Source organism: Stenotrophomonas sp. YJH_SMC_105-26, from assembly GCF_059368915.1.
Window position 1 is genome coordinate 57,347 of record NZ_JCAFSD010000006.1, and the last position, 56,821, is coordinate 114,167.

General features: G+C 68.7%; 53 protein-coding genes and 1 pseudogene (2 of these 54 cut by a window edge). 42 read left to right on the top strand and 12 right to left on the bottom strand.

The annotated features are described in order from the left end of the window. Positions 1–289: the 3' portion of a DNA polymerase III subunit epsilon gene (dnaQ, locus tag AC5P7F_RS14590; RefSeq protein WP_014648871.1), read on the top strand. Its footprint begins 221 nt before the window's first position; only the last 289 of its 510 coding nucleotides appear in the window; its start codon lies off the left edge, out of view; the stop codon is at positions 287–289. Positions 290–302: 13 nt separating this feature from the next. Here the strand turns inward: dnaQ and AC5P7F_RS14595 are convergent, their stop codons facing one another. After that, on the bottom strand, positions 303–1,517 hold the full coding sequence (locus tag AC5P7F_RS14595; RefSeq protein ID WP_164076984.1) for a nucleotide disphospho-sugar-binding domain-containing protein: 1,215 nt from the start codon (positions 1,515–1,517) through the stop codon (positions 303–305). A 279-nt stretch (positions 1,518–1,796) separates the two neighbouring features. On the opposite strand from AC5P7F_RS14595, the gene rpmB reads away from it, so the two are divergent. From rpmB to AC5P7F_RS14640, 9 genes are all read left to right on the top strand, one after another. Continuing rightward, positions 1,797–2,033, top strand: a complete 237-nt coding sequence (gene rpmB / locus AC5P7F_RS14600) for a 50S ribosomal protein L28 (protein WP_005411638.1) — start codon at positions 1,797–1,799, stop codon at positions 2,031–2,033. A 10-nt stretch (positions 2,034–2,043) separates the two neighbouring features. Continuing rightward, positions 2,044–2,211: a 50S ribosomal protein L33 gene (gene rpmG, locus AC5P7F_RS14605; RefSeq protein WP_169411268.1), complete on the top strand. Its 168-nt coding sequence runs from the start codon at positions 2,044–2,046 to the stop codon at positions 2,209–2,211. A 511-nt stretch (positions 2,212–2,722) separates the two neighbouring features. After that, on the top strand, positions 2,723–2,971 hold the full coding sequence (locus tag AC5P7F_RS14610) for a hypothetical protein (protein WP_049442085.1): 249 nt from the start codon (positions 2,723–2,725) through the stop codon (positions 2,969–2,971). A gap of 125 nt (positions 2,972–3,096) precedes the next feature. Then, the gene (gene cls, locus AC5P7F_RS14615; RefSeq protein ID WP_495204173.1) at positions 3,097–4,515 is read left to right on the top strand and encodes a cardiolipin synthase; all 1,419 of its coding nucleotides are present in this window, start codon (positions 3,097–3,099) and stop codon (positions 4,513–4,515) included. 45 nt (positions 4,516–4,560) lie between these two features. Continuing rightward, positions 4,561–5,982, top strand: a complete 1,422-nt coding sequence (locus AC5P7F_RS14620) for an FAD/NAD(P)-binding protein (protein ID WP_164076985.1) — start codon at positions 4,561–4,563, stop codon at positions 5,980–5,982. Positions 5,983–5,991: 9 nt separating this feature from the next. Beyond that, positions 5,992–8,184: a DNA helicase II gene (uvrD, locus tag AC5P7F_RS14625; RefSeq protein WP_014648867.1), complete on the top strand. Its 2,193-nt coding sequence runs from the start codon at positions 5,992–5,994 to the stop codon at positions 8,182–8,184. Positions 8,185–8,306: 122 nt separating this feature from the next. Then, a complete protein-coding gene (locus AC5P7F_RS14630) occupies positions 8,307–8,633 on the top strand; it encodes a low molecular weight protein tyrosine phosphatase family protein (protein ID WP_032960648.1) in 327 nt (108 codons plus the stop codon). Positions 8,634–8,739: 106 nt separating this feature from the next. Continuing rightward, a complete protein-coding gene (locus AC5P7F_RS14635) occupies positions 8,740–9,294 on the top strand; it encodes a hypothetical protein (RefSeq protein WP_049442082.1) in 555 nt (184 codons plus the stop codon). A 301-nt stretch (positions 9,295–9,595) separates the two neighbouring features. Further along, positions 9,596–10,042 (top strand): universal stress protein, encoded by a 447-nt coding sequence (locus tag AC5P7F_RS14640; RefSeq protein WP_481462495.1) that lies wholly within the window; start codon positions 9,596–9,598, stop codon positions 10,040–10,042. Positions 10,043–10,212: 170 nt separating this feature from the next. On the opposite strand, the gene AC5P7F_RS14645 is transcribed toward AC5P7F_RS14640, so the two are convergent. Continuing rightward, complete coding sequence (locus tag AC5P7F_RS14645) at positions 10,213–10,497, bottom strand: DUF2782 domain-containing protein (protein WP_014038952.1); 285 nt, start codon at positions 10,495–10,497, stop codon at positions 10,213–10,215. Positions 10,498–10,594: 97 nt separating this feature from the next. On the opposite strand from AC5P7F_RS14645, the gene polA reads away from it, so the two are divergent. Next, positions 10,595–13,369, top strand: coding sequence for a DNA polymerase I (gene polA, locus AC5P7F_RS14650; RefSeq protein ID WP_164076986.1), 2,775 nt, complete (start codon positions 10,595–10,597; stop codon positions 13,367–13,369). 369 nt (positions 13,370–13,738) lie between these two features. Beyond that, entirely contained in the window at positions 13,739–14,218 is a 480-nt protein-coding gene (locus tag AC5P7F_RS14655; protein ID WP_046433229.1) for a DUF421 domain-containing protein, read from the top strand. A gap of 44 nt (positions 14,219–14,262) precedes the next feature. Here AC5P7F_RS14655 and AC5P7F_RS14660 read toward each other — a convergent pair whose 3' ends face one another. From AC5P7F_RS14660 to AC5P7F_RS14690, 7 genes and pseudogenes are all read right to left on the bottom strand, one after another. Continuing rightward, on the bottom strand, positions 14,263–15,729 hold the full coding sequence (locus AC5P7F_RS14660; RefSeq protein ID WP_239510471.1) for a hypothetical protein: 1,467 nt from the start codon (positions 15,727–15,729) through the stop codon (positions 14,263–14,265). Between the two features lie 140 nt (positions 15,730–15,869). Beyond that, a complete protein-coding gene (gene hemF / locus AC5P7F_RS14665) occupies positions 15,870–16,766 on the bottom strand; it encodes an oxygen-dependent coproporphyrinogen oxidase (RefSeq protein ID WP_014648860.1) in 897 nt (298 codons plus the stop codon). A 53-nt stretch (positions 16,767–16,819) separates the two neighbouring features. Then, positions 16,820–18,433, bottom strand: a complete 1,614-nt coding sequence (locus AC5P7F_RS14670; protein ID WP_164076987.1) for a hypothetical protein — start codon at positions 18,431–18,433, stop codon at positions 16,820–16,822. 37 nt (positions 18,434–18,470) lie between these two features. Next, positions 18,471–19,583: pseudogene (locus tag AC5P7F_RS14675) on the bottom strand (hypothetical protein). A gap of 34 nt (positions 19,584–19,617) precedes the next feature. Next, a complete protein-coding gene (locus AC5P7F_RS14680) occupies positions 19,618–20,178 on the bottom strand; it encodes a hypothetical protein (protein WP_126411517.1) in 561 nt (186 codons plus the stop codon). Positions 20,179–20,208: 30 nt separating this feature from the next. Continuing rightward, on the bottom strand, positions 20,209–20,628 hold the full coding sequence (locus AC5P7F_RS14685; protein ID WP_032960632.1) for an NUDIX hydrolase: 420 nt from the start codon (positions 20,626–20,628) through the stop codon (positions 20,209–20,211). Next, positions 20,625–22,994 carry a prolyl oligopeptidase family serine peptidase gene (locus AC5P7F_RS14690; protein WP_164076988.1) on the bottom strand — a complete coding sequence of 790 codons (2,370 nt, stop codon included), beginning with the start codon at positions 22,992–22,994 and terminating at the stop codon, positions 20,625–20,627. Before AC5P7F_RS14690 ends, AC5P7F_RS14685 begins: the two co-directional genes overlap by 4 nt. 161 nt (positions 22,995–23,155) lie before the next feature. On the opposite strand from AC5P7F_RS14690, the gene AC5P7F_RS14695 reads away from it, so the two are divergent. The 27 genes from AC5P7F_RS14695 to AC5P7F_RS14825 all read left to right on the top strand — a co-directional run bounded on the left by AC5P7F_RS14695 (position 23,156) and on the right by AC5P7F_RS14825 (position 48,394). Then, positions 23,156–23,608: a hypothetical protein gene (locus AC5P7F_RS14695; protein WP_164076989.1), complete on the top strand. Its 453-nt coding sequence runs from the start codon at positions 23,156–23,158 to the stop codon at positions 23,606–23,608. A gap of 70 nt (positions 23,609–23,678) precedes the next feature. Next, positions 23,679–24,008 carry a hypothetical protein gene (locus AC5P7F_RS14700; RefSeq protein ID WP_005414880.1) on the top strand — a complete coding sequence of 110 codons (330 nt, stop codon included), beginning with the start codon at positions 23,679–23,681 and terminating at the stop codon, positions 24,006–24,008. A 37-nt stretch (positions 24,009–24,045) separates the two neighbouring features. Beyond that, positions 24,046–24,699 (top strand): RNA polymerase sigma factor, encoded by a 654-nt coding sequence (locus AC5P7F_RS14705; RefSeq protein ID WP_014648853.1) that lies wholly within the window; start codon positions 24,046–24,048, stop codon positions 24,697–24,699. Further along, on the top strand, positions 24,696–24,911 hold the full coding sequence (locus tag AC5P7F_RS14710; protein ID WP_014648852.1) for a hypothetical protein: 216 nt from the start codon (positions 24,696–24,698) through the stop codon (positions 24,909–24,911). Before AC5P7F_RS14705 ends, AC5P7F_RS14710 begins: the two co-directional genes overlap by 4 nt. A 213-nt stretch (positions 24,912–25,124) precedes the next feature. Beyond that, positions 25,125–26,522: a cytochrome ubiquinol oxidase subunit I gene (locus AC5P7F_RS14715; RefSeq protein WP_053494556.1), complete on the top strand. Its 1,398-nt coding sequence runs from the start codon at positions 25,125–25,127 to the stop codon at positions 26,520–26,522. Position 26,523: 1 nt separating this feature from the next. Beyond that, positions 26,524–27,537: a cytochrome d ubiquinol oxidase subunit II gene (cydB, locus tag AC5P7F_RS14720; RefSeq protein ID WP_032960627.1), complete on the top strand. Its 1,014-nt coding sequence runs from the start codon at positions 26,524–26,526 to the stop codon at positions 27,535–27,537. A gap of 217 nt (positions 27,538–27,754) precedes the next feature. Beyond that, positions 27,755–28,498 carry a beta-ketoacyl synthase chain length factor gene (locus tag AC5P7F_RS14725; RefSeq protein WP_014648849.1) on the top strand — a complete coding sequence of 248 codons (744 nt, stop codon included), beginning with the start codon at positions 27,755–27,757 and terminating at the stop codon, positions 28,496–28,498. Then, positions 28,491–29,288, top strand: coding sequence for a lysophospholipid acyltransferase family protein (locus AC5P7F_RS14730; protein ID WP_014038937.1), 798 nt, complete (start codon positions 28,491–28,493; stop codon positions 29,286–29,288). The genes AC5P7F_RS14725 and AC5P7F_RS14730 overlap by 8 nt, the downstream gene beginning before the upstream one ends. Further along, positions 29,275–29,532: a phosphopantetheine-binding protein gene (locus AC5P7F_RS14735; protein WP_005411610.1), complete on the top strand. Its 258-nt coding sequence runs from the start codon at positions 29,275–29,277 to the stop codon at positions 29,530–29,532. The genes AC5P7F_RS14730 and AC5P7F_RS14735 overlap by 14 nt, the downstream gene beginning before the upstream one ends. A 17-nt stretch (positions 29,533–29,549) precedes the next feature. Next, positions 29,550–29,807, top strand: a complete 258-nt coding sequence (locus AC5P7F_RS14740) for an acyl carrier protein (RefSeq protein WP_005411609.1) — start codon at positions 29,550–29,552, stop codon at positions 29,805–29,807. A 22-nt stretch (positions 29,808–29,829) separates the two neighbouring features. Next, a complete protein-coding gene (locus AC5P7F_RS14745) occupies positions 29,830–30,381 on the top strand; it encodes a COG4648 family protein (RefSeq protein WP_164076990.1) in 552 nt (183 codons plus the stop codon). Further along, entirely contained in the window at positions 30,374–32,059 is a 1,686-nt protein-coding gene (locus tag AC5P7F_RS14750; RefSeq protein WP_111205367.1) for an ApeI family dehydratase, read from the top strand. The genes AC5P7F_RS14745 and AC5P7F_RS14750 overlap by 8 nt, the downstream gene beginning before the upstream one ends. Continuing rightward, entirely contained in the window at positions 32,049–32,819 is a 771-nt protein-coding gene (locus AC5P7F_RS14755; protein ID WP_495204172.1) for a glycosyltransferase family 2 protein, read from the top strand. Before AC5P7F_RS14750 ends, AC5P7F_RS14755 begins: the two co-directional genes overlap by 11 nt. A gap of 1 nt (position 32,820) precedes the next feature. Continuing rightward, a complete protein-coding gene (locus tag AC5P7F_RS14760; RefSeq protein WP_014648845.1) occupies positions 32,821–33,762 on the top strand; it encodes a lysophospholipid acyltransferase family protein in 942 nt (313 codons plus the stop codon). Continuing rightward, positions 33,752–35,302, top strand: a complete 1,551-nt coding sequence (locus AC5P7F_RS14765; protein WP_032960620.1) for an HAL/PAL/TAL family ammonia-lyase — start codon at positions 33,752–33,754, stop codon at positions 35,300–35,302. Before AC5P7F_RS14760 ends, AC5P7F_RS14765 begins: the two co-directional genes overlap by 11 nt. Continuing rightward, the gene (locus AC5P7F_RS14770) at positions 35,289–35,720 is read left to right on the top strand and encodes an acyl-CoA thioesterase (RefSeq protein WP_032960618.1); all 432 of its coding nucleotides are present in this window, start codon (positions 35,289–35,291) and stop codon (positions 35,718–35,720) included. The genes AC5P7F_RS14765 and AC5P7F_RS14770 overlap by 14 nt, the downstream gene beginning before the upstream one ends. Beyond that, positions 35,717–36,346, top strand: a complete 630-nt coding sequence (locus AC5P7F_RS14775; protein WP_041863962.1) for a LolA family protein — start codon at positions 35,717–35,719, stop codon at positions 36,344–36,346. The genes AC5P7F_RS14770 and AC5P7F_RS14775 overlap by 4 nt, the downstream gene beginning before the upstream one ends. After that, positions 36,339–38,693 carry an MMPL family transporter gene (locus tag AC5P7F_RS14780; RefSeq protein ID WP_032960614.1) on the top strand — a complete coding sequence of 785 codons (2,355 nt, stop codon included), beginning with the start codon at positions 36,339–36,341 and terminating at the stop codon, positions 38,691–38,693. Before AC5P7F_RS14775 ends, AC5P7F_RS14780 begins: the two co-directional genes overlap by 8 nt. 52 nt (positions 38,694–38,745) lie before the next feature. Further along, on the top strand, positions 38,746–39,996 hold the full coding sequence (locus AC5P7F_RS14785; RefSeq protein WP_014648840.1) for an NAD(P)/FAD-dependent oxidoreductase: 1,251 nt from the start codon (positions 38,746–38,748) through the stop codon (positions 39,994–39,996). Continuing rightward, a complete protein-coding gene (locus AC5P7F_RS14790; RefSeq protein WP_069117653.1) occupies positions 39,984–40,541 on the top strand; it encodes a DUF3261 domain-containing protein in 558 nt (185 codons plus the stop codon). The genes AC5P7F_RS14785 and AC5P7F_RS14790 overlap by 13 nt, the downstream gene beginning before the upstream one ends. Further along, positions 40,538–41,722, top strand: coding sequence for a beta-ketoacyl-[acyl-carrier-protein] synthase family protein (locus AC5P7F_RS14795; RefSeq protein WP_014648838.1), 1,185 nt, complete (start codon positions 40,538–40,540; stop codon positions 41,720–41,722). The genes AC5P7F_RS14790 and AC5P7F_RS14795 overlap by 4 nt, the downstream gene beginning before the upstream one ends. After that, positions 41,719–42,174 carry a hotdog family protein gene (locus AC5P7F_RS14800; RefSeq protein ID WP_032960608.1) on the top strand — a complete coding sequence of 152 codons (456 nt, stop codon included), beginning with the start codon at positions 41,719–41,721 and terminating at the stop codon, positions 42,172–42,174. Before AC5P7F_RS14795 ends, AC5P7F_RS14800 begins: the two co-directional genes overlap by 4 nt. Then, entirely contained in the window at positions 42,171–42,902 is a 732-nt protein-coding gene (locus tag AC5P7F_RS14805) for a 3-ketoacyl-ACP reductase FabG2 (protein WP_032960607.1), read from the top strand. The genes AC5P7F_RS14800 and AC5P7F_RS14805 overlap by 4 nt, the downstream gene beginning before the upstream one ends. Beyond that, on the top strand, positions 42,902–44,140 hold the full coding sequence (locus AC5P7F_RS14810) for a beta-ketoacyl-ACP synthase (protein ID WP_014648835.1): 1,239 nt from the start codon (positions 42,902–42,904) through the stop codon (positions 44,138–44,140). Before AC5P7F_RS14805 ends, AC5P7F_RS14810 begins: the two co-directional genes overlap by 1 nt. A 61-nt stretch (positions 44,141–44,201) precedes the next feature. Then, a complete protein-coding gene (locus AC5P7F_RS14815; protein ID WP_032960605.1) occupies positions 44,202–44,642 on the top strand; it encodes a hypothetical protein in 441 nt (146 codons plus the stop codon). Between the two features lie 160 nt (positions 44,643–44,802). Further along, positions 44,803–45,063, top strand: coding sequence for a YcgL domain-containing protein (locus AC5P7F_RS14820; RefSeq protein ID WP_032960603.1), 261 nt, complete (start codon positions 44,803–44,805; stop codon positions 45,061–45,063). Then, positions 45,056–48,394 carry an ankyrin repeat domain-containing protein gene (locus AC5P7F_RS14825; protein ID WP_032960601.1) on the top strand — a complete coding sequence of 1,113 codons (3,339 nt, stop codon included), beginning with the start codon at positions 45,056–45,058 and terminating at the stop codon, positions 48,392–48,394. Before AC5P7F_RS14820 ends, AC5P7F_RS14825 begins: the two co-directional genes overlap by 8 nt. Positions 48,395–48,562: 168 nt before the next feature. On the opposite strand, the gene AC5P7F_RS14830 is transcribed toward AC5P7F_RS14825, so the two are convergent. After that, positions 48,563–50,341: a monovalent cation:proton antiporter-2 (CPA2) family protein gene (locus tag AC5P7F_RS14830; RefSeq protein WP_014648831.1), complete on the bottom strand. Its 1,779-nt coding sequence runs from the start codon at positions 50,339–50,341 to the stop codon at positions 48,563–48,565. A 346-nt stretch (positions 50,342–50,687) separates the two neighbouring features. Here AC5P7F_RS14830 and mgtE point away from each other — a divergent pair, with 346 nt between their 5' ends. Both mgtE and AC5P7F_RS14840 read left to right on the top strand, forming a co-directional pair. Beyond that, positions 50,688–52,058: a magnesium transporter gene (gene mgtE, locus AC5P7F_RS14835; protein ID WP_014648829.1), complete on the top strand. Its 1,371-nt coding sequence runs from the start codon at positions 50,688–50,690 to the stop codon at positions 52,056–52,058. A gap of 150 nt (positions 52,059–52,208) precedes the next feature. After that, positions 52,209–54,935 carry a GNAT family N-acetyltransferase gene (locus tag AC5P7F_RS14840; protein ID WP_164076991.1) on the top strand — a complete coding sequence of 909 codons (2,727 nt, stop codon included), beginning with the start codon at positions 52,209–52,211 and terminating at the stop codon, positions 54,933–54,935. An 82-nt stretch (positions 54,936–55,017) separates the two neighbouring features. Here AC5P7F_RS14840 and AC5P7F_RS14845 read toward each other — a convergent pair whose 3' ends face one another. Beyond that, positions 55,018–55,398 (bottom strand): heavy metal-binding domain-containing protein, encoded by a 381-nt coding sequence (locus AC5P7F_RS14845; RefSeq protein ID WP_164076992.1) that lies wholly within the window; start codon positions 55,396–55,398, stop codon positions 55,018–55,020. 138 nt (positions 55,399–55,536) lie between these two features. Here AC5P7F_RS14845 and AC5P7F_RS14850 point away from each other — a divergent pair, with 138 nt between their 5' ends. Next, on the top strand, positions 55,537–56,244 hold the full coding sequence (locus tag AC5P7F_RS14850) for an alpha/beta fold hydrolase (protein WP_032960593.1): 708 nt from the start codon (positions 55,537–55,539) through the stop codon (positions 56,242–56,244). A gap of 162 nt (positions 56,245–56,406) precedes the next feature. Here AC5P7F_RS14850 and dkgB read toward each other — a convergent pair whose 3' ends face one another. Continuing rightward, positions 56,407–56,821: the 3' portion of a 2,5-didehydrogluconate reductase DkgB gene (gene dkgB / locus AC5P7F_RS14855; protein WP_014648825.1), read on the bottom strand. Its footprint extends 395 nt past the window's final position; 415 of the gene's 810 nt are visible here — the last part of the coding sequence; the start codon falls outside the window, past its right edge; its stop codon occupies positions 56,407–56,409.

Below are 56,821 nucleotides of genomic sequence, written 5' to 3' on the forward strand. Positions count from 1 at the left end.
GGCTGCTGAACTGCTGGACTTCCTGCGCGGCAGCGAGATGGTCGCGCACAACGCCACCTTCGATGTGGGCTTCCTGGACAACGAGCTGCGTCTGTCCGGTATTCCTGGCACGCTGGCCCAGCATTGCCGCATCACCTGTAGCCTGAAGCTGGCGCGCGGGCGCTGGCCCGGCCAGGGCAACAAGCTGGACGATGTGCTGCAGCGCCTGCGCATTCCCAGCCAGCGCGGCCTGCACGGCGCGCTCAAGGATGCCCATCTGCTGGCGCAGGTGATCCCGCACCTGCGCTGAGGCCTGGCCGCTGTTACACCGGCCGTAACCAGCGCTCGATCATCGCCACGCCACAGGCCACCCCGTCCTCATGGCCCATCGCCACGCCCAGGGCCGCCGCGCGTGCGCGTGTTGCGTCGGTTTCAACGAAGGTGATGGCTGCCGCCAGCGTTGCTGCATCCAGTCGCTTCGGTGACAACGGTGGCGGTGCCACGCCCAACCGATACAGGCGATCGGCCCAGAAGAACTGATCCGCGGCGAACGGCATCACCAGCGAGGGAATGCCGGCGCGGCAGGCCGAATGCGTGGTGCCGCTGCCACCATGGTGGATGGCGAGTGCGCAATGCGGGAACAGTGCTTCGTGTGGCGTCGGGCCGAGCACGAACACCTCTGCTGGCAGCGCACCCGTCGGCAATCCGGCCCACCCTGGAAACAGCAGCACCCGGCGCGGTGCCAGCGCCTGCAGCAGGGCCGGCAGCACGCGCTCGCGATCAAACCCGGTCATGCTGCCAAAGCCCAGGTACACCGGCGGGGGCCCGGCATCGAGGAAGGCCTGCAGATCGACCGGGGGCGTCCAGGGCGCATCAGGAAGCCGCCACTGGCCACAGACGATGTGGTCGGCCGGCCAGTCCGCCGGTGGCGGCAGCAGCTGCGGCGAGATGCCATAGAGCATCGGCAGGCCGGACCACAACGCGCGGCGCGGCGATTGCCCCAGTTGCTGGCGTGCCGCGTTGATCGGCCGGCGGAACTGGCGCCAGATCAGGCCGTTGACCCACCCGTAACTGGCCCGGTTCAACCAGCCCGGCGAGCGTCCGGGCGGCAGGAACGGAGAGCGGAAGGCCCGCGTCGGGGTCAGCGGAATCATGCCGGTGCCGATGACCGGCAGACCCCGACGTTCGCCCACGCTCATGCCGACAAGGGCCGCCAGTCCGCCGGTCAGAATCGCATCGCAGCCTTCGGCGGCGGCATCGGCCTGGCGCATCCAGCCGCTGACATGCTGCAGCGCCATCCGTGCCAGACCGGTACTGGCGGCGGCAACACCGTTGCCCCGCGAGACAAGGGCGACCACTTCGTCATGGATGTCACCCTCAAGGGCCGCGTGGGGCACATCCAGGGCCTGCGCGCTGCCCAGGGTGCCGCCATCGGCCAGCAGTGTCACCGCGTGGCCTGCGCTGATCAGCCCATGGCAGAGCATGGCGAGCGGACGCGTATCGCCTTCGGTTCCGTAGGTCAGGGCCAGCAGCCGCATGGAAAGCTCCGCAGTGTCCGGGCCAGTATGCCGGTTGGCGAAGTCCCCCCGCCCCGCCGGTCCAGTCCCCGCCTGTGGGTAACTTGCGCAAGTGCTTGAACCCGTGCATAATGCGCGGCTCGCTGTGTCCGGTTTTCTACCGGGCGGCGCTCCCGGGAGCACGTCCCCGGCCGCCCAACGCCAGCGTAACCCTTTGATTCTCTTGACGTGTGGTGGGCAACCATCGAGGCCGCCGTCGCCCGGGCTACGGGCTGACAACTACTACTATCGAGGTGCGCAATGTCCCGCGTATGCCAGGTTTCCGGCAAGCGAGTGCAGACGGGTAACAACGTCTCGCACGCCAACAACAAGACCCGTCGTCGTTTCCTGCCGAATCTGCACGAGCGCCGTTTCTGGGTGGCCAGCGAGAACCGCTGGGTCAAGCTTCGTGTTTCCGCGCATGCACTGCGCACCATCGACAAGAACGGCATCGATTCCGTTCTGGCTGAGCTGCGTGCGCGCGGCGAAAAGGTCTGAGGAGTAAAGCATCATGGCAGGCAAGCGCGATAAGGTCCGTATGATTTCCTCGGCCGGTACCGGCCACTTCTACACGACCGACAAGAACAAGAAGAACACCCCGGGGAAGATGGAATTCCTGAAGTACGATCCGGTCGTGCGCAAGCACGTCCTGTACAAGGAAGGCAAGATCAAGTAATCCGCAAGGATTGCTGGTCCCCGCGAAGAAACCCGCCCTTGTGGCGGGTTTTTTCATGCCCTGCGTTTACCTGGTGGATACCGACCGTTCCGATGCTGCTGTGGTGGTGGTGGGTGCCGACCGTTGGTCGGCACTGGGCAGTTCCTGCGCACGCTGTCGCCAATGGCGCCATGCCTGGAGCGAAGGGCCGAATGCGATAAGTGATTGTTCCTACCGGTTCCGGCGCCTCGCACGGTTCAAATCGATTGGAACGACGGGCGTGGCCGTGCCCATGATGGTGAGCCGCTGCGGTTGCAGCGGTCGGGCTTGCAATCCCGAGGAATCGAGTAACGGTAAATTCGCCAGCCGCTGTCTCTGCGTGTGCAGCGGCTGGCGACCCGCTCTGCCTTATGGCGGGCGGTGCGTGGGGGCCGCGTGCCCGCCGGTTTGGTTTCCGTTGCTTGTTCCCCGGTATTGCAACCACGCATCGTCCGCCACCTTCACGGTGGCCAGATCCGTTGAAGGAGGTTGCATGAACACCCCATCACACCGGCAGGACCTGGAACTGGGCTGGCTGCGCCTGCAGCGCATGCTGCAAGGCATCGAGGGCATGGCGCTGCTGCTGTGCGACCACCATCTGGCACTGGCCAACGGCGCGCCGTCGCCGCTGCCGGAGGCGCAGCTGGAGCGGGCCGCACAGGCGATCGCCTGCATGGCGCTCAACGGCCGCCGCCATGCCGACACGGTGCGGCAGCTGTGCGAGGTGCCGGTGCGGCATTGATCCATCCTGTAGAGCCGAGCCCACGCTCGGCTGCTGTGCGGTCGGACCGGAAGGCCGTCGAGCGCGGCTCGACTCCACAAGGGCCGGTGGGCAGAATGGCCCATCACCTCCCGACGGGCGACACGATGCTGTTCGAGTGGTTGCTGGGTTCGTACCTGCTGCTGATCGACTGGCTGATCCGGCTGGTTGCACTGTGCTGGATCCCCACCCGCACCACGCCGGGGGCGGCGCGTAGCTGGCTGCTGCTGGTCGGCTTCGTGCCGCTGCTGGGCCTGCCGCTGTACCTGCTGTTCGGCCACCCATGGCTGTCGCGCGAGCGCATCCGCCGCCAGGCCGAGGCCTCGCAGGTCATCCGCGAGGAACAGGCGCTGCAGCATCGCCTGCGCTGGACACCGCAGCCGGACACCGCCAGCGCCGAGATCGTGCCGCTGGTGCAGCGCCAGGGCGACTTCATGCCGGTGCACGGCAACGCCGTCGATCTGCTGACCGACTACGACGAATCACTGCACACGCTGATCGCCGACATCGACCAGGCCGAAGACCGCGTGCACCTGCTGTACTACCTGATGTTCGACGACGCGGTGGGCGAGGCGATCGTCGAGGCCCTGCAGCGTGCGGCTGCACGTGGCGTGCAGTGCCGCGTGCTGCTCGACGCGGTGGGCGCCAAGCGCGGCCTGCGTGCCTATCGCAAGCGCCTGCAGGCGCGCGACATCGAAGTGCGCGCGATGCTGCCCGGTGGCCTGCGCTGGCGCCGCAGCGGGCGCATGGACCTGCGCAACCATCGCAAGATCGCGGTGATCGACAACGAAGTGGCCTATGTCGGTTCGCAGAACCTGGCCGGCCCGCAGTTCGTGCCTGGCCACCCGAACCGCGAGCTGGTGGCGCGCGTGCGCGGCCCGGCGGTGGCGCATCTGGAAGCGGTGTTCGCCAGCGACTGGTACATGGAAACCGGCCAGCGCCTGGACGTGATCGCCGATGTGCCCGAGTGCAGCGACGACATCGCCACCCAGCTGCTGCCCAGCGGCCCGGCTTATCCGTACAGCAACGCACGCGATGCGGTGGCGGCGCTGATCCACCTGGCGCGGCGCCGGCTGGTGATGGTCACCCCGTATTTCGTGCCCGACGAAGCCACGCTCAGCGCCTTGCGCATTGCGGCCTTGTCCGGCGTGCAGGTGCAGCTGATCCTCTCGGCCAGCAACAACCAGCGGCTGACGTCGTGGGCGCAGGAGGCCTACTACGACGAGCTGCTGCGCTGTGGCGTGCGCATCGCGCTGTACGAGCCGCAGTTCCTGCACGCCAAGCACATGAGCGTGGACGAGAACATCGCCGTGCTCGGCTCGATCAACATGGATATCCGCTCGTTCGCGCTGAATGCCGAAATCGGCCTGGTCTGCTACGACCGTGCGCTGGTGCAGCAGCTGTGCGCGATCGAGGATGGCTACCTGCGCGAGTCGCGGCAGCTGGACCTGCAGCAGTGGCGCAGCCGTCCCACGTGGCGGCGCAGCCGCGAAGGCATCGCACGGCTGGCCGATGCGTTGATGTGAAACGGCGGCAACCGCCCGCTTCGGCAATCCGGCCCGTCATCGCCGATGGCCTACAATCGGCGCATGACTGATTCACCGCGTAATGGCGAACTGGACCTGGCAATCATCGGTGGTGGTGCGGCCGGGGTGCTGGTGGCGATCCAGGTGTTGCGCCAGGCCCAGGCGCCGCTGGCGCTGGCCATCTTCGAACCGGCTTCGCAGCTGGCGCAGGGCATCGCCTATGCCACGCCGTGGCCGGAGCACCTGCTGAACGTGCCGGCGGCGAAGATGAGTGCGTTTGCCGACCAGCCCGGCGACTTCCTCGACTACCTGATGGCCGCCAATGCCTACCCGGGCGAGGCGCGCGAGGTGCTGGGCGAGCGCTACGTGTGCCGCCACCACTTTGCGGCCTACCTGCAGCAGCGCCTGCAGGAGGCTGCCGCAGCCAGCCCGGCGCAGCTGCAGGTGATCGCGCAGCCGGTGCTGGGCCTGCAGCCGGATGACCATGGTTACCGGCTGCTGCTGGGCGATGGCCAGACGCTGCACGCCGCACAGGCGGTGCTGGCCACCGGCAACAGCATGCGGCCGCTGCCGGTGGCCGGTGCCGATGCGCTGCCTGCCGATGACGTGATCGAGGCCTGGGACTACGACGGCGTACGCACCCTGGCCGGTGAGCAGGCCGTGGCCATCGTCGGCTCCGGCCTGAGCATGGCCGACACCGTGCTGGCGCTGGTTGCTGCCGGCCACACCGGCCCGCTGCACGTGATCTCGCGCCATGGCCTGCTGCCGCTGCCGCATGCGCATGGCGGCCTGCCCGCGTTCGACCCGGCTGCGCTGCTGCCGATGAGCCTGCGCCAGCGCCTGCGCGCGTTGCGCGGGTTCGCGCGCCAGGCGCAGGCCGATGGTCTGCCGTGGCAGGGGGTGATGGACCGCATCCGTCCGCACGGGCAGGCACTGTGGTGCAGCCTCGACGCGGCCGACCAGCGCCGCTTCCTGCGCCATGTGGTGCGCTACTGGGACGTGCATCGCCACCGCATCGCCGAAGAGGTCGACGCACAGCTGCAGGCGCTGATCGAAAGCGGCCAACTGCGTATTCACCGGTCCCGCCTGCAACGCATCGGCCGCGAAGGCGATGCCCTGCGGCTGTCGGGTCGCGACGCCTCCGGCAAGGATCAGCACTGGACGATCGGCGGCGTGATCAACGCCACCGGCGTGGAAACCCGCGCCAGCGCGCTGCGCAATCCCTTGCTGCAACAGCTGCAGAGCGATGGCCTGGCCCGCCCCGGCCCGCACGGGCTGGGCCTGGACAGCACAGTGCCGGGCGACCGCCTGCGTGCCGCCGGTGGCCAGCCGCAGGCGCGGCTGGGCGTACTCGGCAGCCTGCGCATCGGCAGCCTGTGGGAAAGCCTGGCGGTGCCTGAACTGCGTCAGCAGGCGCAGGCACTGGCCACCCAGGTGGTCGCAGGAGCCGCGACGGCGATGCCGTAAAATGGGGGCATGGATGTCTCCCACCTGCTTGATGGCCTGAACCCGGCCCAGCGCGAAGCCGTCTCCGCTCCCCCCGGCCACCACCTGGTGCTGGCCGGTGCCGGTTCCGGCAAGACCCGCGTACTCACCCACCGCATCGCCTGGCTGCATGAAGTCGACGGCGTGCCGACCCACGGCATTTTCGCGGTGACTTTCACCAACAAGGCGGCCGGCGAAATGCGCCACCGCATCGACGCCCAGCTGCCCCATGGCAGCCGTGGCATGTGGATCGGTACCTTCCACGGCCTGGCCAACCGCCTGCTGCGCCTGCACTGGCAGGACGCGAAGCTGCCCGAAGGTTTCCAGGTGATGGATTCGGACGACCAGCTGCGGCTGGTCAAGCGCGTGGTGCAGGCGCTGGAGCTGGACGACGGCAAGTACCCGCCCAAGCAGATCGCGTGGTGGATCAACGCGCAGAAGGACGAGGGCCGCCGCCCGCAGCACATCCAGCCCGAACCGCACGACGCGTGGCTGGAAACCATGCGCCAGGCCTACATCGAGTACCAGGCGCGCTGCGACCGCGCCGGCCTGGTCGACTTCGCCGAGCTGCTGCTGCGCGCGCACGAACTGCTGCGCGACAACCCGGCGCTGCTGTCGCACTACCGCGCCCGCTTCCGCGAGATCCTGGTGGACGAGTTCCAGGACACCAACGCCATCCAGTACGCCTTCGTGCGCGTGCTGGCCGGTGATTCCGGCCACGTGTTCGTGGTCGGCGACGATGACCAGGCCATCTACGGCTGGCGCGGCGCCAAGGTCGAGAACGTGCAGGGCTTCCTGCGCGATTTCCCGGGCGCGCAGACCATCCGCCTGGAGCAGAACTACCGCTCCACCGCCAACATCCTCGGCGCTGCCAACGCGGTGATCGCGCACAACCCGGATCGCATCGGCAAGCAGCTGTGGACCGACAGCGGTGACGGCGAGCCGATCGACCTGTACGCCGCGTACAACGAGATGGACGAGGCGCGCTACATCGTCGAGCGCGCCCGCCAGTGGGTGCGCGACGGTGGCAGCTACACCGAAGTGGCCGTGCTCTACCGCAGCAACGCGCAGTCGCGCGCGCTGGAAGAGGCGCTGCTGAGCGAGCAGGTGCCATACCGCGTGTATGGCGGCATGCGCTTCTTCGAGCGTGCCGAAATCAAGGACGCGCTGGCCTACCTGCGCCTGCTGTCCAACCGCAACGATGACGCCGCGTTCGAGCGCGCGGTCAACACGCCCACCCGGGGCATCGGCGACCGCACGCTGGATGAAGTGCGCCGCGAGGCACGCGCGCAGGGTATCTCGCTGTGGGAAGCAACGATGCTGGTCACCCAGGGCAACGCGCTGGCCGCACGCGCGCGCAATGCGCTGGCCGGCTTCCTGGGGCTGGTCAACGAGCTGCAGGCGCAGACCGTGCACATGACCCTGGCCGAGCGCGTGGACCACGTGCTGGCCCGCTCGCAGCTGCGCGAGCACTGGAGCAAGGAAAGCCGCAATGCGCTGGACTCGGAGTCGCGCACCGACAACCTCGACGAACTGGTCTCGGTGGCCTCGCGCTTCGTGCGCCGGGCCGACGACATCGAGGAAGTGGGCGAGGACATGGACGAGCTGGTCGCGTTCCTGGCCTATGCCGCGCTGGAGGCCGGTGAGGGCCAGGCGCAGGCAGGCGAAGAGGGCGTGCAGCTGATGACCCTGCACTCGGCCAAGGGCCTGGAATTCCCGCTGGTGTTCCTGGCCGGCCTGGAAGAAGGCCTGTTCCCCAGCGCACGCTCGCTGGAGGAAAGCGGGCGGCTGGAAGAAGAGCGCCGCCTGGCCTATGTCGGCATCACCCGCGCGCGCCAGAAGCTGGTGCTGAGCTATGCCGAATCGCGCCGCATCCACGGCCAGGACAACTACAGCCTGCCGTCACGCTTCCTGCGCGAGATTCCGCGCGAACTGCTGCACGAAGTGCGCCCGAAGGTGCAGGTCTCGCGGCCGGCCTCCATGGGCGCCAGCCGGGTGATGGGCCATGCCTCGATCGAGGCGCCGCCGGTCAAGCTCGGCGCGCTGGTTACCCATCCCAAGTTCGGCGAAGGCATGGTGACCGACTACGAAGGCAGCGGCGCGCACGCCCGCGTGCAGGTCGAGTTTGCTGATGCCGGCAGCAAGTGGCTGGTGATGGCCTACGCCAACCTGACGGTGATCTGATCGCCGTCGAGGGGGCGGATCCCTCCCGCAGGGAGGGCTCTGACCCCATCGCGGAATGCACGTGGTTGGGGCCGGAGCCTTTTCCGTTGGAAAAGGGCTCTGCCCCCCATTAGGCTGCGCTCATGACCCGCAATGTGCTCTTCCTCTGCAGCCAGAACCGCCTGCGCAGCCCGACGGCCGAGCAGGTATTCGCCGATTGGCCGGGCATCGAGACCGCCTCGGCCGGGCTGCTGGCCGACGCCGAGGAAGTGCTCAGCCCCGAGCTGCTGCAGTGGGCCGATATCGTGTTCGTGATGGAGCGCGCCCACCGCAACCGGCTGTCCAGCCGCTACAAGGCCTGGTTGAACGGCAAGCGGGTGATCTGCCTGGATATTCCGGATGACTACGAGTACATGGACCCGGTGCTGGTGGAACTGCTGAAGCGCAAGGTCACGCCGTTCCTGCGTTGACAGGCTGTTGTAGAGCCGAGCCCATGCTCGGCTGCTTTTCCGGCCAGAAGCAGCCGAGCATGGGCTCGGCTCTACAATAGGTGGCACTTCTTCCAGGAACGCCCCCATGACCGAACCCACGCTGCACGTCACCGTGAAGTTGAACGCCCGGCTGCAGCCGGAGCACCGCCACGAACTGTTCGAGGATCCGCTCGACGCGCTGCTGCAGGCGGCCCAGGTGGGCGAGCTGACCGGCGGCGGCACCGCGATGTCCGACCTGGGTGAGGTCGAATACGGCGATATCGAAGTGGCACTGGTCGATGCCGCGGGCGTGCCGAAGCTGATCGACCTGCTGGAGCAGCTGGGTGCACCGAAGGGTTCGCAGATACAGGGCGCAGGCGAGGCCGATCGCAGCTTCGGCGTGACCGAAGGCCTGGGCATCTACCTGGATGGCCTGAACCTGCCGGACGAGGTCTACGAACAGTGCGATTCCAACCACGTGTTCGAGCAGCTGTCCGGGAACATCGACGGCCTGGGCGAGATCTGCAGCTGGTGGCAGGGCCCGACCGAGACCGCGCTGTACATGTACGGCCAATCGTTCGAGGCGATGCGCGATGCGATTGACGAGTTCGTGGCCAGCTACCCGCTGTGCCAGAACGCGCGCATCGTGCAGATCGCCTGAGCGACGTTGTTGTAGAGCCGAAGGTAGCGGCAGGAGCCGCTGCCAACGTCGCTTGCGACGGCCCGAAGGGTGCCGGTCAGGACGACCGGCATAGCCCATGTTCGGCTGCTCTTCCCGCCAGAAGCAGCCGAGCACGGGCTCGGCTCTACAGAAGAGGGCGGGCCGAGCCTGTCCCCCGGACCACGTGACGGTGCGCACACGCCGCTGCGCGGCGCCGGATTGATCCTGCTCAAGGCGCCGCCTCCACATCCGGTGTGCAATGGTGTCGTTCCCATCTGGCAGACCGCCACGGAGCCCCACCATGTACAAGCGCATCCTGATTGCCACTGACGGGTCCGAACTGGCCGACAAGGGCCTGGCCAAGGGCTTGGAGCTGGCCAAGGACCTTAACGCCGAGGTCGATATCGTCACTGTTTCCGAGCCGTGGGCCGTCGGCATGTACGACGCCATGGGCTGGAGCGTGGGCTACATGAACAGCCCCGAATACAAGGCCGACCGCGAGGAAGGCGCGCAGAAGGTGCTGCAGCCGGCGCTGGCCAAGGCCGCCGAGCAGGACATCACCGCCAACCCGGTGCACGTGCTGGACCGCTATGCGGCCGACGGCATCATCGAGACCGCCGGCGAGCGCAACAGCGACCTGATCGTGATGACCTCGCACGGCCGCCGTGGCGTGACCCGTGTACTGCTGGGCAGCCAGACCGCCGAAGTGCTGGCACGCAGCACGCTGCCGGTGCTGGTCATCCGCTGATCCATACCCGCTGATTCAAGCGTTCCCGGGGAGGGGACCCGACGCCGGCCGCAGGATGCGCGCCGGCGTTGTTTTTTTGTGGGGGGATCGGGGCCGTGCCGGTGGCTTCGAGGGGGTCAGAGCCCTTTCCTGTGGAAAGGGATCCGCCCCCGGTCACAACCCCGGTCACCTCACCAGCTGTACAGCTTCCAGTAGACCGGCGACACGCCGTCCTTGTCGTTGTCCATGCGGCCGTCGCCGTTCTTGTCGTACATGTAGAACGGGGCACCGCGCGACGGGGTCACCTTGACCATGCGCAGCTGGCCGGACACGCGGTATTCCTCGATGGTGTCACCGTTGTCCATGGTGCGCTTGGATACATCCGCGCCCTTGACGTCCACCGGGGGAGCGCCCGCGCCACCCATGCTGGCGCAGCCAGCGAGCAGGAGCAGGGAAGCCAGCATCAGGGTCTTCATCGGCGGGGCCTTTGCCTGGAAAGAGCCCTGATTATGCCCCATCGCGGTGTACGGGCCGTGTCGCCGCGGTGCAGGCACGGGCGCGTAGAATCGGCACATGAGCAGATTAGTCCTGATCGACGGGTCCAGTTACCTGTACCGCGCGTTCCACGCGCTGCCGCCCCTGTCCAATGCACAGGGTGAACCCACCGGCGCGCTGTTCGGCGTGGTCAACATGCTGCGTTCGACGCTGAAGGAGCGCCCGGCCTACGTGGCGTTCGTGGTCGACGCGCCGGGCAAGACCTTCCGCGACGATCTGTACGAGCAGTACAAGGCCAACCGCCCGCCGATGCCCGATGAGCTGCGCAGCCAGGTCGAGCCGATGTGCCGCATCGTCGAAGCGCTGGGCATCAGCATCCTGCGCGTCCCCGGCGTGGAAGCCGACGATGTGATCGGCACGCTGGCCCTTCAGGGCCTCGCGCAGGACCTGAAGGTGACCATTTCCACCGGCGACAAGGACTTCGCCCAGCTGGTGCGCCCGGGCATCGAACTGGTCAACACCATGACCGGCAGCCGCATGGATTCGGATGCGGCGGTGATGGAGAAGTTCGGCGTGCGCGCCGACCAGATCATCGACCTGCTGGCGCTGATGGGCGACGCGGTCGACAACGTGCCGGGCGTGGAGAAGTGCGGGCCGAAGACCGCCGCCAAGTGGCTGGCCGAGTACCAGCACCTGGACGGCGTGATGGCGGCCGCGCCGGCCATGAAGGGCAAGATCGGCGAGAACCTGCGTGCCGCACTGGAGCGGCTGCCGCTGAACCGCGAGCTGGTGACCATCCGTACCGACGTGCAGCTGGACGCCAGCCCGACCACGCTGGCCCTGCGCGAGCAGGATGTGCCGGAGCTGACCGAGCTGTATACGCGCTATGGCTTCACCCAGGCGCTGAAGGAGCTGGGCGCGCCGGTGCCGGCACCGGTGGCCGCCAGCGAGGCGACCCCGAGCCTGCGCGGCACCGCCGCTGGCTTCGCCCGTGGCAGCGTCGAGGCGCCCGCCGCTGGCACGCTGGATCCGGCACTGTCCGCGCCGGGTGAGTACGAGACCGTGCTGACCGCCGAGCAGCTGCAGGCCTGGGTCGAACGCCTGCAGCAGGCCGAACTGATCAGCTTCGATACCGAGACCGATGCGCTGGACGCGATGCGCGCGCGCCTGGTGGGCATCAGCCTGGCCGTCGAGCCGGGCAGGGCGGCGTACATTCCGGTCGGCCACGATTACCCGGGTGCGCCGGCCCAGCTGCCCATGCAGCAGGTGCTGGACGCACTGCGCCCGGCGCTGCAGGACCCGGCGAAGAAGAAGCTGGGCCAGCATGGCAAGTACGACCTGCATGTGCTGCGCCGCCACGGCGTGGCGGTGCAGGGCTACCACGACGACACCATGCTCGAGAGCTTCGTGCTCAATTCCACCGCCACCCGCCACGACATGGATTCGCTGGCGCTGCGTTACCTGGGCTACAGCACCATCAAGTTCGAGGACGTGGCCGGCAAGGGCGCCAAGCAGATCCCGTTCTCGCAGGTGGGCATCGACGAAGCCAGCCGCTACGCCGCCGAGGACGCCGACATCACCCTGCGCCTGCACCACGCATTGCAGCCGCAGCTGCTGGCCGAGCCGGCGCTGGACAGCGTGTACCGCAACATCGAGATGCCGCTGGTGCCGGTGCTGGCCAGCATTGAAGCCAATGGCGTGCGGATCGACACCGACGAACTCCGCCGGCAGAGCCAGGACCTGTCCTCGCGCATGCTGGCCGCGCAGCAGAAGGCCACCGAGCTGGCCGGGCGCAGCTTCAACCTGGATTCGCCCAAGCAGCTGCAGGCGGTGCTGTTCGACGAGCTGAAGCTGCCGGCGGTGGTGAAGACCCCGAAGGGCCAGCCCAGCACCAATGAAGAGGCGCTGGAGGCGATTGCCGACCAGCATGAGCTGCCGCGGGTGATCCTGGACTACCGTGGGTTGGCCAAGCTGCGCAGCACCTACACCGACAAGCTGCCGGAGATGGTCAACCCGGACACCGGCCGGGTGCATACCAGCTACCACCAGTCCGGTGCCGCCACCGGCCGCCTGTCCTCGTCGGACCCGAACCTGCAGAACATCCCGATCCGCACCGAGGACGGCCGCCGCATCCGCCGCGCGTTCATCGCCCCGGAAGGCTTCCAGCTGCTGGCGGCCGACTATTCGCAGATCGAACTGCGGATCATGGCCCACCTGTCCGAGGACCCGGGCCTGGTGCGTGCCTTCGAGCAGGGCGCCGACGTACACCGTGCCACCGCCGCCGAGGTGTTCGGGCGCACGCTGGAGGAGGTGACCCCGAACGAGCGCCGCGCCGCCAAGGCCATCAACTTCGGCCTGATGTACGGCATGAGCGCCTTCGGCCTGGCCCGCAACCTGGGCATCGACCGTGGCCAGGCGCAGGACTACGTGGCGCTGTACTTCAGCCGCTACCCGGGCGTGCGCGACTTCATGGAGCGGATGCGCCAGCAGGCCCGTGACCAGGGCTACGTGGAAACCCTGTTCGGCCGTCGCCTGTACCTGAACGACATCCACGCCCGCAACCAGGGCCTGCGTGCCGGTGCTGAACGCGCGGCGATCAACGCGCCGATGCAGGGCACTGCCGCCGACATCATCAAGCGCGCGATGGTGGATGTGGACCAGTGGCTGCGTGACAGCGGGGCGCCGGCACGGATGATCCTGCAGGTGCACGATGAACTGGTGTTCGAAACCGAAAGCAGTTTCGTCGAGGACCTGCGTTTGCAGGTGGTGGAGCACATGTCGCAAGCGGCCAAACTGCGGGTGCCACTGGTGGTCGACACGGGCGTCGGCAACAACTGGGACGAAGCGCACTGACGGTGTTTCAGGCCGAAAACGACGTGAATTTGTTCATGAGTCGGGTGTTTCTGACTCGACCATGAATGTTGCCCCTATTGAAATTCATTAAATGGGGCCCCTTCACGAACCGTTAGTGTTCGAAGTGCTTCTATAACTCCCGACAGGCGCAACGCCTGTTGTGGATCTCTCCCATCCCCTGGAGCAGATCTCGGAACGGGGACTCCTCCCCAAGTGCCCGTTCCCCGGCCCCGTTGACCTCCCCCTGGTCAGCGGGGCTTTTTATTTGCGCCAACGGAACACACACTGGGGGTCAGATCCCTTTGCCCGCCGGGCAAAGGGATCTGACCCCAGATGCTAGGCTGGGCCACCGTTCCGCAGGGGAAGACCATGCCCGACCTGTTCGCCCTGGCCATGCCGTGGTGGGAATTCATCCTGCGCGCGGTGGTGGTCTATGTCGTGGTGCTGGGCATGGTCCGGCTGGGCGGCAAGCGGGCTCTGGGGCAGATCACGCCTTTCGACGTGCTGCTGATCGTGCTGCTGGGCAACGCGGTGCAGAACGCGCTGCTGGGCACCGACACCTCGCTGGGCGGTGGCCTGCTGCTGGCGGCCACCCTGATCGTGCTGAACTACGGGGTGGGCTGGTTGACCACCCGGAATCGGCGCATGGAGCGGATGATCGAAGGAGAGCCCACCGTGATCGCGCGTGATGGCCGGCTGTTGGAGGGCGTTCTCCGCCGCGAACTGATCAGCCGGGCCGATTTCGATGCCGCGCTGCGCCAACAGGGCGGCCTGCAGATCGAGGACGTGCAGATCGCCCTGCTGGAGACGACCGGGCACATCACGATCATCGCGCGGAAGAGCACCTGACCTCGTAGCGCCGGGCCCATGCCCGGCTCAACAGGTGCCTGGCCTCAGGGAGCGGCTTCAGCCTTCAGCGCCGGCCAGTTGCGCGTCGCGTCCACATCGCAGGCGACGTGGGTGCCCTTGCCGTCCTTCGCGCAGATCGCCGCCATGGCCTGCGGAATCTTCGGATCCGCGGTATGCGCATACACCGCGGCCATTGCCAGGCAACCTTCGCGCACACCCGCGCTGCACAGCGTCTGGAAGTAGGACCGCGATGCGGCCCATTGTTCGTTTTTGAACAGTGCCTCGCCGGCAACCTTGCAGCCCAGCAGCTTGCCATCGGTGCAGCAGGCCTTGGCGCCGTCCTTGCGGTCCAGGGTCGGGCAGTCCAGCGGCAGGGGGATCTCCGCGAAGGCCACCGGCGGTGCGCAGCTGGCATTGCCTGAGCCCGGCTTGCGCTCGTAGTAGGCGAAGCGGTTGCCGCCGTCGACGCTGGCCAGGTTTCCGTTCTTCAGCGGCTGCAGTACGAAGTCGCTGCCGACGTCGCGATGGATGAGGATGCGCCCGTCCTGCAGGCTCGCGCGCAGGCGCTGGTCGCGGCCCCCGGCTTCCACCAGGCCACCATCGAGGAAGCGCAGCTGCGAGAGCACGCCGTACTCCGCTTCATAGCTCCCACAGGGCAGCGCGGAAGCCGGCACCGGGGCCAGTGCAGCGGCCGGTACCGAGGCCAGTCGGGCAAGCGCCTCGGCGCGGCCGCAGGCCACGCCCTCCGCGCGCTGGGCGCACGACAGCTGCAGCGCGTCATGGGCCTGCAACAGGCGCCCACCACTCCACAGCGCCTCGGCAACGTCGGCGCAGAACGCCTCGCCGTGCTGCTGCCGGCACAGTGCGGCCAGTTCATCGAGCTGCGCGGACGGCAAGACAGGGTCGTTCGAATGCTGCAGGCCGAGCACGGCCTTGCCCATCATCTCGGCGCCGACCACCTCGGCGATCGCCCTGCAGCCCTCGGCATTGAACGACGCCGAATCCTCCTTGCAGATCTCCGGCATCGGCGGCTCGGAACGTGCAGGCGCCGGCGCTGCGTCCTTGGCCTGCCGCTGGTAGGTCTCCAGCAGCTGCATGCAGGCCGCGCCCACGCCTTCGGCGCACCAGGCATGCAGCTTCAGCGGTTCGGCTTCCGGCAACGCCTCCAGGCACTCGGAGGTGTTCATTACGCAGCCGCCCTCGATGGGCTCCGGCATCGTCTTGCAGACGGCGGTGTGCTCGCGGGTGAATTCGCGATAGGGGGTGCTGATCGTGCGATCGTTGTCCGAGAAGTACCAGTTTTCCAGGCGGCCGGTGGACAGGTTGCCGGTGCCGAGCACGTCCTCCTGGCGGGCGATGCGCAGCTGCTCGGTGGCTTGGTAGGGGCCGGACAGGAAACCATGGCCTTCACTTTCGATGGTCAGCGTGGTGTTGCCGTCGACGTCCTTGTAGGTGCCGCAGGCCATCGATTGCGCGGCGGCCGGCAGGCTGGCCGAGGCCAATGCAAGCAACAGCAGGGAGCGCCAGCCCGCGGCGCGGGGGCGGAAGGGAGCATGGGGTCATCCTTGAAGGAGGCAGTGCAGGGCCTGTCCGGCGCGGGGCGCACCACAGGCGTAAGAAGGCGCCACGGATCAGGCGTGGCGCCGGACGATCAGAGCCAGTCGCGTGGCACCAGGTAGTCGGCCAGGCGCGCCTCGGCGCTGCCCGCTTCCGGGGTGAAGCCGTACTCCCAGCGCACCCGCGGCGGCAGGCTCATCAGGATGCTTTCGCTGCGGCCACCGCTCTGCAGCCCGAACAGGGTGCCGCGGTCGTAGACCAGGTTGAACTCCACGTAGCGGCCGCGGCGGTACAGCTGGAACTCGCGTTCGCGCTCGCCATATGCGGCGTCCTTGCGCTGCTGCACGATCGGCAGGTAGGCGTCGAGGAAGCCATCACCGACCGCACGCAGATAAGCGAAATCGCGCTCGAAATCGCCGTGCAGGTCATCGAAGAACAGGCCGCCGACGCCGCGCGTTTCATTGCGATGGCGCAGGAAGAAGTATTCATCGCACCAGCGCTTGTGCGCGGCATAGCGCTCGTCGCCGAACGGTGTGCACAGGTCGCGGGCGACCTGGTGCCAATGCTGCACGTCCTCGTCGAACGGGTAGAACGGAGTCAGGTCGAAGCCGCCGCCGAACCAGCTGGCCACCACTTCGCCGTCGCGCTGCGCCTGGAAGAAGCGCACGTTGGCATGGGTGGTCGGCACGTAGGGATTGAGCGGGTGGAACACCAGCGACACGCCGGTGGCGCGCCAGGAGGCGCCGGCCAGTTCCGGGCGGTTGGCCGAGGCCGACGGCGGCAGGCGGCTGCCGGCCACGTCGGAGAAGCCGATGCCGGCCTGCTCGAACACCGCGCCGTCGCGCAGCACGCGGGTACGCCCGCCACCGCCCTCGGCCCGCTGCCACAGGTCTTCCTGGAAGCGGGCCTGGCCATCGACGGCCTCGATCGCCGCACAGATGCGGTCCTGCAGGTCGGTGAGGTAGGTGCGCACGCGCTCGAATTCGTTCATGGCGCTACTTTACCGCAGGGCCCGCCCGAAGCTGCGGGCAGGCCTTGGCCGGCTCATCGCTTGCGGTTGGAAGCGCGCGGCGCCGGAGTGTCCTCGGCCGTCGCTTCGTCCACCGCCTCCTGCAGGACACGGCCCAGCTCCAGGGCGCTCCAGTTTCCGGTGTCCAGCACGTCGCAGGCGACGTGGCGCCCGCTGCGGTCGGCGGCACACAGCCGCTCCAGCGTCGCATGGGCGTCGATGTCGCTGCTGCGGCCCTGCGCTGCGACCAGGTTTTCGCAGCCCTCGCGCACGCCGGCACGGCACACGGTGGTGTAGTGCTCTGCCGCCTGCCGCCACTGGCCGGACAGCGCAAGACGGTTGCCAAGAATGTTGCAGCCCTGCAGCTTGCCCTGCGCGCAGCAGGCTTCGGCACCGCCGCTGGCCAGCGCCTGCGGGCAGTCCTGAGGCAGCGGCAGCACCGTGTAGTGTTTCGGCGGGCTGCAGGTGCTCGCGCCCTCGCCGGTCGGCACGAACACCTGGAAGCGTGTCCACGTGTCCAGGCCCAGCAGCTGGCCCCCGGGCAACGGCCGCAGCACGAAGTCGCCGCCCTTGTCGTGGCGGATGCGGATGTCGCCGTCTTCGACACGAGCACGCAGTTGGCTGTCCCAGCCGATGCCGACCCGTCCTGCATCGCCGAAGTCCAGCGTATCCATCAGGCCACCTGCGGCGCGGAAGGTGCCGCAGGGCAGCGCCGTAGCCGGCTGCGGCCGCAACGAGGCGCCCAGCGCCTGCAATGCAGGCAGGCGCTCGCAGGCGGCGCTTTCCTTACCGGGCGCGCACGCTGTGGTCAGTGCCTGCACCGCCTGCAAGGGGTCGCCGGATTCCCACGAGAGCTCGGCCACGCGGCTGCAGAAGCCGCCATGGCCGACCTGCTGGCACAACTGCAACAGCTGCTGGCGCTGCGCGGCCGGCACCACCACCGGCGTGGAGGGTGACAGCACGGAGCTCACGGCTTCGACCATCGCCGCACCCATCGCGGCCTTGACGATCTGCTCCTGCAGCGCCGGATCCGCTTCCAGCGCCGCTGCACAGACCGGTGTCTCGTTGCTGAAGCCGCCATTCCGGCACGGCACAGGCAGTTCGATGCCGGCCAGTGCGGTATCGAGGATGGCCTGTTGCTGCGCCTCATCCGGCGTGGCCGGCGCCCTGGCCTCGTCATGCCAGCGATCGGCCAGCTGCAGGCACATGCCGGGCACGCCTTCCCGGCACCCTGCTTCCAGCGCGGCCGGGGGCGCTTCACGGCGGTTGTCCAGGCACGCCGCCGCATCGGCCAGGCAGCTGCCTTCAGCCGGCCTGGCTGCGGCGGCGCACTGTGCGGGGGCCTGCAGGATGTAGACCGTGCCATCCACCTCGACGGTGCGGCCACGATCGCGCACCTGCAACGCGCTGGGCAGGCCGTACTCCAGGTTCACCAGTTGCAGCTTTCCGTCGATCTGCTGGAACGCGACCGGAGACGGCGCACTGCCGAAGTGCTTCTGCTCGCCGCGGTTCGGTGAGCTGATGCGCAGCGTGCCGCTGCCTTCGTCGGCCTTGAACAGGCCGCATTGCGGTGACTGTGCGGCGGCCATCGGCGCGGCCAGCAGCAGCGCCCAGACCAGCCAGCGGCGGCGCGGTGCGGGTGAATGCATGTCGTCTCCTTGACGATCGAACGGGAAACTCCAGGCGCTACGGCGAATCACGGCCCTCGCGCGGGGGCGTGCATTGTGCCGTGCCGGGCACCGGCTGGTAGCGCTGGTAACCGGTCTGCGTATCCATGCCAAGCAGGTCGCCGTTGCCCAGCTGGCGCAGGACAAGGGTTTCGCCGTCCTGCTGCAGGTGGATGGCGCCGTCATACAGGCGGCCGCGCGTGCCGTCGCCGAAGTCGAGCCTGTCGACTTGGCCGCCCTCGGCCTGGTAGCGGCCACACGGCACCTGCCGGAGCGGCACCAGGCGTAGATCGGCGCCGAGTTCACGCAATGGCGCAATACGTTCGCAGGCACTGGCGCGCCCCGCATCGCAGATGACCTGCAGCGCCTGCACGGCCAGCGCGGGTTCCAGCGCGATCAACTGCTGCTCGGCAACCTCGGTGCAGAAGCGACCACCACGGTGTTGCAGGCACAGCTGCTGCAGACGATCACGTGCAGCGCCCGGAAGCGGCGAATCCAGCGCGTCTTCGTCTACCTGTTGCAGACGTTCGCCCAATTGCTGCATGGCGGCAGCCAGCGCATCACTGGTTTGCGTCTCGCAGGCCCCCGGATCATGCCCAAGTGTGGGTTCGCGGCAGATGCCCGGGCGCTCGAAGCGGGCCGGGCCGGTGTCATCGGCTACTGCTGCGCTGTCCTCGCGCAGTTGTCGCAGCAGCGTCGAGCAGCCTGCGCCAACGCCTTCGTTGCACGCGCGCAGGGCCTGGCCGGGTGAGGCCGTGGGCAGCTGCGCGATGCAGTGGCTGCCGGCGGCGCGACAGCTGCCGTCCATCACGCTGGGTTCGATGGCGCAGGCGCGGGAGTGGCTCAGCGTGTAGGTCACCACGTCGTCCTCGATGCGCTGTCCATCGGCACTGATCCGGATCGGTTGCGCCACGCCATCGTCGAGCATGACCAACCGGGTCTGCGCCGCACTGCGATCGACCTATAGCGGCTCCCGTTCACGGATGTCGTTGTGGCGGTAGCCGCTGCTGGAGGTGGTGAACACGAGCGCCGTGCCGCCATCGGCGCTGCGGTATTCGCCACACTGCAACGCGTCGGCGCTGGCAGGCAGCGCGGCGAACAGCAGTGCGGGAAGAAGCATCAGCAAGCGCATGCGACAGTCCTTGTCGAACGGGGATCGGTAGAACTCAGTGGAAGCGCGAGCGCACATCCGGCCGCAGCAGGCGCCAGGCCAGCCAGCCCTGCAGGCCGAGAAGCACGAACGACATGCCGACCACGGTCAGCGTGATCAGCCAGCGTTTCAGCTGCAGCTCCTGCAGCAGGGCCGGGTCATTGGCCAGCAGCGGAATGAAGTCGCCCATGAACAGGTCCAGCCACCAGGCGGCCGCGAAGTTGGTCAGGCCACTCAGCAGCAGCAGTACCACGAAGCTCCACAGGCCCCAGCGCCGTTCGCGCAGCAGGCCCCAGCTGGATACGGTCGAGGCCAGGCACAACAGCGCGACGACCATCGATGCGGCTACCGGGTGCGCCAGCAGCCAGATCAGGCTGTGCAGCTGCTGGTGCTGCACTTCGCTTTCCACCAGGCGCCACAGCGCGAGGTTGTGCAACGGCCACAGCACCAGTCCCTGCAGCACGAAGTAGATCGTCAGCACCAGTGACAGCCAGAACGAGGCCTGTGCGACAGGACGCACCCAGGCGTGATAGGCCGGGGAAGGCAGCGAGGGGATCGACGGGATCGACATTGACATCCGATGTCCTTGCAGTCGGCGCCCGCCTGCTCAGCGGGCCGTCACCCGGGTGGCGACCGCCGGCAGGATATGGTGTTCGCTCAAGGGTGCCAAGGGCAGGCCATGCGGTGGTTGCAGCGGCACCCAGGCCAGTTCGGCAATTTCGGCGCACGCCTGTGGCGTACCGTCCACCTGCACCCACCAGGCCTGGGCCTGCACGCGGTGGCCGGGCTCGTTCACTGCCCAGTCCTCGAACGTGCCCAGTGCGATGGCGGCACCGGTGCACAGCTGCACGCCCAGTTCCTCGTGCAGTTCGCGGGCCAGCGCCTGCAGCGGTGCTTCGCCGGGTTCGGGCTTGCCACCGGGCTGGATGAAGCGGCGGGCACCGTGCTTGCGCACCAGCAGCGCCCGGCCGCGGTCATCCAGGATGACCGCGGCCACGATCCGGATCATGGCCGCGGCGTTGCTCACTTCAGGTTCTGCTCGAACAGCTTGAGGATGCGCTTGTACTGGTCCAGCCAGGAATCGGCACGCACGTAGCCGTGGCGTTCCAGCGGGTACGGTGCGATCGACCAGTTGTCCTTGTGCAGTTCGATCAGGCGCTGGGTCAGGTTCACCGAGTCCTGGAAGAACACGTTGTCATCCATCATGCCGTGGGCGATCAGCAGGTTGTCCTGCAGGTTCTGCGCGTACTCGATCGGCGAGGACACGCGGTACGCCTCCGGATCGATGTCCGGGGTGTTGAGGATGTTGCTGGTGTAGCCGTGGTTGTAGTTGTGCCAGTCGACCACCGGGCGCAGCGCGGCGCCGGCCTTGAACGTGCCCGGCGAACGGAACAGCGCCATGAAGGTCATGAAGCCGCCGTAGGAGCCGCCGTAGATGCCGGCGTGGTCACGGTCGCCCTGCTGGGTGTCGACCAGCCAGTCCAGGCCGTCCTTGTAGTCTTCAAGTTCCGGGTGGCCCATGTTGCGGTAGATGGCCGTGCGCCAGTCGCGGCCGTAGCCCTCGCTGCCGCGGTAATCCATGTCCAGCACGATGTAGCCCTTCTGCACCAGCAGGTTGTGGAACATCTGCTCGCGGAAGTAGGCCGGGTAGCGCTGGTGCACGTTCTGCAGGTAGCCGGCGCCGTGCACGAACATCACGATCGGGTACTTCTTCCCCGGTTCCTTGTTTTCCGGCTCGTAGTACTTGGCCCAGACCACGCCCGCACCGTGCCTGGACGGTACCGCGACCAGCTTCGGCTGGATCCACTGGCGTGCCTTGTAGTCGGCGGTGCGGGTGTCGGTCAGCACGCGTGCCTGGCCGCCGGTGCTGGGCAGCACCGCCAGCTGCGGCGGCAGGTAGGCACCGGAGTAGCGCACCAGCAGCTGCTGGCCGTCCGGCGACAGCGAGAAGTCTTCCACGCCGTTGAGGCTGGTCAGCTCGCGTACCTGGCGGTTGCCGGTGTCGACCGCGCAGACTTCGTAGTCATGCGGCGCCTGCTGGTTGCACAGGAAATAGAAGCCCTTGCCATCGGCCGACGGCACCGGCGCCGAGGTTTCCCATTTGCCGCTGGTCAACGCCTGCGGCTTGGCGGTGCCGGCCTGGGTGTACAGGTGCGAGAAGCCCGATTCCTCGGACAGCAGCCACAGCGTGCGGCCATCGGCCATCCAGCCGAAATCGTTGAAGCCCCAGTTGATCCAGGCGTTGTCGGTCAGGCGGTGGCGGTTCTGCACGCGGCCGTCGGCGGCATTGACGCTGATGATCCAGCGGTCCTTGTTGTCGTTGGCACGCAGCATCACTGCGGCCTGCTGGCCGTCGGCGCTCCAGCGGATGCCGCCGCCCATGAAGTCGCTCATCACCTGCACGCTGCGCTCGCCCTTCAGCGCATCCTTGCCGGCCTTGCGGCGCAGCTCGGCCAGCGGGTCGGTGCTGATGCCCGGCAGGCTGGACAGCGAGAGCTTTTCGGCCTTGCCGGTGCGCACGTCCACGTACCACAGGGTGTGCGGTTCGAAGCCGTTGCGGCCGACGCGGGTGCGGGTGTCCTCGGTTTCCTCGTAGCCCGACTCGGTCACGTACAGCGGCATCTTGCTGGTGCGGCCGTCGTCGAAGTCCTTCGGCTTGGTCACCACGATCAGGTGGGTCAGGTCCGGCGACAGCACGCTGTCACCGATCTCGACGTCGGCGCCCAGGTACACCGGGCCCGGTGCGCGGGTCGGGTCGGCCTGGCGCCAGCGCTGGTCCTGGTCCTTCAATGCTTCGCGCTGGTCGCGGTCGCGGCGCAGGGTTTCCAGCGTGCGCAGCTGCTGGTCGCGCAGCACGTCGGCCTTCGGCGGCGTACGCGGGTCCTTCTCGGCCTTCAGGCTGGCCACCTGCTGCACGCCGCTGGCGGCGGTCCAGTGGAACCAGTTCTGGCCGACGCGCCAGATCACGCCGTTGTCGGCGGCAAAGTTCACGTTGCCCGCGCGCTCGTTGCTGCGGGTGAGCTGGGTCAGCGCGCCGCTGCGCAGGTCGCGCACGAACACATCGCCATTGCGCACGAAGGCGCTGCGGCTGCGGCTGCGGTCGTAGACCGGCTCGGCCACGTCCAGGGTGCCGCGCTGGTCATCGGCCACCTGCGCGGCCACGCCACCGGCTACCGGCTGGCGGAAGGTATCGCGTACCGGGCTGCCGTTGCGCTTGAGCTGGTACTCCACCTGCTGGCTGTTCCACGACCACCAGGCCTTCTCGACCGGCGGACCGATCCAGTCCGGGTCGGCCATGGCCTGTTCGATGGTGATCGGCGTCGGCGCGGCATGCGCAGCCGGTGCGGCCAGCACGGCCGACAGCAGGAGGGACAGGGGCAGCACTCGGGACATGGGCGGACGGCACCAGTAGAGGAAACCGCGCAAGCGTAGCAGCCGCACGGGCCCGGGGCAGGGGCCACAGGTCATGGCAGCGGAATCGGCAAAATGGCCCCCTCCAGGTCGCTGCGACGGCGTGTGCGGCATGATGGCCATTCCGTTCGGATGGAACCGATATGTACTGCTACGACTACAGGATCTCGCTGCGCGTGCAGCACCCAACAGAGGCCGGCGCCGGGATTGCCGCCCGGCTGGATCTGGAACCGGCGTTTTCCCGAGACGTCGGAACCGGATACTGGGATCGCGACGGCAGCCTGATCAGCGGGCATGCGGAGACCCGCGTGGTGTTCGTACTGGAGAGGGGCAAGGACGGCTGGCTGATGGATGCCTGGCCGGCGTTGGTCGATCTCCTGCGGGCACGCGCCGATGTGATCGGGGAACTGCTGCAGGAGGGGGCTTCGATCGGCGTGCGTGTCGGCATCTTTGGAAAGACCGCATGGGCGGGTTTTGTGCTGGATCAGCAGTTGCTGCGACTGTTGGCGGACCTGCAGCTGGGTTTCCAGGTGGAGACCTATTTCCCGGACCCGGCGGACACGCCCGGCGCCAGCGACGAGGTGGCAGGCAGCTAGTGCAACCGGTTGCCGTGGTCGCGCATCCATTCTCCTGAACCCGCATCATCCATCGAACAGGAGCCCGACCATGCAGGAACTGATCCCGATCACCCTCTTCATCTGCATCGCCTACGCGATCCATGCCATTGCCGATGCGCGCGCGCGCAGCAAGCTGGTGGCCCCGCACGTGCCGGAGGAAGTGATCCGCTCGCTGGCCGTGCTGGAAGAAGAGCGGCGCCGCCAGGGGGCGTTGCGCTGGGGCATCAGCCTGGTCTGCCTGGCCCTGGCCATGGCCCTGCTGGAGGCCATCGGTGCGCGTGACCTGACCTTCGGTGCCGCTGCCGCGCTGGTCGGCAGTGCCGGCCTGGGCCAGCTGCTGGCCTGGCACTTCACCCGTCCTGCCGCACGCAAGGGCTGAGCCGGCGCATGCCACGGGCACAGGGGGCGCCCCGCGCATGAGCCTGCTCGGCGAAGCGCTGTCGGCACTGCGGGGCCGTCGCCGCGAGGATACGGCGGCGACGGCGGCTCCCGCCAAAGCGCTGGACGCGGACCAGGCCCTGGTGCGGGCCATCATCGATGGCTCGCAGTCGGCCTTCGCGCAACTGGTTGAAGCCCACCAGCGCACCTGCGCGCATGTGATCGGACGCATGGTGGGCGACCGCGACCAGGTGGCTGACCTGCTGCAGGAAACCTTCCTGGCCGTGTTCCGCCAGCTGCACCGGTTCCGCTTTGAATCTTCGTTGCGTACCTGGGTTTCGCGGGTGGCCTACACCACTGCACTACAGCACCTGCGCCGGCGGCGGCTGGAGGCGCAATGGATGGTGGCGGTGGAGGTGCCGGAGGAACTGGGGATCGGCGATGAAGGCCCCGGGCCCGCCGAGTTGAGCGAGGCGCTGCAGGCCGGGCGCCAGCTCGGCGCGGCACTGGAACGGCTGAGCGCGCCGCAGCGCCTGATCGTCGGCCTGCATTACCTGGAGGATTTCGATCTGGCCGAGATCGAGCAGGTGACCGGACTGGCACGCGGTACCATCAAGAGCCACCTGCACCGCGCGCGCCAGGTCCTGAAGCAGGAACTGACGCGGCATGCCACTGCCGGAGAGCTGCTGTGAACCCACCCACCGATCCTCGCGATGCGGAAGCGCGCGTGCTGGCACAGGCGTTGCGCGAGCAGGCGCAGCAGGAAGCAACGCCGGATGTGAGCGAGGCGCTGCAGAAGCGCATTGCCGCTGAGTCGCGCGACGGTGGCGTGGGCTATGTGGTGGTGCAGGTGCTGTTGTTTGGCGCGCTGCTGGCTGCAGCGGCCTGGTATTTCTGGCTCTGAGGCGCCCTCTGGGCGGTGGGCCGTTCCAGTCGCCGTTGGTAGATGCCGACCTGGGTCGGCGTTTGGGCGTGTGTGCCAACCAAGGCTGGCAGCTACCAGAACGGTTGACCCCTGCGACAAAGTGAAGCAGCGCGTCACCCGGTCGCATCCCACCTTAACGAAATCCTCCTAAAGTGGTCCGGTATCCCACCGGTCGCAGGCAGGAGGCGTCCCTTGGACGCGTTGTTGTTGTCCCGGATCCAGTTCGGATTCGTCATCAGTTTCCACGTGCTGTTCCCGGCCTTCACCATCGGCACGGCCAGCTGGCTGGCCTTCATCGAATGGCGCTGGCTGCGCACGAAGTTGCCCGTGTGGCGCGAGCTGTATTTCTTCTGGCAGAAGATCTTCGCGGTGTCGTTCGGCATGGGCGTGGTCAGCGGCATCGTCATGGCCTTCCAGTTCGGCACCAACTGGCCGCGGCTGAGCGAGGTGGCCGGTACGGTCATCGGCCCGTTGCTGACCTACGAGGTGCTGACCGCGTTCTTCCTGGAAGCCAGCTTCCTCGGCGTGATGATGTTCGGCTGGGGCCGGGTCTCGCCGCGCCTGCATTTCCTGTCCACCTGCATGGTGGCGCTGGGCACGTTGTTCTCCACGTTCTGGATCCTGTCGTCCAACAGCTGGCTGCATACGCCTGCCGGCTACGAGATGGTCAACGGCATCGTGCATCCGGTGGACTGGTGGCAGGTGGTGTTCAACCCCTCGTTCCCGTACCGCCTGGCGCACATGGCGCTGGGCTCGTTCATCACCACCTGTTTCGTGATTGGTGGCGTCGGTGCGTGGTACCTGCGCAGGGGCACGCACGTGGAAGCGGGCCGGCGCATGCTGATCGCGGCGGTGGCGTTCGCCGCACTGACCGTGCCGGTGCAGATCTTCGTCGGCGACATGCATGGCCTGAACACGCTCAAGCACCAGCCGATGAAGATCGCGGCGATGGAAGCGCACTGGCATGAAACCCGGGAAGGCGAGGGCGTGCCGCTGGTGGTGTTCGCGCTGCCCAACGAGAAGGAAGAGCGCAACGATTTCGAAGTGGCCATCCCGAAGCTGGGCAGCGTGATCCTCACCCACAGCCTGGACGGCACCTTCGACCCGCTGACCTCGGTACCGGCCAGCGAGCGGCCGCCGGTGACGCCGGTGTTCTTCGCCTTCCGCATCATGGTCGGGCTGGGCACGCTGATGCTGCTGTTGGCCTGGGTGTCAGCGTTCCAGCTGTGGCGCAGGAAGCTGCTGGATTCACCGTGGCTGCTGCGCGGATGGAACTGGATGCTGCCGAGTGGCTTCATCGCGCTGCTGTCCGGTTGGTTCGTCACCGAGATGGGGCGCCAGCCGTGGGTGGTCTACGGCGTGCTGCGCACCGCCGATGCGGTTGGCCCCCAGAGCGCGTGGATGACGGCGTTGTCGCTGGGCGTGTACGTGGTCGGCTACGCCTTCGTGTTCGGCTGGGGCATCTGGTACCTGGTGAAGATCCTGCGCCACGGGCCGCAGCCGTATGCCGAGGGGCCGTCGCTGGACCATGGCAGCCATACGCCGGCACGCCCGCTGTCGGCGGCTGACGAACCGCTGGAGGAGCGCTGACATGGACCTGATGACCTGGCTGCCGGTGGCGTGGTTCGCGGTGATCGGCTTCGGCGTGCTGATGTACGTGGTGCTGGACGGCTTCGTGCTCGGCATCGGCATCCTGGCCCCGTTCGCCGAGGACGAGGAGCAGCTGGACCTGATGATGAACACCGCCGCGCCGATCTGGGACGGCAACGAGACCTGGCTGGTACTGGGCGGCGCCGGGCTGCTGGCGGCGTTCCCGAAAGCCTATGCGGTGCTGTTGTCGGCGCTGTACCTGCCGGTGCTGCTGCTGGTGGTGGCGCTGGTGTTCCGCGGCGTGGCGTTCGAGTTCCGCTTCAAGGCACATCGTTCGCGCCGGCTGTGGAGCGTGGGGTTCGGCCTGGGCTCGCTGCTGGCCACCTTTGCCCAGGGCGTGATCCTGGGCACGCTGGTGCAGGGCATCCCGCTGGTGGACGGTGCCTACCAGGGCGGCGCGTTCGCCTGGTTCAGCCCGTTTGCGATGCTGACCGGTGCCGCGCTGGTGGCCGGCTATGCGCTGCTGGGCAGCACCTGGCTGATCCTGAAGACGGAAGGGCGCGTGCAGGCGCTGGCGCGGCAGATGACCCGCCCGCTGGTGGTGGCGGTGATCGCGGCGATGGGCCTGGTGAGCAGCTGGCTGCCGTTCCTCGATTCGCGGTTGATGGACCGCTGGTTCAGCGACGGCAACTTCTGGTGGCTGTCGCCGGTCCCGCTGCTGACCCTGGCGGTGGCGGCCGCGCTGTGGCGCAGCGCGACCCATCCGCGCCGCGACCTGCCGCCGTTCCTGCTCAGCCTGGCCCTGTTCGTGCTCGGCTTCCTTGGCCTGGTGCTGGGCATGTGGCCCTACCTGCTGCCGCCGTCGATGACCCTGTGGCAGGCCGCCGCGCCGGCCTCCTCGCTGGGCTTCACCCTGGTCGGGCTGGTCATTCTGCTGCCGGTCATCCTCGGCTACACGGCGTGGTCGTACCGGGTGTTCCGCGGCAAGGTGCACGCCGACACCGGTTACCACTGATCGTTTGAATGCGGGGCCGGCCGGTGCCGGCCCCCGCGTTGGGGAATGTGAAACCTGCACACCCCGCGCAGGACGTGCTAGCGTGCGCTCCTTTCCGGCGGCCAGGGGGGCAGCCGGCGACGTCCTGGACGGACGCACGGCTGCAGGAATGGGGGGCCGCCGCGCGTCGCCGTAATGGCTCGTGCCTATCGTTCTCCCGTTGAAGCACCATCGCTAAATGATCGAATTCTCCATCGTCGACTGGGCCGCCTGGGCGCCCGGCCTGAGCGAGCGTAGCCAGTGGCTGGGCTGGGCCGATGCGCCGTATCCGCCGCAGGGCGAAGACACGCCGGCGTTGGCCGAGATCCCGGCGATGCAGCGCCGCCGCATCGAGCGGCTGGGCCGGATGGCGATCCAGGCTGCCTGCTGGTGCGAGGACGGGCAGGGCGCTGACAGCCAGGTGCCGCTGGTGTTCGCCAGCCGCCACGGCGACGTGGCCCGTTCGATGGACCTGCTGGGGGCGCTGGCCAGCGATCAGCCCCTGTCCCCCACCGGGTTCGGCCTGTCGGTGCACAACGCGATCGCGGCGCTGTACTCGATCGCCCGCGGCCACCGCGGCAACTACCTGGCGCTGGCCGCCGGCCAGGCCACGGTCGAGACCGCCTGCCTGGAGGCCGCCGGGCTGCTGGCCGATGGTGCCCGCGAAGTGCGGGTGGTGGTCTATGAGTCGCCGCTTCCTGAAATTTACGCGACGTTTGCCGACGAACCCGACCCGTTCTTTGCCTGGTGCTGGCGTTTGACCGCGCCGACAGCGGGCCAGCCGACGCTCTCGCTGCAATGGGAGGCGGCGCCGGAGGCCACCGCCACCGCCCCGGGCACGCTGCCGCACGCGCTGGACCTGCACCGCTTCCTGCTGTCTGGCGCGCCGGCGCTGGAGCACGTGGCCCAGGGCCAGCGCTGGCGCTGGGGACGCCGTGGCTGAGGCGCTGCGCCGCCTCGATCATGCCTGGCGGGTGTTCGGCACCGGCCTGAGCTTCGCCGCATTTGGCGTGGGCGGCCTGCTGCTGGGCGTGCTGGTGATGCCGGTGCTGCTGCTGATGCGCGACCCGGTGGTCCGCCGCCGCCGCGCCCGCCGCGTGGTCCAGGTCGCCTTTGCCAGCCACCTGCGCCTGATGCGTGCGCTGGGGGTGATGACCTACCAGATCGAGGGCGGGGAACGCCTGCAGCGCGACGGTTTGCTGGTTCTGGCCAATCACCCGACCCTGATCGACGTGGTCTGCCTGATTTCGCTGCTGCCCAACGCCGATTGCGTGGTGAAGCGGGCCGTGGCCTGCAACCCGTTCATGCGCGGCCCGGTGCGGGCGGCCGGCTACATCGCCAACGATGACGGGGCCGGCCTGGTCGACGACTGCGTAGCGGCGGTGCATGCCGGCGGTACCCTGGTGATCTTCCCGGAGGGCACCCGCAGCGTGCCGGGCCAACCGCCGCGGCTGCAGCGCGGGGCCGCCAACATCGCCGTCCGCGGCCGGCTGGACATCACCCCGGTACGGATCACCTGCACCCCGCCCACGTTGACCAAGGGACAGAAGTGGTATCGTGTCCCCTCACGTCGCTTTCACGTTCGGCTGCAGATCGGCGAAGATATCCCGATCGCGCCCTTCCTGGCCGATGACGACTCGCCAAGGGGGGATGCCTTGGCAGCACGCCGCGTCACCGAGCACCTTTCTCGTTATTTCGACCTGTCTGGAGATCCGCCCCGTGCAAGCACTTGAGCACGAGATCAAGGAATTGATCATTTCCTCCCTTTCGCTGGAGGACATCACGCCGGAGGACATCGATCCGACCGCGCCGCTGTTCGTCGAGGGCCTCGGCCTGGATTCGATCGACGCGCTGGAACTGGGCCTGGCGCTGCAGAAGAAGTACGGTGTCAGCCTCTCGGCCGATTCGGAAGAAACCCGTCGCCATTTCTCCAGCGTGCGCGCGCTCGGCGAGTTCGTCGCCGCCCGCCAGTCGTAACGGCGCCAGGAATTGCCATGACCAAGAATGAACTGTTCGAACGCATCGTCAGCATCCTGACCGACAGCTTCGAGATCGAAACCGCCCGGATCACCCCCGAGGCCCGCCTGTACGACGACCTGGACATCGACAGCATCGATGCGGTCGACCTGATCGTGCAGCTCAAGCCGCTGCTCGGCCGCAATCTGCAGCCGGAAGCGTTCAAGGCCGTGCGCACCGTGCAGGACATCGTCGATGTCGTGCATGGACTGCTGCCGGACCAGGCAGCCGCCTGACCGCAGCGCCGGCGGCTTCGCCATGGCTCGCGCACGTACCGTCGTGGTGGCAGCGATTTCGCTTGCCTACCCGCTGCTGGTGTACCTGGCGATGGGCCGTTTCGAGCCGCGTTGGCTGTCGCTGCTGCTGTTCACCCTGGCCCTGCTGCGTGCACTGAGCACGCGACAGCCGCTGTGGTGGGCCGCCGCCGCTGGCACCGGCCTGCTGGCGGTGCTGGCCACCGTGCTCAACCAGGCCCTGCCGCTGAAACTGTACCCGGCGCTGGTCAACCTGGTGATGCTGGCGGTGTTCGGCACCAGCCTGCGCTTCGGGCCGCCGCTGGTGGAGCGCCTGGCGCGGCTGCAGGAGCCGGACCTGCCGCCGTTCGCGGTGGCCTATACCCGCCGCGTCACCCAGGTGTGGTGCGGCTTCTTCGTTCTCAACGGCAGCCTGGCCCTGCTGACCGCGCTGTACGCGTCGGACCGGGTCTGGATGCTCTACAACGGATTGTTGGCGTACGTGATGATGGGCGTGTTGTTCGCAGGGGAGTGGCTGGTGCGGCGGCAGGTGAAGGCGGCGCACGCGCATGGCTGAGTGGATTGCCCTGGACCGGCTGCTGCTGGAGGCACGGCCGCAGCGCAGCGTCGGCCTGTGCGACGGCGAGGTGATCGACCATGCCGGCTTCCGCCAGCGCGTACTGGCCTGGCGCGCCGCCTTTGCGGCCGCCGAAGGCCGCGACTGGGCCCTGTACTTCGATGATGCCGTGGCCTTTGCCGCCGCGCTGTTCGGTGCCTGGCATGCCGGCAAGCGGGTGTTCCTGGCCGCCGACAACCTGCCAGCCACGCTGCAGGCGCTGCAGCCGCAGGTGAGCGGCTTCGCAGGCGACGTGTCCGCCGACTACCGCTCGCTGGTGGCGCTGGACGCCGCGCTGGACGATGAGCTGCAGGCGCTGGACGAGCGCGCCTGCGAGCTGTGCGTGTTCACCTCCGGCAGCACCGGCCAGCCCAGTGCGATCGGCAAGCGCCTGGACCAGCTGGCGCGCGAGGTGGAGGCGCTGCAGGCCGCGTTCGGTGCGCAGATGGAGGGTGTGCAGGTCCATGGCACGGTGTCCCACCAGCACATCTACGGGCTGCTGTTCCGCGTGCTGTGGCCGCTGGCCGCCGGCCGCCTGATTCATCCGCGCCGGTTCTTCCACGAAGACCTGGTGGGTGCGCTGGCCGGTACCGATACGGTGCTGGTGGCGACGCCGGCCCACCTCAAGCGCCTGCCCGGGCAGCTCGACTGGGCCAGCCTGCATGGCCGCCTGCGCGCGGTGTTCTCCTCCGGTGGTCCGCTGCCGGAAGACGCAGCGCGGCAGGTGCGGCAGTGGCTGGGCGTGGCCCCGACCGAGGTCTATGGCAGCAGCGAGACCGGCGGCATCGCCTGGCGCCGCTGGGACATCGACCTGCCGCCGTGGCAGCCGCTGCCGGGCGTGCAGTGGCGCATCGACGATGGCTGCCTGGCGGTGGCCTCGGCGCACCTGGACACCCCCGGTTGGTGGCGCACCCAGGACCGTGTCGAAGCTCTGGCCGACGGCCGCTTCCGCCTGCTGGGCCGGGCCGACCGCATCGTCAAGATCGAGGAACGCCGGGTGTCGCTGGATGCGCTGGAACGCGCGCTGCGCGAAGACGCCGAGGTGGATGACGCGCGCGTGCTGGTGCTGCCCGGGCAGCGCGAGCAGCTGGCCGCCGTGGTGGTGCCGGCCGATCCGGCGCTGCTGGAGGGCGGCGACGCTGCGCGGCGGGCGCTGGGCCAGCGCCTTGGCGCCCGCCTGGCGCATGCGCATGACGCAGTGACCCGGCCGCGTCGCTGGCGCCTGGTGCAGGCGCTGCCGATCAATGCGCAGGGCAAGGTGACCCAGGCCGCGCTGGCGGCGCTGTTCCAGCCGTTGATGCCGGTGCCGGCGTGGGATCACCGCGATGCCGCCAGCGCCACCCTGCGCATGACCCTGGACCCGGCGCTGCGGCCGTTCCAGGGCCACTTCCCGCAGGCGGCAATCCTGCCCGGCGTGGCGCAGCTGGACTGGGCGGTGCGCTTCGCCCGCCAGGCGTTTGTGATGCGGGGCGCGTTCGTGCGCATGGATGCGGTGAAATTCCAGCACGTGGCCCGCCCCGGTGACGAGTTGACCCTGCAGCTGGACTGGGATGCCGCACGCAACGTGCTGGCCTTCCGCTACACCTCCAGCCACGGTGTGCATGCCAGCGGCAGGGTGGTTTTCGCTGATGCGGACTGATCCGGCCGTTGCCGGTGCCGCATTCGCGCCACTGGTGGTGATCCCTGTCTACGACCACGAGCACGCCATCGCGGCGGTGGTCGATGGCGTGCAGGCTGCGGGACTGCCCTGCCTGCTGGTCGACGATGGTTCGCACGATGGGTGCGCGGCGGTGCTGCGCGCGCTGGCACAGCGCCAGGGCGTCGACCTGCTGCGCCTGGACGTCAACCAGGGCAAGGGCGGGGCGATGCTGGCCGGCTTTGCCGAGGCCGGCGCGCGTGGCTACAGCCACGTGCTGCAGATCGATGCCGACGGCCAGCACGATACCACTGACCTGCCACGCTTCATCGAAGCCGCGCGCGCCCATGCCGAGGCGGTGATCTGCGGCATTCCGGCTTACGACGCCAGTGTTCCCAAGGCGCGCCTGTATGGCCGCTACGCCACCCACATCTGGGTCTGGATCAACACGCTGTCGCTGCACCTGCGCGACACCATGTGTGGCTTCCGCGTGTATCCGCTGCCGCCGGTACTGCGCCTGATCGGTGAAGAGACCATCGGCCGGCGCATGGATTTCGATACCGAAGTGATGGTGCGGCTGTACTGGCGGCAGTTGCCGGTCGAGCACCTGGCCACGCGTGTGACCTATCCATCCGATGGCGTGTCGCACTTCGATGTGTGGCGCGACAACGTGCGCATCAGCCGCATGCATACCCGCCTGTTCTTCGGCATGCTCTGGCGTGCGCCGCGGCTGCTGTGGCGCCGCCTGCGGGGGCAGCGCTGAGATGGCGGCCGCGCAGGGTGCCCCGCACTGGGCCGACATCGGCGAATCGACGTCGGTGGCCGGCGTGCTGTTCCTGTGCTGGGTGCACCGCTGGTTCGGGCGCTGGCCGTTCCGCCTGTGCGTGTGGCCGGTGGTGGCCTGCCATTGGCTGGGCAACCGTATAGGGCGCCAGGCTTCGATGCAGTACCTGCAGCGGCTGCAGGCGCACAGCGGCGTGCTCGGCCGCGCGCCGACACGGCGTGACAGCCTGCGCCACTTCTTCGCCTTCGCCGATACGATGCTGGACAAGATCCTCGGCCTGGGCGGGCGCTACCCGGCCGAGCGCATCCACCTGCATCGTGACCTGGTGCTGCAGAAGATCGCGCGCCGCGAGGGCGGGCTGATCCTCACCGCGCACATCGGCTGCCTGGAGCTGTGCCAGGTGCTGGCCGAACAGGTGCCGGGGTTCCGCATCACCGTGCTGGTGCACACCGCGCATGCGCAGCGCTTCAACCGCCTGCTGCAGCGGCTGGACCCGCTGGCGGCGGTGGAACTGGTGCAGGTGACCGAAATGGGGCCGGCCACCGCGGTGATGCTGGCCGAGCGCGTGGCGGCGGGGGGCTTCGTTGCCATCGTCGGCGACCGCACGCCGGTACAGGGTGGCCGCAGCGTCACTGCCGATTTCCTGGGCCACCGCGCGCCGTTCCCGATCGGCGCCTATGTGCTCGCCGCGGCGCTGGGCTGCCCGGTCTACACCATGGCCTGCCTGCACGAGGGCGACGGCTATCGGGTGGCATTCGAACAGTTCGCCGAACGCATCGTGCTGCCGCGTGGCTCGCGCGACGCCGCGCTGGCCGAACAGGCACAGCGCTTCGCGCGCTGGCTGGAACTCCAGGTCATCCAGTCCCCGTTGGACTGGTTCAATTTCTTCCCCTTCTGGGATCAGGCTCCGCATGACGACTGACGCCGTACCCGTGTGCCGCTTTGGCGACGCACCGTTGACCATCGAAGACGTGGTTGCCCTGGCCCAGCGCCAGTGCGAGGCCGCACTGAGCGACGCGCCGGCGTTCCGCGCGCACATCCAGCGCGGTGCCGACTTCCTCGACCGCCTGCTGCGCGAGGACGGCGTGATCTACGGCGTGACCACCGGCTACGGCGACTCGTGCACGGTGAACATCCCGCCGGCGCTGGTGGCGGAACTGCCGCACCACCTGTACACCTACCACGGCTGCGGCCTGGGCCGTTACCTGGACCCGGTCGAGACCCGCGCGGTGCTGGCCGCGCGCCTGGCGTCGCTGGTGCGCGGCATGTCCGGCGTCAGTGTGCCGCTGCTGGAAGGCCTGGCCACGCTGCTGCAGCACGACGTGCTGCCGATGATCCCGGCCGAAGGCTCGGTCGGTGCCAGCGGCGACCTGACCCCGCTGTCGTACGTGGCGGCGGTGCTGTGCGGCGAGCGCGAGGTGCTGCATGACGGCCGCGTGCAGCCGGCGGCCGAAGTGCTGGCGAAGATCGGCATGACCCCGCTGAAGCTGCGGCCAAAGGAAGGCCTGGCGATCATGAACGGCACCGCGGTGATGACTGGCCTGGCCTGCCTGGCCTGGCAGCGCGCCGATTACCTGGCGCGCATGGCCACGCGCCTGACCGCGTTCAACGTGCTGGCCAGCGACGGCAACGCGCACCACTTCGACGAAACCCTGTTCGCCGCCAAGCCGCACCCGGGCCAGGGCCGCATCGCTGCGCGCCTGCGCAGCGACCTGCACAGCGAACGCCCGCCGCGCAACGAACAGCGCCTGCAGGACCGCTATTCGCTGCGCTGCGCGCCGCACGTCATCGGCGTGCTGGAAGACAGCCTGCCGTTCCTGCGCCAGCTGATCGAAACCGAACTGAACAGTGCCAACGACAACCCGCTGATCGACGCCGACGGCGAGCGCATCCTGCATGGCGGCCACTTCTACGGCGGCCACATCGCACTGGCGATGGACACCCTGAAAAACACCGTGGCCAACGTTGCCGACCTGCTCGACCGGCAGCTGGCGCTGGTGGTGGATGCCCGCTACAACCATGGCCTGCCGGCCAACCTGTCGGCGGCCACCGGCCCGCGCGCGGCCATCAACCATGGCCTGAAGGCGCTGCAGATCAGCGTGTCGGCCTGGACTGCCGAAGCGCTGAAGCAGACCATGCCGGCCAGCGTGTTCTCGCGTTCCACCGAGTGCCACAACCAGGACAAGGTCAGCATGGGCACCATCGCCGCGCGCGACTGCCTGCGCGTGATCGAGCTGACCGAACAGGTGGTGGCGGCAATGCTGATCGCCGCGCGCCAGGGCCTGGCGCTGCGTGAGCGGGTTGGCCTGAATGCGCAGCTGCATGGCAGTCTGGCCGACATGTACGCCGACCTGGGGCAGCGCATCGCCCTGGTCGAGGAAGACCGCGCGCTGGATCGCGAACTGCGGGAACTGCTGGTGGAGATCCGCGCGCAACGTTGGGAGCTGTATGCCGGTGAATGAGGCCATCGAACGGGTTGGCGAAATTGCGTTGACCCCTGCCTTCCATGACTGCGATCCGATGAACGTGGTCTGGCATGGCAACTATTTCAAGTACTTCGAGATCGCGCGCTGCGCGCTGCTCGGGCGCTACGACTACGACTACCCGCAGATGCTCGAATCGGGCTACCTGTGGCCGGTGGTCGATGCGCGGGTGAAGTACGTGCGCCCGCTGCTGTTCAACCAGGCGCTGCGCGTGGTCGCGCGCATCGTGGAATGGGAGAACCGGCTGAAGATCGAGTATGAAATCCTCGATGCGCAGAGCGGCCAGGTGCTGACCCGCGCGATGACCATCCAGGTCGCGGTGGACGCGGCCAGCAAGGAAATGCTGTACCAGTGCCCGCCGGTACTGTGGGAACGCCTGGGAGTGCCTGCGCCGTGAACCCCCTTGTCCGTCTTTCGAGCGTGCTCCTGTGCGCGCTGATCTTCGTTGCCGCACCGCAGGTGCAGGCGGCCGACCCCGCCATCGATGCGATCACCCAGGCGGTGGCGCGGCCGGATGTGCTGCGTGGCCAGTTCAGCCAGGAAAAGCAGGTCAGCGGCTTCAGGAACCCGCTGCGCTCGCAGGGCCAGTTCGTGGTCGCGCGCCAGCACGGCGTGATCTGGGCCACGCTCAAGCCGTTCCCTTCCGAAGTGGTGGTCACCGCCGACCGCATCCTGAGCCGCCAGCGCGATGGCAGCACCCGTGTCGAACTCGATGCACGGCAGCAGCCGGCGATGCGTTCGGTGAACGCGATCATGTTCGCGCTGATGAGTGGCGACGTGCAGGCGCTGTCCAGCCAGTTCAACGTGGCGGCCAGCCGTGAAGGGCAGGGCTGGCGGCTGCGGCTGACGCCGAAGTCGGCGATGCTGGCCAAGGCGTTCCAGTCGCTGACCCTGCAGGGTGACCGCTACGTGCGCCAGGTCGAGATCGTCGAGGCCAACAAGGACCGCACGCAGATCCAGTTCAGTGCATTGAGCGAGGCGCCAGCCACGCTCACCGCCGACGAGGCACGCCGCTTTGAGTGAGGCCGTCGCATCGAACGCACCGGAGCGGCTGCGGCGCTGGTGGCACTGGCTGGGCATCGCCTGGCTGTTGCTGCTGCTGGTACTGGGCGCGCAGCAGTGGCACCTGTGGAGCCAGCAATCGCGGATCGACACCGACATCCTCGCGCTGCTGCCGCAGGATGCGCATGACCGCCTGTTGAGCGACGTCACCCGGCGCATCGCCGACGGCAGCTCGCGGCAGGTGGTGGTGCTGCTGGGCAGCAGGGACGGCGCCGCCGCCAAGCGTGCGCAGGCGGCCTTTGCCGCGGCCATGGCCAAGGACACTGACCGAGCCCTGCTGGTGCCCAGTGGTTCGATCGAAGGCTGGTTCGATGAGGCGCGCGCGTTCTACGCGCCGTACCGCGACCGCCTGCTGACGCCGGCCCAGCGCGAGCAGCTGCAGGGCAGCGAACCGGGCGCGTTGGCCGAGCAGGCGTTGGCCGCGCTGTACGGCCCGATGGGCGCTCCGCGCCTGACCGACTGGCGGCAAGACCCGTTGTCGTTGTGGCCGCAATGGTGGCAGCAGCAGGCGCAGGGGTCGGGGTTGCGGCTGGGCGATGACGGCCTGCTCGAAGCCGAGGGCAGGCACTGGGCCGTGCTGCAGTTCGATACACCGGGTTCGGCGTTCCAGCTCGACGGTGAGCGTCATCTCGACGGCCTGCTGGAACGTGCCGGGCGGGCTGCCAGGGCGGCAGCGCCGGAGCTGGAAATCCTGCATGCCGGCGTGCCGCTGCACGCCGAGGCGGCCGCGGTGCAGGCCAACCAGGAGATCAACACGATCGGCTGGGGCTCGCTGGCCGCGGTGCTGCTGCTGGTGTGGCTGGCGTTCCGTTCGCTGCGGCCGATCCTGCTGGTCGCCGCGTCGTTGCTGATCGGTTGTGGCGTGGCGCTGGCGGTGACCGTGCTGGTGTTCGGCAAGGTGCACGTGCTCACCCTGGTGTTCGGTGCGTCGCTGGTGGGCGTGGCCGAGGATTACGGCATCCACTGGTTTGCCTCGCGCCAGGCCGAGCCGGCCGATCGCCGCTGGAAGCTGCTGCGGCACCTGTTGCCGGGCCTGTGGCTGGCCTTGCTGACCAGCGCGCTGGCCTACCTGGCCCTGGGCCTGGCCCCGTTCCCGGGCCTGCGCCAGATGGCGCTGTTCTCGGTGGTCGGTCTGGCCGCCGCCTTCCTCACGGTGATCTTCTGGTTCCCGTGGCTGGATGGCGGCGAGATCCGCCAGACCCGTTTCTCGCAGTGGCTGGGCAACACGCTGGAGCGCTTCCCGCGGTTGCATGGCCGCCGGCCGGTGACGGTGTTCGTGGTGATCACGCTGGCGCTGTCTGCCATCGGCATCGCCCGCCTGCACAGCAATGACGACCTGCGCAGCCTGCAGTCCTCACCGCCGGCACTGATGGCCCAGCAGATCCGCCTGAGCCAGCTGCTGGGCATGCCCAGCCCGGCGCAGTTCTATCTGGTGCAGGGCAGTGACGCTGCACAGCTGCTGCAGCGCGAAGAAGCACTGACCGAACGCCTGCGTGTACTGGCCAACGACAAGCGCATCGGCGGTTACCGCGCGATCAGTGACTGGCTGCCGTCGCCGGCACGCCAGCAGGCCGATGCGGCGCTGACCGCCAAGGTGGAACCGGGCGTGCTGCAGGCCGTGTCCGATGCGGTCGGAGAACCCTTGCCGCGCCCCGACTTCGCCACCACGCCGCTGACCGCGGAGGCGTTCCTGGCCTCGCCGGCGTCGCAGCCGTTCCGCCACCTGTGGGTGGGTGAGGTCGGTGGGCAGATGATCAGCGTGGTGATGGTCGATGACCTGTCGCGCGCCGATGCGCTGGCGACCCTGCGCGGGGCGGCCGAAGGCCTGCCTGGCGTGCGCTGGGTGGACCGCACCGCCGACTTCTCGCAGCTGCTGGGCCACTACCGCAAGCTGATGGGGGGGCTGCTGCTGGTCGGCATCGTGCTGGTGTTCGGCGCGCTGTGGCTGCGCTACCGCCGCCAGGCCTGGCGCGTGTTCGCGCCGACCCTGATTGCCGGTGCGTTGACCCTGGGCCTGCTGGGCCTGTTCGGCCAGCCACTGCAGCTGTTCAACGTGCTGGCACTGATGCTGCTGCTGGGCATGGGCATCGACTACGGCATCTTCCTGATCGAGCACCGCGGCGATGCCAGTGCCTGGCTGGCGGTGTGCGTGGGCGCGGCCAGCACCTGGCTGTCGTTCGGCCTGCTGGGACTGTCGCAGACCCCGGCGCTGCGCGCGTTCGGCCTGACCCTGCTGTTCGGCATCGGCCTGGTCTGGCTGATCTCGCCGCTGTTCCGGCCGCCGCCGCATGATCTGCCGCGGGCCTGAGCCTGCTTCCGACTTCCTTCTTTCCACTTGATCGAGCAACAAGGACGCACCGATGAATACTGCTGTGGATGCTGTCGAACGTACTGAAATCCTGATCATCGGTGCCGGCCCGGCCGGCTCCGTGGCTGCGGCGATGCTGCGCCAGCAGGGCCGCCAGGTGCTGATGCTGGAGCGCCAGCAGTTCCCGCGCTTCTCCATCGGCGAAAGCCTGCTGCCGCAGAGCATGGAGTACATCGAGGCCGCCGGCCTGCTGCAGGACGTGGTCGAAGCCGGCTTCCAACACAAGAACGGCGCGGCCTTCGTGCACGGCGAAGCGCGTACCGCATTCGACTTCAGGAAGAAGTTCTCGCCGGGCTGGGGCACCACCTACCAGGTGCAGCGCGCCGACTTCGACAACGTGCTGGCGCGCGGTGCCGAGCGCATGGGGGCCACGCTGCGTTTCGGTGATGAAGTGCTGTCGGTCGAAGCCGGCGAGCAGCCGGCGGTGACGGTGCGCCGCCCGGACGGCAGCGAGTACCGCATCGAGGCCGATTTCATCCTCGACGCCTCGGGCTTCGCACGCCTGCTGCCGCGCCTGCTGCAGCTGGAATCCCCGTCCAACTTCCCGGTGCGCGGGGCGATCTTCTGCCACGTGCGCGACAACATTCCGGCCGAAGCGGACTTCGACCGCAACAAGATCCTGATCACCACCCATCCCGAGCACGTCGACGTCTGGTACTGGACAATCCCGTTCTCCAACGGCTGCTGCTCGCTGGGCGTGGTCGCCGAACCGTCGTTCTTCGAGCGCTACGAGGGCGACGACCTGCAGAAACTGCAGGCCATCGTCGGCGAGGACCCGAACCTGACCCGGCTTCTGGCCAATGCCGAATGGGCGGTGCTGCCGGTGCGCCGCATCACCGGCTACTCGGCCAATGTCAGTTCGTTGTGGGGGCCGGGCTATGCCCTGCTGGGCAATGCCGGCGAGTTCCTCGACCCGGTGTTCTCGTCCGGCGTGACCATCGCCTTCAAGTCCGCGCAGCTGGCCAGTGCATGCCTGGCGCGCCGCTATGCCGGCGAAGCCGTGGACTGGGAAGCGGAGTTCTCGGTCCCGCTGCGGGCGGGCGTGAAGACCTTCCGCCGCTTTGTCGAAAGCTGGTACGAAGGCGGTTTCCAGAAGATCATCTACCACCCGCAGCAGCAGCCCGAAGTGCGCGACATGATCAGCTCCATCCTGGCCGGTTACGCCTGGGACACCAACAACCCGTACGTGGCCGATGACAGTGGCCGCCGCATGCGCGTGCTGGAGCAGCTGTGCGGCGCCTGATCGCCCCTGCGACAGCACTGCTGCTGAGCCTGCTGCTGGTGGCCTGCGCCGGCCGCATGCCGAAGCCGTTGGTGGAACTGCCGCCGCTGCGCCTGTCGCCGGCCAGCCTGCCGGCGCCGCTGGCGTTGCAGCAGCAGTTGCATTTCCGGTTCGGCACGCATGAGCGCGACCTGGATGCACTGCTGGAAGCCGATGCGCAGCAGGTGCAGCTGGCGGTGCAGGCGATGGGCCAGACCGGCGTGCGCCTGCAGTGGGACGGCCAGCAGCTGACCCAGCAGCGCGCGCCGTGGCTGCCGCCGCAGGTGCGCGCCGAGCGCGTGCTGGATGACCTGCAGTTCGCGCTGTGGCCGACCGCAGCCATCGCGGCCGCGCTGCCAGCCGGCTGGCAGGTCCGTGACGATGGCCATCAGCGCAGCCTGTCGCGCGACGGCACGGTGTGGCTGCAGCTGCAGCGCCTGGACGATGGCAGCGTGCAGCTGGACAACCGGGCCGAAGGCTATGCGCTGCGCATCGAATCGATCGACATGGGCGGGCCGGATCGATGAGTGCACCGATCTACCTGAACGATCTGGGCGTGGTCTGCGCGCTCGGCGATGGCCGCGACGCGGTGGCTTCGGCGATGTTCGCCGGCGTGCCGGGCGGGCTCAGCGACAACGATACCCTGCTGCCGGGGCACACCCTGGCGCTGGGGCAGGTGCGTACACCGCTGCCGACGCTGGAAGAACTGCCGGCCGCCCTGCGCGGGCGCAACAACGCCCTGCTGGACGTGGCACTGGCGCAGATCGCACCGGCGGTGGCCGCCGCGATCGCCCGCCACGGCGCCGAACGCGTGGCGGTCGTGCTGGGCACCAGTACCTCGGGCATCGGTGAATCCGAGCAGGCCCTGCGCACCCATGCCGAACAGGGCCAATGGCCGCCCGGGTTCGATTACGCCCAGCAGGAAATGGGTACTGCCGCGCAGTTCGTGCGCCAGCGCAGCGGCGCTCAGGGGCCGGCGTGGACCCTGTCCACCGCCTGCTCGTCCAGTGCCAAGGCACTGATGTCGGCGGCACGCATGCTGCGGGCCGGTATCGTCGACGCCGTGATCGCAGGTGGCGCGGACTCGCTGTGCCGCTTCACCGTGGCCGGCTTCAGCGCGCTGGAATCGGTGTCGGCCCTGCGCTGCAATCCATTCTCGCAGCACCGTGCCGGCATCAACATCGGCGAGGGTGCCGCGCTGTTCCTGCTCACCCGCGAACCCGGCCCGGTATGCTTGGCCGGCTGGGGCGAATCGGCCGACGCGCACCATATGTCCGCCCCCGATCCGCAGGGCCTGGGTGCCATCGATGCCCTGCAGCAGGCGCTGCAGCGCGCCGGCTGGGCGGCCGATGAAGTGGACTACGTGAACCTGCATGGCACCGCCACCGGCCACAACGATGCGATGGAAAGCCTGGCGGTGTCGCAGGTGCTGGGCAACCAGGTGCCGGCCAGTTCGACCAAGCCGCTGACCGGCCATACGCTGGGTGCTTCAGGCGCGATCGAAGCTGCACTGTGCTGGATCGTGCTGGCCGGGAACCCGCAGCAGCAGCTGCCACCGCACTGGTGGGACGGCGTGGCAGACCCCGCGCTGCCGGCACTGCCGCTGGTCGCACCGGCCACCCGCCTGGCACAGGCACCGCGGCGGGTGCTGAGCAATTCGTTCGCCTTCGGCGGCAGCAATGCCGTGCTGGCGCTGGAGCGTCGATGAACACGCTGTACGCGATCGAAGAGGTGGTGCCGCACCGCCAGGACATGTGCCTGCTGGAGCGCATCACGCACTGGGACCAGGACACCATCGAGGCCGAACTGGTGGTGCCCGACGCGGGCCTGTTCGTCGAGGAGGGCCAGGTGCCGGCGTGGGTCGGCATCGAATACATGGCGCAGGCCATCGCGGCCTGGGCCGGTTGCCGTGCGCGTGCGGCGGGCAAGCCGCCGCAGTTGGGCTTCCTGCTTGGCAGCCGCCGCTACAGCAGCCCGCGCAGCAGCTTTCCCAGCGGATCGCGGCTGCGCGTACAGGCGCGCTGCGAGCTGTTGGGTGACAATGGATTGGGGATGTTCGCCTGCCGCATCCTGGCAGGCGAGGACGAATGGGCGACAGCCAACGTGTCGGTGTTCGAACCGGCCGATGCGATGGCCTATCTGGAGAGTGGACAGGCATGACAGGGAATCGAAGCGTGCTGGTGACCGGCGCCAGCCGGGGCATCGGCCGGGCCATCGCGCTGCGCATCGCGCGTGACGGCTTCGACGTGGTGGTGCATTGCCGCAGCCGCCTGGATGAGGCACAGGCCGTGATGGCCGAGATCCACGCGTTGGGCCAGCAGGCCCGCGTACTGATGTTCGACGTGGCTGATCGCGAGGCCGCACGCGCTGTGCTGGAGGCCGATGTCGAAGCGCACGGCGCGTACTACGGCGTGGTCTGCAACGCCGGCATCGCCCGTGACGGTGCCTTCCCGGCACTGTCAGCGGAGGATTGGGACCAGGTCATCCACACCAACCTGGACGGTTTCTACAACGTACTGCATCCGCTGATCATGCCGATGGTGCGCCGGCGCAAGCCTGGCCGCATCATCACCCTGTCGTCGGTGTCCGGACTGGCCGGCAACCGCGGGCAGGTCAATTACAGCGCCGCCAAGGCCGGCATCATCGGTGCCACCAAGGCCCTGGCGCTGGAACTGGCCAGCCGCCAGATCACCGTCAACTGCGTAGCCCCGGGCCTGATCGAGACCGAAATGCTCAACGATGAAGTGGTTGAACACGCGCTCAAGCTGATTCCCGCCGGCCGCGTCGGTCGTCCCGACGAAGTGGCGGCCACGGTGGCGTTCCTGCTGTCCGAGCCGGCCGGCTACATCACCCGCCAGGTGATCTCGGTGAACGGAGGCATGATCTGATGGCCGCCGATCGTCGCGTGGTGGTCACCGGTGCCGCCGCCATCAGTCCGCTCGGCCACGACTGGCCGACCATCGAGGCACACCTGCGCAGCTGCCGCAATGCGGTGCGTGCGATGCCCGAGTGGGATGTCTATGCCGGGCTGAACACCAAGCTGGCCGCGCCGGCGCAGGATTTCGAGCTGCCGCCGAACTACAACCGCAAGACCACCCGCTCGATGGGCAAGGTCGCGATCATGTCGGTGCGCGCCACTGAGGTGGCACTGCGTGAAGCCGGCCTGCACGAGCATCCGGTGCTGCGCAGCGGTCGTACCGGCGTGGCCTACGGCTCGTCCTCGGGCAGCCACGAGGCCACCGGTGAATTCGGGCGCATGCTCAACGAGTTCACCACCGATGGCATCAGTGCCACCACCTACCTGAAGATGATGAGCCACACCGCGCCGGTCAACATCGGCGTGTTCTTCGGCCTGTCCGGGCGCGTGTACACCACCTCCAGTGCCTGCACCTCCGGCAGCCAGGGCGTGGGTGCGGCCTATGAAGCGATCCGCAGTGGCAAGCAGACGGTGATGGTGGCCGGCGGTGCCGAGCAGCTCGATGCCACCGCAGCGGCGGTATTCGACACCCTGTTCGCCACCAGCGTGCGCAACGATGCGCCGCAGACCACCCCGCGCCCGTTCGATGCCGGCCGTGATGGCCTGGTGCTGGGCGAGGGCGCCTGCACGCTGATCCTGGAAGACCTGGAGCACGCGCAGGCGCGCGGCGCCACCATCCTTGCCGAGGTGGTCGGCTACGGCACCAACAGCGATGGCCAGCACGTCACCCAGCCCAGCGCCGACACCATGGCCCAGGCCATGCGCCTGGCGCTGGAGGATGCCGGCCTGGACGCGGCGCAGATCGACTACGTCAACGCCCACGGCACCGCCACCGACCACGGTGACATCGCCGAAACCCAGGCGACCGCGCAGGTGTTCGGCAACCGCGTGCCGATCAGCTCGCTGAAGAGCTATGTCGGCCACATGCTGGGTGCCTGTGGCGCGTTCGAGGCCTGGCTGAGCATCCAGATGATGCGCGCCGGCTGGTTCGCGCCGACCCTGAACCTGGCCGAGGTCGACCCGCGCTGTGGCCAGCTCGACTTCATCACCGGGCAGGGCCGCGAACTGCAGGCCGAGTACGTGATGAGCAACAACTTCGCCTTCGGCGGCATCAACACCTCACTGGTGTTCCGCCGCTGGAGCGAGTGATCCACCGCCCCACCGCACTGTTTCCGCCATCCACCCGCACCCCTGACAAGGAGAAGTTTCGATGCGCCGCACTCTCATGATCGCCACTGCCACCGCGCTGCTGGCCCTGACCTCCACCGCCTCTGCCCGCGATACCCGCGTCGAGCAGTCCCTGCAGGAGCTGGTCAGCTCGCAGGCTGCCAAGGACGCCGGCATCGACGGCAGCGTGCGCTTCTACCTGGCCGGCCAGCCGGTCAGCGTGCAGCAGCGCCTGGGTGAAGACGTGACCAACAAGAAGACCAACGCCGCCAACAAGAGCGATGCCGAGGCCTGCCGCTGGGTCGCGCTGTCGGCGCTGCGCGCGCTGCAGGACGGCGCCAGGTCGCGCGGCGCCAACGCCGTGGTCGACATCGTCAGCTACTACAAGAAGAACGAGTTCAAGAGCAGCACCAATTACGAGTGCTATGCCGGCACCATCCTCGCCGGTGTCGCGCTGAAGGGCACCTACGCCAAGGTCAAGTAAGCGCCCGTGTGGCGGCGGCGTTGGCTGAACGTCGCCGCCACATTGCTGAACCTCGCAAGGGAAACGCCGCCGATCGCGCCGCCATCGTCGGCTGACGGCTTTCCCCGGTGTCGGCTTTCCGACACAATCATGGCTCTTCCCGGGTTATCGTCCCGCGGACATGCACGCCTACGTCTATAAAAGCCAACTCAAGCCGGACACCTACGTCTACGTTCCCCGACGCGATGATTTCAGCGCGCTGCCCGCGCCGCTGCTCACCTCGCTGGGGACGCTCGCCTTCGTCCTGGAGGTGGCCCTGGATGTCCAGCGCCGCCTGGCCCAGGCCGATCCTGAAAAGGTCCGCAGCGAAATGAGCGAACGCGGGTTCTACCTGCAGGTACCGCCGTCGGTGGCCAGCCTGATGCCGCGACACTATGACTGACACCTCCCGTCCGCGTGCCCTGTCGATCGCCTTCGCCGTGGGTGCCATGCTGGCGTTGGGCGCCGCGGTGGGCGGTGTGCCGGGTGCCATCCTTGCCGCACTGGCGCAGCCGGCGTTCGCGCTGGGCGTGTCGTGGTGGCGTCGCAGCCGTGCGCTGCTGCCGCTGAAGGTGGTCGCACGCCAGGACCTGCCCGCACTGCTGGCGCTGTGGGCTGCCGCGCCACTGCTGCTGGCGCTGCTGCTGGCCTGGCCGCTGGCGGCCCTGCGTGACAGCGGCAGCCTGGCGGCGGTGCTGGGCCTGAGCGTGCTGGTCAGTGCCGGCCTGCTGGCGGCCTGGCGCACCTGGCCGCTGTGGAACGATGTCGAACGCCTGGATGGCAGCCTGGCCCAGCACTGGCAGGCGCTGGCCGGCCGCGACCTGACCGCCTGGCGTGGTCTTGGCGTGGCGGCGCTGGTGATCGCCTTGGCCGCACTGGTGGTGCTGCCGGCCTGGCCGGGCCTGTTGCCGGACGGCGCACGCTGGCCCGCCGCACTGGCGGTCGTGCTGCTGTCGCCGGCGCTGCACCTGCTGCTGCAGCGGGTCGCGCCCGCGCCGCTGGTGTCGCTGCGCCCCAGCCCGTTCGCCGCTGCCAGCAGCGAACAGGAACCGATGTTCCCCGCTGCGGCCGAAACCGCGCCGCTGGAGGCGATGGCGCCGCAGGAACTGACACCGGCCCTGTATGAGGCCGCGCGCCAGGGCCGCGTCGACCGCGGCCTGCAGCTGCTGCAGGCCGGTGCTGATCCGTATGCGCTGCCGGACCCGAACTGGCGTGACCAGCGCAGCCTGGCGGTGCTGGCGGCGGTGCTGCCGGACCTGCGCCTGCTGCGCGAGCTGATTGCCCGCGGCGTTGATGTGAACGCGCCGCACCGGGGCATGACCCCGCTGCTGGCCGCCACCCGTGACAGCTGGCATGGCCGCCCCGAAGCGGTGATGACCCTGCTCGCCAACGGCGCCGATTCACGTGCCACCGACAGCGATGGCAACACCCCGCTGCACCATGCCGCACGCAGTTCCGACCCGGGCGTTGCCGCGCTGCTGCGCGATGCCGCTGCCGAAGTCGATGCGCTGAACCGCGAGGGCTGGTCGCCGCTGGCGGTGGCCTGCCAGGTCGGCAACTGGCGCCTGGCCCGCTTCCTGCTCGAGCGCGGTGCACGCAGCGAACCGGCCGACGGCACCCCGGTGCTGCTGGCCGCCGCCGCCACCGAGGACGACGATCCGGCCGGCGTGCAGCTGCTGCTCAAGCACAAGGCACGCGCCGACGCGCGTGATCGCCAGCGCCGCAGCGCGCTGCACGAGGCAGCGCTGGCCGGCCACGTGGAGATCATCGGCGTGCTGCTGGGCGCCGGCGCCAACCTGGAAGCGCGCGATGCACTGGGCCGCACGCCGTGGCTGGAAGCCGCCCGTGCCGGCCGTGCCGCCGTGGTCGAGCACCTGCTGCCGCACAAGCCGGACCTGGTCGCGGTGGACGGCGAAGGCCGCAATGCGGTGCAGCTGGCAGTGATGGCCGAGGATGTCTCGCCGCTGCTGATCAAGCGCCTGGTGGAACTGGGCATCGCCGCCGACGCCACCGACCCGGTTGGCCGCCGCGCGGTGGACTATGCGGCCGAAGCGGGCCGCTGGGCGATCGTGGCCTTGCTGGACCCGTCCTATCCGCTGCCGGCAGCCGTCAGTGATGGCCTGGCCGAGCGCGGTGAAGCGGCCAGCGCCAGCGGCCTGTTGCCGGACCGTCCGCCGCTGACCCTGCTGCGCGAAGCGCTGGGCTTCGGCAACACCGATGGCATGGCCGCGCTGGCCAGGCTGTGCCAGCCGGAAGAACTGGGCGGCCTGCTGCTCGATCCGGAGCTGGCCCTGGAGCCGCGCGCGGTCGATTGGCTGCTGGCCCACGGTGCCGATCCCTATGTGCGCGACGCCTGCGCCGATACGCCGATGTTCGCGCTGCTGTCGCGCGGCATCGACGCGGTGCCGGCGCTGCAGGTCATGCTGCAGCGCGGCCTGTCGCCGGCCGGGCGCGGTGGGCTGGCACGCTTCCTGGCCGCCTGCGCACAGCACGACCAGGCCGCCCGCGGCCTGGAACAACTGGCGCTGGAACTGCTGGAGCGTGGCGCCGATCCGTTCGCCGCTTCGCCGGCCGGTGACCCACCGCTGTCGCTGGCGGTACGCCTGGGCTGGCTGCGCCTGCAGCAGGCCCTGCTCAAGGCCGGTGTCGATCGCGAAGCGCGCGACAGCCATGGCATGACCGCACTGCATCTGGCCACCGCCCTGGCCCGCGAAGGCGCGCTGAAGCTGCTGGTGCAGCACGGTGCCTCGCCGGAAGCACGTGCCGCCGACGGTCAGACGCCACTGGGCGTGGCGCTGTCGATCGGTCGCCGTGACCTGGCCGACTGGCTGGACTGGCGGGTGTGGCCGCTGCCGCGCCGTACCCTGCGCGAGGCCGATCTGCCGGCCGCTGCGATGGCCGGTGATGTGGACGCCGTGCGCCGCCTGATCGATCTGGGATTTGCCGTCGACGCGGTCGACGCACAGGGCTGCACCGCGCTGCTGCGTGCGGCCGGTGGTGGCCACCTGGCCGTGACCGACCTGCTGCTGGCGCGCGGTGCCGATCCGCAGCACGCCGCTGCAAGCGGTGCGACGCCGCTGTCGGCGGCGGTCAGCATGCGCCAGGTCGACATCGTTTCGGCCCTGCTCGATGCCGGCGCCAAGCTGGAACATCGCCTGCCGGGCGGGGTGACCGTGCTGATGCTGGCCTCGGCGCTGGGCCTGCCGGACATCGTCGCGCGCCTGCTCACTGCCGGTGCCGACGTGCATGCCGGTGACGCGCAGCAGCTGGGCCCGCTGCACTGTGCCGCGCTGTACGGTTTCAGTGCCCGCGACCGCTCGCGCCTGCTGGCCCTGCTCGACACCCTGCTGTTGGCGGGCGCCGAGCCGGACCAGGCCGCCGCCGGTTCGGTCACGCCGCTGCTGCTGCTGCTGGGCGCACGCGCCGAGCCGGGAACCGCCTGCGACGAGCAGGTGGTGATGGCGGCGGTGGAGCGCCTGCTGGATGAGGACGTCAGCCTGGACGTGCGCGATCCGCGCGGCTTCGGCCCGCTGCATCTGGCCGCCCTGCATGGACTGCCGCTGCTGGTGCAGCGCCTGTTGCGCGCCGGTGCCGATCCGGAAGTGCGCGACAGCCTCAACCGCAGCCCGCGCGAGATCGCGGTGATGCGCGGCTTCATCGACGTCGCTGGCGAGTTCGAACCGCGCGTGCCGGGCGTTTCGTCGATGGCGCGGTTCCTGCGCGACAACGGTTGAGCACCGGGATCGGAATCCGCAGTGGGTAGTGCCGGCCGCTGGCCGGCAACCTCCTGAGACCTCCGGGATACCGAGGCTGCCGGCCAGCGGCCGGCACTACCGGGTCCGCCATCGATCGGGTCGGTGCCAACCCTGCCCCCGGTGGGTGCCGACCGTTGGTCGGCACGCCTACTTGCCGTCGCTTTCCGCGTCGGCCTCGAACAGATGCATCAGGTCGTTGCGTGCGTCGCGCGAGGTCTGGATCACCGCTGCCTCGTCGTCGTACACCAGGTACTGGTCGCGCAGCAGCTGCTCATCGTGCTCGCGGAAGCGCTGCACATGGCGTTCGGCCACGTCCGGTGCCACGCCCAGCGCGGTCAGCACGCGCCCGCTCATCTCAAGGCTGGTGCCGAACACTTCGCGGAACGGCTCGGCCGACATGTCCATCAGGCGCCACGCATGCTGGCGGTTGCGTGCACGCGCCAGCACCGTCGCGTCCGGGTACAGCCGGCGCACCATGCGTACCGCGCGCAGGTTGGTCTCCGGGTCATCCACGGTGATCACGAACACATCGATGTGCTCGCCCCCCGCCGCACGCAGCATCTCCGGCCGGGTCGGATCGCCGTAGTACAGCTGGTTGCCGAAGCGGCGCAGGTCGGCAACGGTGTCCGGGTTCGCCTCCAGCGCCACGAACGGCACCTTCTGCGCGGTCAGCAGGCGCGCGATCACCTGGCCGAAGCGCCCCATGCCGGCGATCAGCACCTTGGGCCGGTTGTCCGGCGCCACCTTGTCAGCCTCGGCCGCCGCGCGTGGTGCGGCTTTTTCCTGGCCGAGCAGCTTGAGCAGCGCGATCATCAGCAGCGGCGTGATCGCCATCGACAGGCCGACGATCGCCACCAGCCGGTCGTGGTTGGCGTTGCCCAGCAGGTGCGCGCGCTGTGCCTCGTTGAATACCACGAAGGCAAACTCGCCGCCCAGCCACAGCACGCTGCCCAGCAGCAGCGATTGCCGCGAGCTGAGCCGGGCGACACGTCCAACCGCGTAGAGCAGGCTGAACTTGACCACCAGCAGGATGCCGACACCCGCGGCGATCAGCCACGGCTCGGCGGCGATGCGGTCCAGGTCGATGCCCATGCCCACTGCGATGAAGAACAGGCCCAGCAGCAGCCCCTTGAATGGTTCGATCTGCGCTTCCAGCTCATGCCGGAACTCCGAATCGGACAGCAGCACGCCGGCCAGGAACGCGCCGAGGCTGGGGCTGAGGCCGGCTTCCTGCATGAACCAGGCGGTGCCCAGCACCACCAGCAGGGCGGTGGCAGTGAATACTTCCGGGCTGCGGGTCCGCGCAATGATGCTGAACACCTTGCGCAGCACCGGTCGTCCGCACAGGATCACCACCGCCAGCGCACCCAGCGCCACGGCCGCATCTTCCCAGCGCAGGGTCTCGTTCTTCACTCCGCCCAGCAGCGGGATGGCCGCCAGCAGCGGGATCGCGATCAGGTCCTGGAACAGCAGGATGGCGAACCCGAGCCGGCCATGGTCGCTGTTGATCGCCTTGTGCTCGGACAGCAGCTGCAGGCCGACCGCGGTGGACGACAGCGCCAGCGCCACGCCGACCACCAGCGCGCTCTTCCACTGGAAGTGATCGAGCAGCAGCAGGCCGCCCAGCACCAGCCCGGACAACGCCACCTGCGCCGCGCCGGCGCCGAACACCGAGCGCCGCATCACCTTCAGGCGTGCCGGTGACAGCTCCAGGCCGATCACGAACAGCAGCATCACCACACCGATCTCGGCGGCACCGAGGATGCGGTCGGCGTCCTGCACGAAGCCCAGCCCGTCCGGGCCCAGCACCACGCCGGCCGCCAGGTAGCCCAGTACCGCGCCGAAGCCGAACTTCTTGAACACCGGCACGGCGATGACCGCCGCCAGCAGCAGCACCAGGGCCAGTTCCAGACCACCGCTATGCATGGGAATACCTGGTCATCGGGGGAGCCCGCTGTGCGTCCGTTCGGATGGGGGAGGGCGTGGCGAGCGCCACCACGACATTATGCGCGCCGGCCTGTGTATGCACGAGAACAACCGGCCGGGCGGCCACCCAGCGCGGGGCGCCCAGGTTGACCTGCATGGCCCACGGGTCCAGACTGCCCGCCGCTGGCGGCGCGTCCGTTGGCATACGCATCCCGGAGTCCCCAACCCATGTCCAGCGACAGTAGAAGTCGACCTCGTTCGACGCCAGCGATGGCCACCGCCTGACACCGGGACGGTTTGCCTGCGTTGGCGTTGCGCGAGGTCGCATCCCCACAAGGCAAAACCGATGAACCAGAAGCAATTGCTGCGCCCGGTGGCCGATGCCGCCGCACTGGCCGCACCGCTGGCGAACTACAACACCGCCGACGCGGTGGAATTCCTCAACACGCTGGACCTGACCCGCGCCGCGGAAACGCTGGCTGCGCTGCCGTTGCCGCGTGCAGTGAAGATGCTCGAAGCGCCGGAGCTGCACCGCAGCGGTGAGCTGGTGGCCGCGCTGCCACCCGCGCGGGCTGCGGCGCTGCTTGGCCTGATGGCCGACGACCGCGCCACCGACATCGTCCACGAGCTGGATGAGGAAGAGCGCGCGCGGTTGATCCCGCTGCTGGGCACCGACGCCCGCCAGGTCATCCAGAAGCTGCTCAGCTACCCGCCGAACACCGCCGGCGCACTGATGACCACCGAGTACGTGGCGGTGCCCGCCAGCTGGACCGTGGCGCAGACCCTGCAGCACATCCGCCAGGTCGAGCGCACCCGCGAGACGGTGTACGCGATCTACGTGCTGGAGCCGGCCAGCCAGCAGCTGCAGCAGGTGGTGACCATGCGCCGGCTGATCACCGGCCTGCCCGAGGAATCGATCCTGGACGTGGCCCAGGTCAATCCGCCGGTAACAGTGGATGCGCTGATGGACCAGGAAGAGGTGGCACGGCTGATCCGCCGCCACGACCTGCTGGCGATTCCGGTGGTCGACGCGCAGCAGCAGATGCTCGGCATCGTCACCGTGGACGACGTGCTCGATGCGCTGATCGAGGAATCCACCGAGGACGCGCACAAGTTCGGCGGCATGGAAGCGCTGGACAAGCCGTACATGCAGATCGGCTTCTTCGAGATGCTGCGCAAGCGCGCCGGCTGGCTGAGCGTGCTGTTCCTGGGCGAGATGCTGACGGCCAGCGCGATGCAGCACTACGAGGACGAACTGGCGCGCGCGGTGGTGCTGACCCTGTTCATCCCATTGATCATGAGTTCGGGTGGCAATTCCGGCTCGCAGGCCACCTCGCTGCTGATCCGCAGCCTGGCACTGCGCGAACTGCGCCTGCGCGACTGGTGGAAGGTGGCCCTGCGCGAAGTGCCGACCGGCATGGTGCTGGGCGCCATCCTCGGCTGCCTGGCCATCGTGCGCATCGTGATCTGGCAGCTGGGCGGCCTGCACGACTACGGCGAGCACTGGATCCTGCTGGCGATCACCATCGGCGCCGCGCTGGTGGGCATCGTCACCTTCGGTTCGCTGTCCGGCTCGATGCTGCCCTTCATCCTGAAGCGGCTCGGCTTCGACCCGGCCAGCGCCTCGGCCCCGTTCGTGGCCACCCTGGTGGATGTGACCGGCCTGGTGATCTACTTCAGCATCGCCGCGATGATCCTGCACGGCACGCTGCTGTAACAAAACGTGCACGCCGGGGTCGGATCCCTTCGCGCAGCGAAGGGCTCTGACCCCGGATATCCGCAGCAGGGGATCAGAGCCCTTTCCTGCGAAAAGGGGTCCGACCCCGCCTCCGACCCCATCGCCACGGAATTTGGGTACCGTAGGCGCATGAGTACCTACCACCTGCAGTCCGTGTTCCGTCCGCAGTCGGTCGCGGTGATCGGCGGCAGCCCGCGCGAGCGTTCGGCCGGGCGCGCGGTGATGCGCAACCTGCGTGGCACCGGCTTCCCCGGCAAGGTGGCGTGGATCAATCCGCGGCATGCCGAGATCGATGGCATCCGCACGGTCAAGCGGCTGAAGGACCTGGACTGGGTGCCCGACCTGGTGGTGATCACCGCACCAGCGGCGATCGTGCCGCAGGTGGTGCGCACTGCCGCCGAACGTGGCGTGCAGGCGGCGATCATCCTCACCGCGCACCTGGGCGAAGGCCCCGGTTCGTTGTCTGCACAGGTAGAGGCGGTGGCGCGCAAGCATGGCCTGCGCGTCCTCGGGCCGCATTGCCTGGGCGTGATCGCGCCGCACGCGCGGCTCAATGCCAGCATCGCCGCACATTTTCCGCAGGCCGGCGACCTCGCGCTGGTCTCCGAATCCTCGGCCATTGCCGCCGCGCTGGTGGAATGGGGCGTGGCGCGCTCGGTCGGGTTCTCCGCCGTGGTCTCGCTGGGCGATACGATGGACGTCGACTTCGGCGACCTGCTCGACTACTTCGCCACCGACTACCGTACCCGCGCCATCCTGCTCTACGTCGAGCAGATCAAGGACGCGCGCAAGTTCATGTCGGCCGCGCGCGCCGCCGCCCGCGCCAAGCCGGTGGTGGTGGTGAAGTCCGGCCGCGCCGAGCGCGTGCAGCCGGGCAGCCGCGATACCCATGTGCAGGCCCTGGCCCGCGCCGATGATGTGTACGGTGCGGCCTTCAACCGCGCCGGCCTGCTGCGCGTCGGTGCGCTGGACGAGCTGTTCACCGCCGCCGAATCACTGGGGCGGCTGGGCACCTTCCCTGGCCGCCGCCTGGCCATTCTCAGCAATGGTGGCGGCGTCGGCCGCCTTGCCGTGGACCAGCTGATCGCGCTGCGTGGCACGCTGGCCACCCTGTCCGACAGCACGGTGCAGAAGCTCGATGCGGTATTGCCACAGGGCTGGTCGCGCAGCAATCCGGTCGACATCGTGGTCGACGCCGATGGTGACCGCTATGCCGCGGCCATCGAAGCGCTGCTGGCCGACAACGAGAATGACGCGGTGATGGTGGTCAACGTGCCGACCGCGTTCACCTCATCGGCGGACGCCGCGCAGGCACTCACCCGCACGCTCGGCCTGCGCCCGCGCCACCACCGCGACAAGCCGGTGTTCGCGGTGTGGCTGGGCAACGACGACCAGGCCACCGCCACGCTCAACGCGGCGCGGGTGCCGACCTATCCGACCGAGGCCGAAGCCGTACGTGGCTTCCAGCATCTGGTGCGCTACCGCGAAGCGCAGAACGCGTTGATGGAAACGCCGCCCAGCCTGCCGCAGGACTTCAGCGTCGACACGGCCGCCGCGCGCGCACTGGTCGATGCCGCGCTGGCCAACGGCCAGCAGTGGCTGGACCCGCTGGCTACGCATGAACTGCTCAAGGCCTACGGCATTCCCTCCGCGCCGGTGATGCATGCGCGTGATGCGCACGAGGCGATGGACCTGGCGCAGCCGCTGCTGGAACGCGGTGCCACGGTCGCGCTGAAGATTCTCTCGCCGGATATTCCGCACAAGTCGGAAGTGGATGGTGTGCGCCTGAACCTGTCCACGCTGCCGGCGGTGCAGAGCGCGGCCAACGCGATCCTGTCGCGCGCACGCCAGCTGCGGCCGGATGCGCGTATCGACGGCCTGCTGGTGCAGCCGACCATCGTGCGTCCGAAGGCGCGCGAGTTGATTGTCGGCATCGCCGATGACGCGACGTTCGGCCCGGTGATCGTGGTCGGTCGCGGCGGCACTGCCGTCGAAGTGATCAACGACAAGGCGCTGGCGCTGCCGCCGCTGGACCTGCGCCTGGCCCACGAGCTGATTGGCCAGACCCGCGCCTCGCGCATCCTCAAGGCCTACGGTGACGTGCCGGCGGCTGACGAGCGCGCACTGGCGCTGGCGCTGGTGAAGCTTGCACAACTGGCCGCCGACATTCCCGAAGTGCGTACGCTGGACATCAACCCGTTGCTGGTCGACGGCAAGGGCATCCTCGCCCTCGACGCCCGCGTGGCGGTGGCGCCGTCGCGCATCCTGCACAAGGGCCGCGGCCATCCACGTTTCTCGGTGTTCCCGTACCCGAAGGAGTGGGAGCGCACCATCGAACTGTCCGATGGCGGCCGCGCCTTCGTGCGCCCGGTGCGGCCGGAGGACGACGCGCTGTTCCGTGCGTTCTTCGCCCGCGTCAGCGACGAGGACCTGCGCCTGCGCTTCTTCCAGTCGGTGAAGCACTTCAGCCACGAGTTCATCGCGCGCCTGACCCAGCTCGACTACGCGCGCTCGATTGCGCTGGTGGCGATCGAACCGCGCAGCGGCGAGATGCTGGGCGCGGTGCGCCTGCATGCCGATGCGGATTACCACCGTGGCGAGTACGGCATCCTGATCCGCTCGGACCTGAAGGGCCACGGCATCGGCTGGCGGCTGATGGCGATCATGATCGAGTACGCCAAGTGGCTGGGGCTGGACGTGGTCGAAGGCCAGGTGCTGCGCGAGAACAGCACCATGCTGGCGATGTGCCAGAGCCTGGGCTTCAAGACGAAGCTGGACCCGGACGACCCGACGGTGATGATGGTGACCCTGCCGGTGCAGCAGGTCGAGGTACCCGACGTCCCGCCGGTGGCCTGATTCCTGTAGAGCCGAGCCTACGCTCGGCTGCCTTGCATCACACGGGCACGCCTGAGCCGGGCATGGGCTCGGCTCTACAGCTTCAACGCGTGGGTTCCACCACCACCGCCGTGCCGTAGCACAGCACCTCGGTCAGCCCGGTCATCACATCGGTGGCGTCGTAGCGCATGCCGATGATCGCGTTGGCACCCAGCTGCCGTGCATGCTTGACCATGTCGCGGTAGGTTTCCTCGCGGGCCTGTTCGCACAGTTCGGTATAGATGGTGATGTTGCCACCGAAGAGCGTCTGGATACCGCCGAGGAAGTTGCCGACGATCGAGCGCGAGCGCACGGTGATGCCGCGCACCACACCGAGGTTGCGCACGACGCGGTGCCCAGGCAGCTCGAAGGCGGTGGTGACCAGCGCATCATCGAAGCGGAGCGCGGGTGGGGTGGGGGTGCCGCTGTTGTAGGGGTCTGCCATGGTCGCGTCCGTATCGCTGCCTTCTGAGAGTCGAGCCATGCTCGACGGGCCGTGCAGCAGTCGAGCATGGCGCGACTCTACAACGCAACCGCCTGTTGCGGCATGGTTCCGTCACCGTGCTGGCGCGACAATACCCCCATGACCGACCGTATTCCCCTGCTGCTGCTGCCCGGCCTGCTCAACGATGCCGAGCTGTGGCGCGCGCAGCTGGCCGACCTGGCCGACATCGCCGACTGCACAGTAGGCGACCAGACCCGTGGCGAGACCCTGCAGGCGGTGGCCGAGGACGTACTCGCACAGGCACCGGAGCGCTTTGCGCTGGCCGGTTTCTCATTGGGCGGCTTCGTCGCCCAGCAGATCCTGCGCATTGCGCCGGAGCGCGTGCTGCAGCTGGCGCTGATCGATACCTCGATCCACGCCGATTCACCGGAACGTGCCGAGCAGCGCCGCAGCCAACGTGCCAGCGTGCGCCTGCCGGGGAAGTTCCACGGCTTCGGCGATGTGCTGATGCGCAGCTACATCGATGCGTCGCGGCTGGATGACTACGTGCTGGTGCAGCGCGTGCGCGACATGACCGCCCGCCTGGGCGCGGACGTGTTCCTGCGCCAGAGCGCGCTGGAACGCCGCGATGGCCATGATGTGCTGGCCGGCTACCGCGATCCGCTGCTGATCGTGTGCGGCGCGAACGATCGCATCACGCCGCTGGCGGTGAGCGAGGAAATGCACGCGATGGTGCCGCACTCGCAGCTGGTGGTGGTGCCCGACTGCGGGCACCTGGCACCGATGGAGAAACCGGACGAGGTCAGTGCGGCGATGCGTGGGTGGTTGCTGCAGGGCAGGGGATGATCCCCGCCATCTCGTAGGTGCCGACCTTGGTCGGCACGGTGTTCCAACGATCGATCAGGGCTCAGTGCCGACCAAGGTCGGCACCTACCTGTAGAGCCGAGCCATGCTCGGTTCCGGAGAGGCAGCAGCCGAGCGTGCGCTCGGCTCTACAGCACCACTGCCTCAATCCCAGGCCGGCGCGATGCCTTCCGGGTTGGCCAGGCGATGGCCGCGGTCGAGCTTGGCGATCTGTGCCATGTCTTCGTCGGTCAGGCGGATCGCTGCTGCTTCCAGGTTGCTCGCCAGGTTCTCGCGCTTGGTCGAGGACGGAATGACCGAGAAACCCTGCTGCAGCGCCCAGGCCAGCGCGACCTGCGCCGGCGTGGCCTGGTGGCGTCCGGCAATGGCCTGGATCACCGGGTCCTTGATCACCTCGCCGTAGGCCAGGCTCATGTAGGCGGTGATGTGGATGCCGTTGTCCTGCAGGAACTTCACCAGCAGGCGATTCTGCAGGTAGGGGTGGATTTCGATCTGGTTGGTGGCAATGGCACCGGCGCCGAGGATGCCGATCGCCTTGCGGGTCTGCGCGATGGTGAAG

Coding starts and splice junctions, on each gene's coding strand:
- AC5P7F_RS14595 (WP_164076984.1), bottom strand. CDS start 1,517: ATGCGGCTGCTGGCCCTGACCTACGGAACCGAAGGCGATACGCGTCCG.
- AC5P7F_RS14795 (WP_014648838.1), top strand. CDS start 40,538: ATGAGTGCACCGATCTACCTGAACGATCTGGGCGTGGTCTGCGCGCTC.
- AC5P7F_RS14620 (WP_164076985.1), top strand. CDS start 4,561: ATGGCCTACAATCGGCGCATGACTGATTCACCGCGTAATGGCGAACTG.
- AC5P7F_RS14645 (WP_014038952.1), bottom strand. CDS start 10,497: ATGAAGACCCTGATGCTGGCTTCCCTGCTCCTGCTCGCTGGCTGCGCC.
- AC5P7F_RS14670 (WP_164076987.1), bottom strand. CDS start 18,433: ATGCATTCACCCGCACCGCGCCGCCGCTGGCTGGTCTGGGCGCTGCTG.
- AC5P7F_RS14740 (WP_005411609.1), top strand. CDS start 29,550: ATGACCAAGAATGAACTGTTCGAACGCATCGTCAGCATCCTGACCGAC.
- cydB (WP_032960627.1), top strand. CDS start 26,524: ATGGACCTGATGACCTGGCTGCCGGTGGCGTGGTTCGCGGTGATCGGC.
- polA (WP_164076986.1), top strand. CDS start 10,595: ATGAGCAGATTAGTCCTGATCGACGGGTCCAGTTACCTGTACCGCGCG.
- AC5P7F_RS14850 (WP_032960593.1), top strand. CDS start 55,537: ATGACCGACCGTATTCCCCTGCTGCTGCTGCCCGGCCTGCTCAACGAT.
- hemF (WP_014648860.1), bottom strand. CDS start 16,766: ATGAACGAATTCGAGCGCGTGCGCACCTACCTCACCGACCTGCAGGAC.
- mgtE (WP_014648829.1), top strand. CDS start 50,688: ATGAACCAGAAGCAATTGCTGCGCCCGGTGGCCGATGCCGCCGCACTG.
- AC5P7F_RS14760 (WP_014648845.1), top strand. CDS start 32,821: ATGGCGGCCGCGCAGGGTGCCCCGCACTGGGCCGACATCGGCGAATCG.
- AC5P7F_RS14635 (WP_049442082.1), top strand. CDS start 8,740: ATGACCGAACCCACGCTGCACGTCACCGTGAAGTTGAACGCCCGGCTG.
- AC5P7F_RS14725 (WP_014648849.1), top strand. CDS start 27,755: ATGATCGAATTCTCCATCGTCGACTGGGCCGCCTGGGCGCCCGGCCTG.
- AC5P7F_RS14810 (WP_014648835.1), top strand. CDS start 42,902: ATGGCCGCCGATCGTCGCGTGGTGGTCACCGGTGCCGCCGCCATCAGT.
- AC5P7F_RS14840 (WP_164076991.1), top strand. CDS start 52,209: ATGAGTACCTACCACCTGCAGTCCGTGTTCCGTCCGCAGTCGGTCGCG.
- AC5P7F_RS14695 (WP_164076989.1), top strand. CDS start 23,156: ATGTACTGCTACGACTACAGGATCTCGCTGCGCGTGCAGCACCCAACA.
- cls (WP_495204173.1), top strand. CDS start 3,097: ATGCTGTTCGAGTGGTTGCTGGGTTCGTACCTGCTGCTGATCGACTGG.
- AC5P7F_RS14655 (WP_046433229.1), top strand. CDS start 13,739: ATGCCCGACCTGTTCGCCCTGGCCATGCCGTGGTGGGAATTCATCCTG.
- AC5P7F_RS14770 (WP_032960618.1), top strand. CDS start 35,289: ATGCCGGTGAATGAGGCCATCGAACGGGTTGGCGAAATTGCGTTGACC.
- AC5P7F_RS14830 (WP_014648831.1), bottom strand. CDS start 50,341: ATGCATAGCGGTGGTCTGGAACTGGCCCTGGTGCTGCTGCTGGCGGCG.
- AC5P7F_RS14755 (WP_495204172.1), top strand. CDS start 32,049: ATGCGGACTGATCCGGCCGTTGCCGGTGCCGCATTCGCGCCACTGGTG.
- AC5P7F_RS14700 (WP_005414880.1), top strand. CDS start 23,679: ATGCAGGAACTGATCCCGATCACCCTCTTCATCTGCATCGCCTACGCG.
- AC5P7F_RS14745 (WP_164076990.1), top strand. CDS start 29,830: ATGGCTCGCGCACGTACCGTCGTGGTGGCAGCGATTTCGCTTGCCTAC.
- uvrD (WP_014648867.1), top strand. CDS start 5,992: ATGGATGTCTCCCACCTGCTTGATGGCCTGAACCCGGCCCAGCGCGAA.
- AC5P7F_RS14820 (WP_032960603.1), top strand. CDS start 44,803: ATGCACGCCTACGTCTATAAAAGCCAACTCAAGCCGGACACCTACGTC.
- AC5P7F_RS14750 (WP_111205367.1), top strand. CDS start 30,374: ATGGCTGAGTGGATTGCCCTGGACCGGCTGCTGCTGGAGGCACGGCCG.
- AC5P7F_RS14680 (WP_126411517.1), bottom strand. CDS start 20,178: ATGTCAATGTCGATCCCGTCGATCCCCTCGCTGCCTTCCCCGGCCTAT.
- AC5P7F_RS14845 (WP_164076992.1), bottom strand. CDS start 55,398: ATGGCAGACCCCTACAACAGCGGCACCCCCACCCCACCCGCGCTCCGC.
- AC5P7F_RS14765 (WP_032960620.1), top strand. CDS start 33,752: ATGACGACTGACGCCGTACCCGTGTGCCGCTTTGGCGACGCACCGTTG.
- AC5P7F_RS14640 (WP_481462495.1), top strand. CDS start 9,596: ATGTACAAGCGCATCCTGATTGCCACTGACGGGTCCGAACTGGCCGAC.
- AC5P7F_RS14800 (WP_032960608.1), top strand. CDS start 41,719: ATGAACACGCTGTACGCGATCGAAGAGGTGGTGCCGCACCGCCAGGAC.
- AC5P7F_RS14825 (WP_032960601.1), top strand. CDS start 45,056: ATGACTGACACCTCCCGTCCGCGTGCCCTGTCGATCGCCTTCGCCGTG.
- AC5P7F_RS14690 (WP_164076988.1), bottom strand. CDS start 22,994: ATGTCCCGAGTGCTGCCCCTGTCCCTCCTGCTGTCGGCCGTGCTGGCC.
- AC5P7F_RS14805 (WP_032960607.1), top strand. CDS start 42,171: ATGACAGGGAATCGAAGCGTGCTGGTGACCGGCGCCAGCCGGGGCATC.
- rpmB (WP_005411638.1), top strand. CDS start 1,797: ATGTCCCGCGTATGCCAGGTTTCCGGCAAGCGAGTGCAGACGGGTAAC.
- AC5P7F_RS14610 (WP_049442085.1), top strand. CDS start 2,723: ATGAACACCCCATCACACCGGCAGGACCTGGAACTGGGCTGGCTGCGC.
- AC5P7F_RS14630 (WP_032960648.1), top strand. CDS start 8,307: ATGACCCGCAATGTGCTCTTCCTCTGCAGCCAGAACCGCCTGCGCAGC.
- AC5P7F_RS14815 (WP_032960605.1), top strand. CDS start 44,202: ATGCGCCGCACTCTCATGATCGCCACTGCCACCGCGCTGCTGGCCCTG.
- AC5P7F_RS14785 (WP_014648840.1), top strand. CDS start 38,746: ATGAATACTGCTGTGGATGCTGTCGAACGTACTGAAATCCTGATCATC.
- AC5P7F_RS14705 (WP_014648853.1), top strand. CDS start 24,046: ATGAGCCTGCTCGGCGAAGCGCTGTCGGCACTGCGGGGCCGTCGCCGC.